Raw genomic sequence first — 57,671 nt, forward strand, 5'->3', positions numbered from 1 at the left:
GCCGCCGTCCGCGACCGCCTCGGCGTCACGGTGCCGATGCGCACCCTGTTCGCCGCCCCCACCGTGGCGGCGTTCGCGGCGGTCGTCGACGACGGTGTCCCGGCGGACCTGCCCACGCCCGACCGGCTGCGCGCCGACGCCGTCCCGCCGCCCGAGATCCGCCTCCGCGCAGCCCCCGCACCCGGGACGCGCCTCGGCACGGCCCCGCCCCCCGGAGTGCGACCGCCCGGCGTGCGGCCGATCGAGGTCCGACCGTTCCGTGTCCGACCGCCCGGCGTCCCCTCGGCCGGCCGGCCGCGCCGGATCCTGCTCACCGGGGCCACCGGCTTTCTCGGCCGCCACCTCCTCGACCAGCTCCTGGCCCGGACCGATGCCCGGATCCACTGTCTGGTCCGCCGGGGTTCGATCGACCGGCTGCCGGTCACCGACCGCGTGATCCCGGTCCCCGGCGACCTGGCCGCACCCGGCCTCGGACTGTCCACGGAGGATCACGACACCCTCACCACCGTGGACGCGATCTACCACAACGCCGCCGTTCCGCACTTCGCCGCTTCCTACGACGCACTCAAATCCGCCCACGTCGACGCCACCGCCGCGATCCTGCGCCTGGCCGGCGACAGCGGTGCCCCGCTGCACCTGACCTCCACCCTCGGCGTCTTCCTCGGCGACGCCCACGACGGCCGCGTCGTCACCGAGGCCGACGTCCCCACCGACCCGAGCGGCCTCACCAGCGGCTACGACCTGAGCAAATGGGTGGCCGACGCCATGTCCGTCGCCGCCCGCGGCCACGGTCTGCCCGTCTCGGTCCACCGCATCGCGGCCATCGTCGGCGACACCGTCACCGGCGCCACCGACCCGCGCTCCGCGTTCAGCCGCTGGCTCACCGGATGCGTCGCGGCGGGCGCCGTCCCGGACACCGCCGAGGTGCTGGACATGGTGCCCGTGGACACGGTGGCCGCCGCGATCGTCGCGCTCTCGCAGGCCCCGGAGCTCCTGGGCCGGGACCACCACTACCACGGCGACGGCGGCCTCACCCGTGCCGCGCTCGCCGCCGCCCTCACCTCGGCCGGCCACCCGACCGAGGTGGTGCCGTACCGGCTGTGGCGGGAACGGATGCTCGCCGACCCGGCCGGGCCCTTCGCCCCGCTCGCCTTCTCCCTGCCCGAACACCCCCGCCCGCACCCGCGGTTCGACTGCTCCCGCACCTGGGCCGCCGCGGCCGGGGCGGGGGTGGGGTTCCCCCCGGCCGACGAGCGAATGCTGCGCAGGCACCTGGACGGCCTCACCGGTGCCGGCGCGCTTTCCGGAAATGGATGACCATGCCCCTGCCCGAAGCTTCCTCCGGTGTCCCGGCCCCGGTGCTCGACCGCCTGGGCGCGGCCGGCTACCGGGCCATGATCGCCGGTGTCCGACTCGGGGTCTTCACCGCCCTGGAAGCCGGCCCGCTGACCGTCGAGGAGCTGGCCACCGCGGTCGGCGGTGACCCGGACGGGGTGCGGAGCCTGGTGAACGTCCTGGTGACCTTCGGCTACCTGCGGCACGACGAGCACGGGGTCACGACCGCCGCGGCACCCGGTCCGCCGGACCTCGAACTGTTCTGGCACGAGGTCCTGTTCGAGCACTGGGCCGACATCGAGGACACCATCCGCACCGGCACGCCCCGCCGCGGCTTCTACACCTGGCTGCGCGAGCGCCCCGCCACCGCCGCGCGGCTGCGCCGGATGCTCGCCGGGGCCGCCGCGGCGCTGGCCGACGACATCGCCGCCGCACTGCCCCCCGCGGCCACCGTCCTGGACATCGGGGGTGGCCACGGCGACCACACCGTGGAACTGTGCCGCCGCCGCCCCGACGTGACGGTCACCGTCTTCGACCTGCCGGAGACGATCACGGCCCTCCGGGAGGACGCCCCGCCGGGCCGGATGACGGCCCGGGCGGGCGACTACCTCACCGACGACCTGGGTTCCGGGCACGACCTGGTGCTGCTGTTCAACGTCCTGCACGGCCACCGCCCCGAGGAGTGCCGCGAGATCTTCCGGCGCGCGGCGACAGCGCTGTCCCCCACGGGAAGCATCGCCGTCCTCGACCACGACCGCGAACCACCCGCAGACCTGGGCCCGGCCGCGGCCGGTTTCCTCGGCATGTTCGATCTGACCCTGTGGCAGGGCCACGCCGGCGGGGTGCACCGCTACAGCGACCTCGCGGCCTGGCTGGGCGAGGCCGGACTCACCGAGACGAGGGTCGTGCCGCTCGCCGCGTCCCCGCTGGAGAAGCTGCTGATCGCGGGCCGGCCGTCATGACCGCCGACCCGTACCCCGGCTACGCCTGGTTGCGCGAGCACGACCCGGTCTGCCCCGTCGGCGGTCCGCATGTCCCGGGCCGGATGTGGCTGGTGACCCGGTACGACGACGTACGCGCCTGCCTGGCCGACCGCCGCCTGGGCAGCCGTGCCCCGGTCGACCCCGACCCCCACCCGCCCGGTCTCTCCCACCTGGACGGTCCCGGACACGCCAGGCTGCGCCGACTGGTCGCCGCGGCGTTCACCCCCGCCGCGGTGGCGCGTCTGCGTGATCGCACCGCCCGGACCTGCGCGCACGCCGTCGAGTCGTTCGCCGGACGCGGGCACGCGGACCTCGTCGCCGAGTACACCCGGGAGATCCCGGTCGCCGTCATGCACGACCTGCTGGGCGTCCCGGAAACCGAGCGCGCGCCCGCCGCCGACGTGCTGGACATGTGGTACCGGGCGAAGTTCCGGCAGCCGCGCGACGAGGCGAGTCTGGCCGAACTGCTGGACTACGTCGGCGAGCTGGTGGCCTACAAACGAACGCACCCGGGGGACGACCTGACGACGCGACTGATCGACTCGGACGCGCTGACCGGTGAGGAGCTGGAGGTGATGGTCATGACGCTGATCGGCGCCGGTCACATCACCACGATCCAGTTCCTCGGCACCACCGTCCTGCACCTGCTCGACCACCCCGGCCACCGAGCCGCCCTGCTCCGCGGCGATCTCGACTGGCCCCGTGCGGTCAACGAACTGCTGCGCCTGGACTCGCCGTCGCACGTGGCGGAGTACCGGTACGCGGGCGAGGACATGACGCTCGCGGACGCCCGCGTGGGAGAGGGCGACGTGGTGCTGCTGTCGCTGGCGGCGGCGAACCGCGACCCGGACCGGTTCCCGGATCCCGGCACCCTCGACCTCACCCGCGACGCCCGCCCGCACCTGGCCTTCGGCCACGGCGCGCACACCTGCCTCGGCAGCCATCTGGTCAGGCTGGAGACGGAGATCGCGGTCACCACGTTGTTCGGCCGCCTGCCGGACCTGGCCCTGGACATCCCGGGCGGCGAGGTCGCGTGGGGTTACGCCCCGACGTTCCGCGGCCCCCTGGCCCTTCCGGTCACCTTCACCCCCTCCACCAGCCGATAACCCGTCCCCGCCCCTCACTCCCGGTGTCCCCTCCGCCGCTCCGGCGGCCTCCGTGACCCGGCGGACCGGACTCCGGCGCGCCCGGCGGAAGGACGCACCCGGGCGCCGGCCGCAGGGCAATGCGGAGGGGGTCCGGACGCGTTGTCACTGGGGCCGCTTAGAGTCTCTCCCACTCGTCACGGTGCGTTGCCGTCGACGGGTCTCATCAGCGTGCCGCCGGGTCGGCGGCCGTTCGGAAACAGGGGAGAACAGCGCATGGGGTGGGTGTCGGCGGGCGACTACGAAGTCGCTCTGGAGGCGGGCAAGGTGGTCTGCCGCAACGGGAAGGGGCGGCTGCTGAAGTCCGTTCCGGCCAAGCTGAAGGACGATCCGGCGGTCGTGGGTCTCCGGCAGTTGACCGAGTGGATGGAGCGGCACGAACGCCGGTGCCTGACCGACGTCGAGCAGTGGATGGTGCGCTCGCTGCCCGTTCCCACCGCCGTGCTCGCCCGGGTCTGGCCCGACCCGGCCTGGCAGGCGGCCCTGCGGGACGTGGTGGTCACCGGCGCGGACGGCGGGGTCGCCGGGTTCCTGCGCGACGTCGACCCCGAGCGCGGTCTCGGCCTCGTCGACCTGGACGGCGACACGGTCCGCATCACCCCGGACGTGGTCAGCGTGCCCCACCCCGTGCTCCTCGACGATCTCGACGAGCTGCGGGAGTTCGCGGTCGAACTGGGCGTGAGCCAGACCGTGGAGCAACTGTTCCGCGAGGTGTGGCACCGCCCGGCCGGCCTCTCCCCGGAGACCACCTCCGTCGATACGTACGCCGGCGGCGTCTTCAAGGAACTGCGTTTCCTGCACGGCCGTGTCACCCAGCTCGGCTACCGGTCGCGCGGGGGGTACGCGGTCTGCCCCGTGATGGAGGACGGCGCCACCGCCGAGGCGCGCATCTGGATCGGCGAGCACGACGGATACGACGCGTACGACACCGAGACGGGCCCCCTGGCCTGGACCGACCCCACGGGGCGTGCGCTCACGGCAGCCGAGGTCGGCCCCGTGGCGTGGTCGGAGGGCATGCGGATGGCGGCGGCGCTCTACGCCGGCCGCGACGTCGAGGACGAGGAGCGGGCGGCATGAGCATCACGACGAACACGACGAACACGACGGGCGCCGACGTGAACACGACCGCGGCCGACGGGGCGTCCCTCCCCGGGCAGGCCCGGGGCGGGAGCGCCTCCGCCGCCGAGACCCGCGCCGCGGCCCTGCTGGACGCGGGCGCGATCCTCCCCTCCGGCACCACCGACCGCGACGACGCCGACGCGCTGACCGCCCGCACCTACACGCACACCGCCCTCGGCGACCGCCCCGTGGTCCGCCTCGTGCCCGGCACGCTCGGCGAAGCCGAGGACCTGGCCCTGGAGTTCCTCGGGCTGGCCCGGACCACCGAGGCCCCCGTCGTGGGCCAGGTGCGCCGCGAGACGCTGGGCTTCCCGGCCTGGGCGCTCGTCAACGACCCGGCCAACGGTCACCACGCCCTCGCCCTCGTCAAGGACATCGAGCGGCTGGGCCGGCAGGCCAAGACCCGTGCCGGAGCGGCCAAGGAGGGCTTCGACGAACTCGGCACCCGGCTCGGCCGGGCCGTGCCGCACTTCCTCCCCACCTACTACGAACAGGTGGCACGCCTCTTCCTCCAGGCCGAGAACCCCACCTACGCCGCGTCCTTCTTCGGCAAGGCCCGCGAGGCCGAGCGGGTGCACGGGCTGGTCGTGGACGAGGAGCGGCAGCGGGCCGTCTTCCTGGAGTTCGCCCTCGTCGGCGCGCTGACGGTGAAGGCGCTCCGGCAGTACGTACGGGACCTGGTGGCCCGGCTCGCACCGGCGGACGCCTGGGCACAGTTCCGACGGCTGCTGGTCGAGCGCTGCGCGGCGGGCATGCCACCGTACGCGGCGCTGCCGCAGGACGTGCGCGCACTGGTCAAGGCCGCCGGGCTGGACCGCGAGGCCGCCGAACGCGAGCTGGTGGCCGATCTCATCGGCTCGCCGGGAGTCGTCCGCGCCCCCGCCTCGTTCTGGGAGAGCTACCGCACCTCCCTCGTCGACCTCGCCCGACGGGACGAGGCCGTGAGGGCCCGGCTCCTCGGCTTCTTCCCGGAGACCTTCGACGAGAGCGGCCGGGACGCCGACGGCGTACCGGGCTGGCTCGCCCTGCTGGCCGAGTCCGGCGCCGACGACCTGCTGACCGCCCTCCCGGGCTCCTCCGGCGACCCGACGCCCGACGCCGCCGGCCCGTCCGTCTCCCCGGCGGACTGGCTCGCCCGCTGGGAGGCGCACCGCAGGCGCAGCAGGGTCACCTCGGGCCGCTGCCCGGCGACCCTCGGCCTGACCGCCCGGATGACCGACCGGCTGCGCGCCGACGGGCACCCCGTCGACCTGTTCCAGGGCCGCTGGCAGCGCACCGCCGACCTGGACCTCCTCGACCTCTGCCTGGCCACCGGCGTCCCCGTCGCCGAGCCGGACGCCCAGGACGCGGGGACCGCGCGGTCCCTCGGGTTCCCGATCGGCCCGTGGCTCACCGACACCACGCCCGGCGCACGCGACCTGACCGCCGTCGCCGGACACCCGTTCTTCCGCGCCCTGCTGAGCCGGAACATCGGAAACCTCGGCGACGGACACCACCAGCGGCTGAGCGACGCCGGCCTGGCGAAGATCGCGGCCCACCCGGTGCTCTCCGTCATCCTGCGGGAGTGGCTGACCGCCCGGGCCGAGGAGTACACGGCCGCGCGCGGGCTCCCCGGGCTGCGCACCGCCCTCAACCGGCTGTCGTCGTTCCGCTCCGTGGCCGCGGACGTCGCCCCGGAGGCCGTACGACGCGTCGAGAACCACGAGATCGTGCCGCTGCTCGCCGCCACCCTCCGCACCGGCGTCCTCGACGAGCTGGGCTGGCCCGCGCTCGACGACACCTACGCCGAACTGGCCGCCGAGGCCGCCGAGGCCTCGCGAGGCCAGCGCAACCGGCGGGAGAGCGTCGGCGTCACCGGCGCCTGGCCCGCGCTGATCCTCAACACCCTCGAACGGGCCGTCGTCGTCGGCCCGGAAGGCGTCCTGCTGCGGCACACCCTGCGCCTCCCCGCCACCGTCGACCACTGGCGGACGATCGCCCTGCGCTACGCCGACGGCGAGCTGCTGGTCATCTGGTGGGAGGACGGCAAGCAGCGCGGCTACTGGTCGCACCGCCCCGCCGAGGTGTTCACCGTCGGCGGCGAACAGCTTCCCCGCTGGGGCGGCTCCGGCCCCTCGGACGAGGTCTGCCTGCCGCTGCCCGGCGGCGGCCGTGCCACGGGCGGCAAGGCCCTGCACGCGGGCGACACCTCCCTCCCGCCCCAGCGCCCCGTCATCTCCGACGGCACCGGCCACTGGCGAGAGGGCCACCAGGGCACCCAGCGGGTGTGGCTGGAGTACGACCCGGTCGGCGGCACGCACGGCCGCGCCTCCCTCCCCGCCTTCCTCCGCTCCGGAGTCCGGGACGGCGCCCGGCTGCTCGCCGAGCACTGCCAGGTGCTGCCCCTCCAGCCCGGTCTGGAGACCACCCCGTTCGGCACGGACGGTACGGTCCTCGGCCGCTGGGTCCGCCGTACGGTCACCGAGACCGGCACGGCCGCCCCCGCCGACGGGCACCGGACGGTCGCCGGCACCCCCGACGGCCACACGGTCAGCCTGCCGCACCCGCTGCCCGGCGGCGGCTCCCCGGTGCCGCTCGGCGCCCTCGCCCTGCCCGGCGGATCGAGGCCGGTCGCGGCCCTGAACCACCGCTCCGTCGAGGCGCACCCGGCGGACACCGACGGCACCGGCGGCAGCCTGTGGTCCGTCACCCCCGACTCGTCCGGCGGGAACGACGCGGCGGGCACCCCCTACGTGCCTCCCGTCTCCTACTGGCACGCCCTGCGCCCGAGGGACGAGCGGGGCTCCACGGCCCTGCGCAACCTGACGGACTCCCGGGCGGACGAGCTGTTCGAGGAGGTCGCCACCGCGGTCGCCCGACACCTGGAGGCGTTCCGGGCCGTCGAGGAGTACACCGGCCCCTCCTCACGCGAGATGACCGAGGAGGCCGCCGCCCGGGTGCTGCCCGAGGTGTCCGACGCCCGGCTCCTCGCGGGCGTCACCGCGCTCGTCCGGAGCGCGGTGGACCGGGCCGTCTCCGCCGCCCGGTTTGTGGAACCGCCCGAGCCCGTGCGGCCGGCCGTACCCCGGGACACCGCGCGCACCAAGGGCATGTTCTTCGACCACGAGCCCGAGCACGGCGACGACGGGACGCTGCGGGACGCCTCCGCCTGGGGCTCCGAGCGGATGCACGGCAGCTGGTGGGGAGGCGGGAACCGGTGGACCGTGATCCGCCAGATCCTCGCCGTCAACCACGTTCTCGGCGGCGCACCGGCGTTCGGACCGCCCACCCCGTCGAAGGTCCCCTTCACCCCGGTGGACGGCTGGCAGCGGGACGAGTACACCGTGCCCGGAGACTCCCTCACCTGGCTCTCCCTCCTCGACAAGCTGCCCGAACTGGCCTACCGGGCCGCCTCGGAGACCACCTCCGCCGAGCACCGCACCGGGCTCCTGGTGCTGCTCGAAGCCCTCGCCGCGGGCCCGCTGGCCGACCCGGCGGGCACCGTCCGGCAGGTGGAGCTCGTCGAACCCCTCGGCGGAGCGGAGCCCGCCCGGGGCCGTCCCGAGGCCGTGCACCGCCTCGGCCAGGTGCTGCGCAGGGGCGCCCGCACGGTCGTGGTCCTCGCCGACCGCGGCCGGAACACCCGGGACGACGCGGCCCGCTGGCTCGCCCTGGACCACGACCCGACCGGCGCCTTCGGACCCGTCCCCGGCTTCACCCTGGACCGCGAGCGCGTCCACCGGCAGGGCATCGCCCGCGACCGGCTCACCCGGCTCACCGCCCTGGTGCGGGAGCGGGGACCGGCCCCCTGGCGCCCGGAGGCCGCCGAGGCGTTCCACACGGCCACCGGAATCGGACCCCTCCAGTCCGCCGCCCTGCTGTCGGCGGCCGTCCAGGAGCCCGGCGCCGAGGCGCTCGCCCTGCTCGGCGCGAAGACACGAGCGTTCGAGGAGGCCGGGGCACGGCTCGACGCCCTGCCCCGCGACGACCGGCACGCCCTGCTCCGGGCCCTGCTGCCCGAGGACCCGGCCGAGCTGTGGTCCACCGGCCCCGACGTCAAGGCCGCCGGCGAGGTCTGGCAGGAGCGACTGTCCTTTCTCGTCCGCGTCCCCGAGGAGCTGGACCTCGATCTCTCGGGCACCACCCCGGGCGCCGTCGACCTGGTCCTCAACGCGGTCGCGCGGAGCTGGCAGGCCCACGGCACCGCCGTCCAGGACGGCACGGGACGGCCCGGCCCGCGCCTGACCGGCGCACGCGGCACGATCTCCTCCGCCCTGACCGCCCTGCACACCCTCGCCTACACGCTGCCGTACGGGCACCCCCTGCGGGCGCACCTGCCCGTCGGGCTCGCGGCCCTCCGCGACCGCCTCGCCGACCCGGACCTGGTGCTGGACCTCGGCATGCACTGGACCGAGTCGGGAGGCCCGATGGGCGCCACGGTCCGCGCCGCGTACGGCCTACCGGAGTCCGGCGGCGCCGACGCCTACGGACTCGTCCGGGCCGGCACCGCGCTGCTCCTCGCCCCCGGGTACGGCAACAGCGAGAAGCTGCTGGTCCGCCCGGCGGGCCTGACGGGGACCGACGACCCGGCGTTCGGCCTCGTCGAGGGCACCGCCAACAGCCACAGCACCAGCGATCTCCTCGCCCTGCGCACCCTGCTGGGCGAGGACACCGACGCATTGGTCGCCGCGGGCGCCCCGGACGGCTCCCCGCACCACCCGGCCCAGGACCCGACGCGCGCGGTGCCGGAGCTGGTGGCCGAGGCGGCGGACGCCCTCGGCCTGAGCGCGGACGCCGCCGCCCTCTACCTGATGCTGCTCGCCCTGCCCGACCCCACGGACCGCAACTGCGCCCGCTGGACCGAGTGGAAGCCCGCACGGATCAAGAAGGCCCGGGCGGAACTCGCCGCCGGCGACCTCGTGGTGGAGGCGAAGCGCTCCCGCGCGGGCCGCACCCTTTTCCTCCCCTGCGGCTGGCTGGAACGCGGAGCCCCCGGGCTGCCGCTGGAGACCTGGAAGGAACGCCTCTACCCGGTGACCGGGTCCACCCGGACCCTGCCCCACCTCCCCGTGCCCGCGCTGTACGCGACCGCCTGGGCACGGGTCCGCGACGGCGACGCCCCCGCCTTCGAGGAACTGGACACCCGCGCAACCCGGAAGGGCCGCCGCCGATGACGAACGACACCACGACCACCCCGGAAGACACCACCGCGGAGAGCACCATCACCGACAGCACCACGGCCGGCGCCCCGGGCCGGGCGGCGACGCCCGGCCGGGAGCACCGCCAGATCACGCTCCCCGAGGACCGGTACGCCACCGAGCTGGCCTTCCTCGCCGCGCACGACCCCGGCCCCCGCCCGCCCGGCTGGCTGCTCACCCCGCGCGCCGTCGTCACGTTCGTGACGGGCAGCGCGGGCGAGGCACTGGGCCTGCCGAAGGACGCCACCCCGGGCGCCGGGGTGCCGCGACGGCTGGTGATCGAGCAGAAGTTCGTCGGCGAACGCGCCCTGGTGGAACGGTGCGTGGTCACCCTCGCCGGGGAGCGCGGGCTCCTCCTCGTGGGTGAGCCCGGCACCGCGAAGTCCATGCTCTCCGAACTGCTCTCGGTGGCCGTCTGCGGGACCAGCGCACTCACCGTGCAAGGGACCGCGGGCACCACCGAGGACCAGCTCAAGTACGGCTGGAACTACGCACTGCTGCTCGCACAGGGCCCCACCGAGCAGGCCCTCGTGCCCTCCCCGGTGCTCACCGCCATGACCCGGGGAGCGGTCGCCCGCGTCGAGGAGGTCACCCGCTGCCTGCCGGAGGTCCAGGACGCCCTCGTGTCACTGCTCTCCGAGCGGCGGATCGCGGTCCCCGAACTCGCGGGGAGCGAGGGCGCCCAGGTGCACGCGGCCCCCGGGTTCACCCTCATCGCCACCGCCAACCTGCGGGACAAGGGCGTCTCGGAGATGTCCGCCGCGCTGAAGCGGCGCTTCAACTTCGAGACCGTGGGCCCCATCGGCGACGTGGACGCCGAGGCCGCGCTCGTACGCCGCCAGTCGCGGGCAGCCGTCGAACGTGCGGGTGCGCCCTACCAGGTGGACGACGCGGTCCTCGAAGCCCTGGTCACCGCCTTCCGGGACCTGCGCGAAGGCCGCTCCGCGGAGGGCTGGGAGGTGGAGCGCCCCTCCACGGTGATGAGCACGGCGGAGGCGGTCTCCGTCGCGGGCTCGCTCGGCCTGGCCGCCGCCTACTTCCCCGGCGACCGGGACGTGCTCTCCCTCCTGCCCGGCCATCTGCTCGGCGTCGTCCGCAAGGACGACCCCGCCGACGCGGCCCGGCTGCTGGGGTACTGGGACGGCCCGGTGCGCCGGCGTGCCGAGCAGGGGTCGGCCACCTGGCGTGCCCTGTGGGACCTGCGCGCGGTGCTGGAGAACTGACGGATGAGCGAGACGACCATCCCGGGGACGCCGTCCACCTCGGAAGCCGCGGTGGCGGCCCTCGCGGCGAGCGGCCCCGGGCAGCCGTTCCTGATCGGGGTGCGCCACCACGCGCCCTCGCTGGCGGCCGCCCTCCCGGCGCTGCTGGACGCGGCGGCCCCCGACGTCCTCCTCGTCGAACTTCCCGCCGAGTTCCAGCCGTGGCTGGGCTGGCTCGCCCACGAGGAGACCGAGGCGCCGGTGGCGCTGGCCGCCGTGCCCGCGGGCGGGCCCGGCGACGGACCGGCGGGCGAACGGGGTCCGGCGTTCTACCCGTTCGCCGACTTCTCACCGGAGCTGGTCGCCCTGCGCTGGGCGGCGAGGAACGGAGTCCCGGCGGTGGCCTGCGATCTTCCGCTGGCCGACCGTGCGTGGGCCGGGGGCGGTCCCGACGCCCCCGGCCCGGTCCCCGGCGCCGACTCGGCACCGGTGCCGGGGGAGGGGCACGGGCTGTCCGCCGCGCTCCGGTCCCGGCTCACCGGCCGGGAGGGCGACGACCTGTGGGACCGGCTGGTGGAGGCCCTCGCACCCGGTTCGACCCCCGAGGCGATCCGCCGCGCCTCCCTGCTCACCGGCTGGGCGCTGCGCCACGAGGCAGCGGCCGGGGGCGGCGTCCAGGGCACCGACCTGGCGCGCGAGGCGTGGATGCGCCGCCATGTCGCCGAGGCCCTGGCCGACGGGCGCCGGCCCGCCGTGGTCGTGGGAGCCTTCCACACCCCGGCGCTGCTGCCGTCCGCCGCGGCGGCGGCCACCGGGAGCGGCGCGCCGGACTCACCCGAAGCATCCGAAGCACCCGGAACCCCGGACGAACCGGCAGCACCGGCCGGGCCGGAGGCGGCGGCAGGGGCAGGCACAAGGACGCCGGACCGGGCCGCCGTGCCCGAGCCGGGCGCGGCGGGCCGGCTGGCCGGCGCCACCGGGACGCCGGGTTGCACGGTCTCCCTGGTGCCGTACACGTACCCGCTGCTCGACTCCCGCTCCGGCTACCCGGCCGGCATCCGGGACCCGGAGTGGCAGCACACCGTCCTGGAGTCGGCCGGGGACCCGGCGGCGCTGCACGAGGCGCTGATCCGCGCCGCCGTCCGCATCTGTGCCGACCTGCGCGAACAGGGCCACCCCTACGGCCCGGCGGACGGCCGCGAGGTCGTGCGGGTGGCCGGTGACCTGGCCCGCCTGCGCGGACTGCCCGCCCCCGGTCGCGGTGAACTCCTCGAAGCCGTACAGACGGTGCTGGGCCGCGGCGAGACCTACGGCACGGGCCGCGCCGTCGCCGGGGCCCTCGAACGCGTACTGGTCGGAGCCCGTACCGGACGGCCCGCACCCGCCGCGCCGCGCAGCGGACTGGGCCCCGCCGTCGAGGCCGAGACCGCCGCGCTCGGGCTTCCCGGGCCGCAGGACGCGCACGAGAGGACACCGCGCGACCTCCGGCTGGACCCGATGCGCTCCACCCTGGACCGAAGCCGCGAGCTGCTGCTGCGCAGGCTGACGGTCTGCGGCATCCCCTACGCGCAGGAGCAGGGGGTGGCCGGCGCGGCGGGCGGTGAGGGACTGACGACGCGCTGGCAGGTGCGGTGGACCCCGGCGACGGCCGCGATGCTCACGGCGGCCGGCGCCCGCGGTGTCACCCCGGCCCAGGCGGCCGAGGGCGTGCTGCGGCAGCGGCACGCGGCCGAGCGCGCCGAGGGCGGTCCGACGGCCGCCCAGGTCGTCCGCGGCCTCGCGGAGGCCGCCGAGTGCGGGCTTTCCGCCCTGGCGGACGAACGGCTGACGGAACTCGCCGCCGTACTCCCCGCCGGCGGTACCCTTCCCGAACTCCTCGCCGGGCTCGACCTGCTGGACCGGGTCGAGGCCGGTCATCTCCCCGGGCAGGCAGGGCCCGACGGCACCACGACGCCGGACACCACCGACGGCTCCACGACTCCGGACACCACCGCCGGTGCCGCCCGCACCGCGCACGCGGCCGAACTGCTGACCGCGGCGGCGGTACGCCAGGTCGACGGGCTGACCGGTTCCGAGGACCCCGAGGACGCGCGGGCCCTGCTCGAACTGGCCCAGCGCGCCGACCGGGTGGGCGGCATCCGGCTCACCGACGCCCTCGCCCGCCTGGCCGCCGACGGCACCCCGTTGATCGCCGCGGCCGCCGGAGCGGTCAGGGTCCTCACCGGGCACGAAGGGGCGGAGCCCTTCGGGACGCGCGTCGCCTCCTGGGTGGACGGAGCCGTGGACAGCGCCTCCAGAGCCGCGCTCACCGCCCGCCTCACCGGCGTCCTGACCGTCGCGGGCCCGCTCCTGACCGTCGGTGTCGGCGCCCTGGACCCGCTGCTGCACCGCGTCGTCGAGCTGGACGACAGCGCGTTCCTGGCCCGGCTGCCGGCCCTGCGCGGCGGCTTCGACACTCTGAGCCCGGCCGCCCGGGACCGGCTGCTGGACACCGTCGAGGAGCGGCTCGGCGAGCGGGTGGACGCCCTCGACGCGGACGACCCGGTCGAGCTGGCCCGCCGGACGACGGCCGACCTCGCGGCCCGTGAGCTCCTGACCGTTCTCGGCCTGCCCGTCCCGCCGCCCGCGGGGGACCACCGGACCCCACCACCGCCGTCCGGCCGCCCCACCACGACGGGCCCCGCGCCCGAGACCGGAACCGCCCCCGCGCCCGAGACCGGAACCGCCCCCGCGCACACCCGAACCGCCCCCGCGGCCACCCCCGAACCAGCCGCTTCCCCGGGCGGCACCGAGGCGGCTGCGGCGCGGACCCTCGCGCCCGCCGACCGCTGGCGGCTCGTGCTCGGCCGCCGTGGCGATCAACTGCCCTCCGGGGCCGCCCGCCTGGCGACGGCTCTGGACGAGCTGTACGGGGCGGGGCACGGCGAAGGGTCCCGTGGCGGTCTGCCCGGTCCCGGCCGCACGGGATCGCGCGGCGGCCGGGAACCGTCGTTCCCCGGCGTCCGCGAGTGGTCCGAGGAACTGGCCGCGCTGTTCGGCCCCGGTGTCCGCGAGGAGGTCCTCGCCGCCGCGGCCGTGACGGGACGACAGGACGTCCTCGCCGAACTCGACCCGGCCGCCGCCACCCCCTCCGTGGAACTGCTCCGGACGATCCTGCGGTACGCGGGCGGTCTCCCCGAGGCCCGCCTCGCGGCGCTCCGGCCCCTGGTCCGCCACCTGGTCGACGAACTGACCCGGCAGCTCACCACCCGGCTGCGCCCCGCCCTCACCGGCACCATGCTGGCCCGGCCCACCCGCCGCCCGGGCGGCCGGCTGGACCTGCCGCGCACGCTGCGGGCCAACCTGGCCACCGCCCGCCGCACGGCCGACGGAACGGTCCAGGTGATCCCGCAGAAGCCCGTGTTCCGCAGCCGCGCCCGCCGGTCGGCCGACTGGCGGCTGATCCTCGTCACCGACGTCTCCGGATCCATGGAGGCCTCCACGATCTGGTCCGCGCTGACCGCCTCGGTGCTCGCCGGGGTGCCGACCCTGAGCACCCACTTCCTGGCCTTCTCCACGGAGGTCGTCGACCTCACCGGCCATGTGCACGATCCCCTCTCCCTCCTGCTGGAGGTGAGCGTGGGCGGGGGCACGCACATCGCCGCCGGGCTGCGGCACGCCCGCGGCCTGATCGAGGTGCCCAGCCGCACCCTCGTCGTCGTCATCAGCGACTTCGAGGAGGGCGCGCCGCTCGCCGGACTGTTGGCCGAGGTGCGGGCCCTGGTCACCACCGGCTGTCACGTCCTGGGGTGCGCGAGCCTCGACGACGCCGGCCGGCCCCGTTACTCGACGGGCGTCGCCGGGCAGCTCGTGGCCGCCGGCATGCCCGTGGCGGCCCTCAGCCCACTCGAACTGGCCCGCTGGATCGGGGAGAAGACCGTATGAACGACGACCGGTTGCCATCTGTCGCGCCGGAGGTCACGGCCACGCTCGTGGAGGACCTCTCGCCCCGGCTGCGCAAGCGGCTGGACGCGGCGGTCACGAAGATCGCCGCCCGCCCCAAGCGCCGCGACGGGGACACGGTGACGATCGAGGTCGACGACGAGACCGAGTTGCGCCTGCACGCCCCGGGCGGCGTGGTGGCGACGACGGACGCCATCACCTGCGGCTGTCTCCTCGCCCCGGCCTGCGTTCACCGTGCGGCCGCCGCCTGTGCCGCCCCCGCGGCGGACCTGCCGCCGGAGCAGCCCGTCGACCGGCCTACCGCAAAGGCCCCCGAACCCGACCCGTCCCCCGCACCCGGCTCGGTGACGGACCCGCCCCCCGCACCCGGCTCCGCATCGGACCCGGCCCCCGCTCCCGACCCCGCGTCCCCGCCCGAGGTGGCGAGCCCGGCGCAGCGTGCCGCCGCCGACGCCCTGTGGTCGGCGGGCGCCGCCGTGCTGGAGGCCGGCGTCGACGGGGCCGGCGCCGTCACCCAGTCGTCCCTCCTCCGCGCCGCGCACAGCGCCCGGCTCCGGCACCTGCCCCGGGCCGCGGCCGCCGCGCTGTCCGTCGTCACCCTGCTCCGCGCGGCCCGGGCGGGCGACCCGTCCTACCGCACCGCCGACCTCGTCACGGCCCTGGCCGAACTCCTCTCCACCGCGCACCGGGTGGGCACGGCCTCCGGGGCGGAGCTGGCCGCCGTCAGAGGCCGCGCGCGCCGGCCGTACAGCCCGGACGGCTCGCTGCGCCTGTACGGCCTGTTCACCGAACCCGTCATCACCGACTCGGGGCACGGCGGCGTCCGCACCTGGGTCGCCGCACCCGACGGCCGCCTCTTCACCGTCGGTGACGTGGCGCCCGGCGGCGTCGGCCGCGCCCTGGGCACGGCCGACCGGGCCGTGCGGCTGGGGGAGAGCGCCCTCACCCACCGTGAGCTGGGCCGGGCCGGGCTGGCGGTCTCCGGGGCGACGGCCTCGCCGGACGGCAGACTGGGGGCCGGGAAGGGCGTCAAGGCCGTGACCGCCCGGGGCGCGGCCTGGACGGAACCGCCGCTCGCCGCCCTGTGGGAGACGCCGCCGTCCGAACAGGCCGCCCGCGCCCTGCGGTCCACCGCCCGTTACGCGGACCCGGACGGCGGTGGCAGCGACCTGATCTTCCTGGACGTCGAGATCCTCGGCGCGGTGGCGGAGTCGGGCGGCTCCTGCCTGCTCGCGCGGTGCTCGTCAGGCGTGCTCGTCCGCCTCACGGTCGCCGACGACGACCCCGCGCTGGCCCATCGCGACAACGTGACGCTGCTGGCGGCGGCCCCGGGGACGCGCCTGCGGATCATCGGCCGCCTGGTGCCCGCGCCGCACCCCCGGCTCACCCTTCTCGCCTGCTCACACCCCTCCGGGGAGGGCACGATCGACCTCGGCTTCGACCGCCTGCGCCGCGCCGACCTGCCGGACCCGAACGCCCCTGTGCACCCGGCCCCGCAGCGGCCCGGAGACTTTGGCGCGCACGCGCCGCTGTACCTCCTGGAGCGCCGGGTGGAACAGACGGTCCCGGCGGGCCGTGCGGCCCTCGGCCTGCTCGGCGACATCACCGCCGACGCCGGCCGGATCCGCCGCGGGGGTCTCCCCACGGCCGCCGGGCTCCTCACCGCGCTGTGCGCCTCGGCGGCCCGGCGCGACCGCGATCTGTTCGGCCGCCTGCTCCCCGCCGACACCGACGGCTTCGCCTCCCACTGGCTGGCCGCCGCCCGCTACACGGCGGCCGTGGCCGAGTCCTTGTGCGAAGCGGCCTGGGAACCGGCACCGGAGCGCGTCGCCTGAGGCCGTTCCGCAGGCCCCGCTCGCTCCGGCACCCCGGCGCACGGACGCCGCCTCTCCCGTCTCTCCACGGGCTCTGCCGGGGCGCGTCCCGGCGGCGGCTGAGGCCGTCCCGCCCGGCGGCCGCGGGACGGCCTCAGCCGCCGTAGTCGTCGTGGTGGCGGACCCAGTCCATGATCCCGGCCTCCTCCTGGCGCCCGAGGGGGGTCAGGTCCAGGTAGTTGAAGGTGCCGTTGAGGAGATCGGTGCCGCGCGAGTACGTCGAGTAGGTGTGGAACACGCGGTCGTCCTCGCGCAGGAAGACGCTCAGGCCGTGCTGCTCGCCGCTCTCGGCCCAGGAACCGATTCCGGCCTCCCTCAGCTCGTCCTTCGTACGGAAGTTGAAGAGGACGGGCGTCACGGATTCGTCCATGGTCACGTGGAAGTCGTAGTTGAACGAGGTCCCGTAGGAGGAGAACCAGGGGAAGGTCCACTCCATGCGCTCACGGAACTTCGTGATCCTCGCGAGGGGTGCGCGCGAGACGGCGGCGAATGACGTCCGCGCCGCGTGCAGATGCGCCAAGTGGCCGATGTTGTCGGCCAGCAGCGAACATCCGGTGCAGCCGGCCTCCCAGTCGGGGGCCAGCATGAAGTGGTAGACGATGAGCTGACCGCGGCCGTCGAACAGGTCGAGGAGGCTCGCCGTGCCGTCCGGACCTTCGAAGGCGTACGGTTCGGTGACCTCGACCATCGGCAGCGCCCGGCGCCGTGCGCTGAGCGCGTCCCGTTCCCGGTCGAACTGCTTCTCCCGCGCCAGCAGTTCCTTCCGGGCCGCCAGCCATTCTTCTCTCGACACAATCGCCGGTCTGTTCATCCTCGGCCCCGTCTGTCGTCGACCGTGGTCGGTCGTCACCGTCGTATCTGTGGCCCTGCGTCTCCAGCTGTCGGAACGTTACGTGAGGAGGCGGACACCCTGTCTGCCGTACTGCTCGTCCATGGCCTGTACCACCGTCCCGAGCACTTCGGCAGGGTGGCGGAACGCCTGCGGGCCGCGGGAGTCGAGGTCGTCGCCCCCGAACTGCACCGGGGCTCGCTGTCCGCCGACACCGCGGCGGTCCAGGCCGCCGTCGACCTGGCGGCGGAGCCTCCGCTCGTGCTCGGCCACTCCTACGGCGGTTCGGTGATCACCGGAGTGCGCGGAGCGGGCCGGCTCGTCTATCTGGCGGCCTTCGTGCCGGACACCGGCGAGAGCGCTGCCACCCTGGGCGGGGCGTCGCCGCGGCTCCAGGAGGCGATCACCTCCGAGCCCGACGGATCGACCCGGCTGCGCCCCGACCTGGCCGCCGAGGTCCTCTACAACGGCTGCTCCGACCCCCTCGCCGCCTGGGCCGTCGGCCTCCTCCGTCCACAGGCCCCCGGCTGCGGACGAGGAGTCCCGCTCCATCACGGCTGGAAGGACACGCCCTCCACCTACGTCGTCTGCGGCCGGGACCGCGTCATCGACCCCGCTCTGCAACGGAGGATGGCCGAGCGGTGCACCGAGGTACGGGAATGGCGGACGGGTCACTCCCCGTTCGTGGACCGGCCCGGCCTCCTCGCCGAACTCCTGGAGGAACTCATGCGGCGTTAACCGATCCGTCACGGCCCCTTCCCTTCTGTTCGATTCTCTTGGAACATCCTGTTCGCTTCTGTTCCCCACACTCCAAGAGGCCCCACACGCATGGCTGATATGAATCGGCGCCGCTTCCTCCGGGTGGCCGGTGCGACGGCGGGGTTCGCCGCACTGTCGGGCAGCATCGACCGCGCCGCCGCGATCCCCGCCCACCGGGCCTCCGGAACGCTCCGGGACGTCGAGCACATCGTCGTCCTGATGCAGGAGAACCGTTCCTTCGACCACTACTTCGGGGCGCTGAAGGGCGTCCGGGGGTTCGGGGACCCGCGGCCCGTGACGCTGCCGAGCGGGAAGTCCGTCTGGCACCAGGCCGATGCGGCGGGCAAGGAGACCCTGCCGTTCCACCCGACCGCGGACGATCTGGGGATGCAGTTCCTCCAGGGCCTCAACCACGACTGGGCGGGCGGCCACCAGGCGTACCACGACGGTCGCTACGACCGCTGGATCCCCGCCAAGACGCCGACGACCATGGCCTATCTGACCCGGGAGGACATCCCCTTCCACTACGCGCTCGCCGACCGGTTCACCGTCTGCGACGCCTACCACTGCTCGTTCATCGGGGCCACCGACCCCAACCGCTACTACCTCTGGTCAGGGCACACCGGCAACGACGGCACCGGTGGCGGGCCGGTCCTCGGCAACGAGGAGAGGGGCTACGGCTGGACCACGTACCCCGAGCGGCTGGAGGAGGCCGGGGTCTCCTGGAAGATCTACCAGGACATCGGCGACGGTCTGGACGGCCCCGGCGGCTGGGGCTGGATCGACGACGCCTACCGGGGCAACTACGGCGACAACTCGTTGCTGTACTTCGACGCGTACCGCAACGCCCGGCCCGGGAACCCGCTGTACGACAAGGCGCGCACCGGGACGAACGTGGCCGCCGGCGACGACTACTTCGACGGCATCGCCGCCGACGTCAAGAACGGGAAGCTGCCGCAGATCTCCTGGGTCGCCGCCCCGGAAGCCTTCACCGAGCACGCGAACTTCCCCTCGAACTACGGCGCCTGGTACATCGCACGTCTCCTGGACGCGCTCACGTCCGACCCCGAGGTGTGGAGCCGGACCGCCCTGTTCATCACCTACGACGAGAACGACGGCTTCTTCGACCACGTCGTGCCGCCCTACCCGCCGACCTCCGCGGACCAGGGCCTGTCCACGGCCGACACCTCGACCGAGGTGTACGCGGGCGGCGCCTCCTACGGCCCCGGTGTCTACGGACTGGGGCCACGCGTCCCGATGCTGGTCGTGTCGCCCTGGAGCACCGGCGGCTACGTCTGCTCCGAGACCTTCGACCACACCTCGGTGCTGCGCTTCATGGAGCGGCGTTTCGGCGTGCGCGAGCCGAACATCTCACCGTGGCGGCGCGCCGTCTGCGGCGACCTGACCTCCGCCTTCGACTTCGCCCGTACCGAACCGGCCCCCGGCGACCTGCCGGACACCTCCGCGTACGAGCCCCCGGACCGCGAACGCCACCCCGACTACCGGCCCACCCCGCCCGCCGCCGGATCGCTGCCGAAGCAGGAACCGGGCAGCCGCCCCACCCGGCCGCTCCCGTACGCCCCCTACGTCGACGGCGCCGTCGACGTCGGCACCGGGAAGATCACGCTCACCTTCAGCCCGGGCACGGCGGCCGGCGCGCAGTTCCACGTCACCTCCGGGAACCGGACCGACGCCCCCTGGACGTACACCGCCGAGGCCGGCCGTACGGTGTCGGACGCCTGGAACTCCGCCTACTCCGGCGGCAGCCACGACCTCACGGTCCACGGCCCCAACGGCTTCCTCCGTACGTTCAGGAGCCCGGGTTCCGCCGTCGGCCCCGAGGTCACCGCCCGCCACAACGACGGGAGCGGCAACCTCGACCTGACCCTCACCAACCGCGGCGCCACCGAAGTCCGCCTCACGCTCTCCAACGCCGGCGCCTACGGGGGAGGGGAGCGGTCGGTCACCGTGCGGCCCGGCGCCACCGTGTCGCGCACCGTGGACCTGAGAGCGGGAAAGCGCTGGTACGACGTGTCCGTCACGGCCGAGGGCGACCCGGCCTTCCTGCGCCGCTTCGCCGGTCATGTCGAGACGGGGGCCGCCGGCGTCAGCGACCCGGCGACGGCCACCGGCTGACCGCACGGCGCACCCGACGGCGAACAGCGGGGCCCGGACCGTCTCCGGTCCGGGCCCCGCAGCCCGGGCAACGCCGGGCGGAGCCGTTCACACGGCTCCGCCGCCGCCTCCTCCGGCACCGGACGCGGCCTTGATCCCGCCGGTGATGTCGTCCAGGACGGACAGCTTCGGCGCGTCCTTGTCGACGTCGAACCCGGACCGGACCACGACGAGCATGTCCTTGGAGACGGGGGAGGGGAACACCAGCGATTCCACGTAGCCGTCGTCGCCCTTCTCCGTCACCACCTTCCAGCGCACGGCATAGCCCTTGCCGCCCGCCACCGTGACCGGCCCGGACTTCAGCTCCTCGTGCGAGGAGATCTTCCCGTAGCTCTTGCCGCCGTAGGACTCCTGGGCGTTGAGGGCGATGTCCTTCTTGGCCGCCTCCTCGGGCGTCCCCGCGGTGAGCTTCATGGCGGCGGCCGGGGCGGAGAACACCCCGCCGCGCACGCAGGTCTCGGAGGTGTCGCCGGGGCACGCGTGCTCACCCGTCGTCAGCCCGGCGCCGACTGCCCCGGACGTCCCCTTCCAGCCCTCGGGCACCGGAAGGCTGATCCCCGCGGCCAGGTCCGTGGCGAAGCCCGGCTCGGACGGCGGGAGCCGGTCACCGGGTCCCTGACCTTCCCCGTTTTCCCCTCCGTTCCCCCGGTCGCCCTCCTGACCGTCCTTCCCGTCACCGTCCGGTGCGCCGGGCGGTTCGGGGGCGGCGGACGGCGAGGAGGCCGCGGTGTCCGGCCGGCCGCCGTCGTCCTCGCCGAGCAGATACACACCGCCCCCGATGGCGGCGAGCACCACCGCGGCCACCGTCACACCGACGCCGACGCGGATCCCGCGCCGGCGCGCCGCGCCGGGCGACGCGCGGACATGGCCGGTCCACTGAGCCCCGTCCCACCAGCGTTCCTGAGCGGGGCCATTGCCTGAGTGCCCGGGGTCTGGATGCCAGCCGGGCGGGGTCATCTGGGTCACGGGGGCACCTTATGCGGACAGGGTGAGAATCACATGAACCGACCGCGACCCCGGTGCGGTGGGTCAGGGTTCGATCAGCCCGGCGCGGATCGCGTAACGGGTGAGCTCCAGGCGGTCGCGCAGGCCGAGCTTCTGGAGCAGGTTGGCGCGGTGCCGCTCCACGGTCTTGACGCTGATGACGAGCATCTCGGCGATCTCCTTGGAGGAGTGGCCCTCGGCGACCAGCTTGAGGATCTCCTCCTCGCGCTCGGTGATGGCCCGCGCCGGCAGGTCCTCCCCGTCCTTGGCCCGGTCGAGGAAGTTGCGGATGAGCGCGGTCACCGCGCCCGGGTAGAGGAACGGCTCGTCGCGCATCGCCGCCCGGCAGGCCTCCACCAGATCCCGGTCCGCGACCGACTTGAGGACGTACCCGGCCGCACCCGCCTTCAACGCCTCGAAGAAGTACTGCTCGTTGTCGTACATGGTGAGCATCAGGATCCGCAGACCGGGCATGACCCGGGACAGCTCGCGCGCCGCCTGGAGACCGGTCAGCCGGGGCATCGCGATGTCCAGGATGACCAGGTCGGGCCGTTCGGCGCGGGCCATCTCGATGGCCTCGGCGCCGTCGCCCGCCTCGGCGACGACCGTCAGGTCCGGTTCGCCGTCGAGGATCAGCCGGACGCCGCGGCGCACGAGGGCGTGGTCGTCCGCCAGCAGGATGCGGGTCGGAGCGGCCGGGCCCCGGGAAGGCACGGCGATGGACGGTGAGGTGGGCATGGTCACTTGCTTCCGTTCGGGACGGGCACATCGAGACGTACTTCGGTGCCGCCCTGCGGGCCGGAACCGAGGAAAAGCTCGGCGCCGATCAGCAGAGCGCGTTCGCGCATACCGCGCAGGCCCGCCCCCTCCGGGGCGTCCCCGAGGCCGCGGCCGTCGTCGCGGATGCGCAGCTCCACCCCGCCGGGGCTGCGCAGCAGCGAGAGTTCGAGCCGGGTGGCCCGGGCGTGCCGGACGGTGTTGGTGAGGGCTTCCTGGGCGATGCGGTACACCACCAGTTCGGCCTCGGCGCCCAGCTCCGGCAGGTCCTTTCCCATCCGACGGCGGATCGTCAGCCCGTCCGGCGTCGGCGTCTCGGTGATCAGCGCGGTCAGCGCGCTCACCAGACCCAGTTCCTCCAGCACTCCCGGCCGCAGCCGCCGCGCGATCCGGCGGATCTCGTCGAGCGACCCCCGGGTGATCTCCTGGACCTGGCGCAACTCCTCGCGCAACGGCTCCGGGGCGTGGTCGGCGACCCGCTTCAGCTCCAGCAGAACCGCGGTCAGCGTCTGCCCGACCTCGTCGTGCAGCTCCTGAGCCACCCGGCGGCGCTCGGCCTCCTGCGCGGAGAGCGCGCGGGCACTGCTGGTGGCCCGCTCGGCCTCCAGCCGGTCCAGCATCGTGTTGAACGTCTCGATCAGCGCGGCGATCTCACCGTGCCCGGCGACCTCCGGACGCGGGCTCGGGCGCAGCAGATCGGTGGTCGTCATCGCACGGGTGACGCGTTGGAGCGGGAAGAGGCCGAGCCGGAGCAGGGCCGCGTTGGCCGCGAGCATGAAGGCGATCCCGCCGGTCAGGATCATGGCCTCGGTCAGCAGGACCGGGGTGGAGACGGTGATGGGCCCGAGCAGCAGCAGGGCGCCGGCCGCCACCAGCACGGCGGCGTTGAGCAGGAAGATCCGCCAGAACAGGGACAAGGTCGAACGGCTCCTTCGGAGGTCGGGGCGTACGGGCGCGCCGGCCGCCGCACCCACAGCCTCCACTATCGCCGCTGCGCGGGTGGACGGCCGCCGCCCGGCCCGACCACCCCGGCGCGCACACGCCCCGGTCTGCATGGTGCGCACCCCCGGATATGGGTGCTGTCCCCGATGGTCCCCGGGGGCCTTCCCCGACGACCATGAGGCCAGGGCCCCGGGGGGCCCTGCCCCGTGACCGCACCGCGGGGGCCGGGGCATCAGGAACCGACACGGTTTCCGTACCGGGGAGGGAGACACCATGCCCACGTACGACGAGCGGCTGCGCGACCTGGAGGAGCAGCTGCGCCGCGACGATCCCGGGTTCGCCGAGGCGATGTCCGGCGGGACCCCGCGCACCCCGCGGGAGTACCGCCGCCGCAACGCCTGGGTGTGGCTCGCCATCGGGCTCGCCGCACTGGGCATCGGCATCGCCGTGGGCCACGGTCTCCTGATCGCCGCCGGCCTGGTCGTGTCCGGAGCCGCCGCACACCTCTTCGACCCGCAGCGCGGGCGCCTGCACGGGCGGGACATCCCCAGCGCCCGCTGACCCGCGCCCCCTCCGGGCGGTGCCCGCACACACCGCCCCCGGCCCCCTTCCGGCCGGCGTCGAGGCCCCGTCCGAACCCCCGGACGGGGCCTTCGCGCGTACGGGACCACGACGGGCTTCAGCCGAAGGAGCCGACCGGCCCGTGATCCACCGTCACCGCCGCACCGCCGAACGTGACCCTCGTCCGCGCCCCGTCCCGCGCCCAGTGCACCTCGACGGTGTCGCCGGCCACCGTCACCCTGCCCACCACATCGGCCGGCTCCGGGTCGTCCTCCGGGCCGGCGGTGAGAGAGGCGAGGGCGGCCAGGACCACCGTGCCGGTCACCTCGGCGGCGAGGCGGGGCACGGTCGCCCACCGGGCGAACGCCGTCCCCTGCGGGGCCCGTACGTCCTCGGGAGCCTCCCAGCCGTGCAGCCCCCACAGCCGTGAGCGCACCGTGCCTCCGGGGTCGGTGGCCCAGCCCGTCAGCTCGGCCCGCGCCCCGTCCGGCGCGCCCAGCACCCGGTGCAGCCGCAGTTCGTGGTGGCCCCGTGCCACGACCGCGCTCTCCACCCGCAGTCCGGGGACGGTGGTCGGGCCCGCCGGGAACACCGGCAGGTGCCAGGAGGCCGCCCAGCCCCAGCCGTCGCCGTGCCCGCACCCGAGCGGATGGATGCGCCGCCGTGCGCTGCGCGCCCCGCCGACCGTCACCGACAGCTGGTTGTCCGCGGTGTTCGCCGCCGAGGTGGGCCCGGTCACGGTGGAGTACGCGAGCCGCGCGTAGAGCGGGTCCTCCTCGGCGGCGGACTCGCGCTCGTCCGGGCGGACGTGGTCGCTGCCGTGGTTGTGCAGCCGCACCACGCCGTCCGCCCGCGTCGACTGCAACAGGAATCCCGCCGCGGGCACGGACAGCACCCGGTCGGGCCCCTCGCTCGGGGCCGCTTCCTCCGGCGACGACCAGAGGGGATGCCCGGCGGGAGCCAGCAGGGACACGAAGGCCTTCGACGCCCAGTACGGGGAAGCGGGTCCGGAGTAGGTCTGGAGCGTCGCCGCGTGCGGGCCGTGCCAGCCGAGGCTCAACAGCCCGCTGTCGTCGACCGCGCCGCGGTCCAGGAAGTACCGCAGCGCCCCGCTGGCCACCCGCCGGGACGCCCCCGGCGTGAGCGGCGTGTGGCCGGTCACCGCGCCGAGCCCCACGCCCGCGGTCGCTGCGAAGCGATAGGTCAGCGAACGCCCGAAGTGCAGCGGGGCCCCGTCGCCGCCGAACATCAGCGAGAAGCTCTCCAGATGCTCGCGCAACCGCGCCCCGTGCCGCGCCGACTCGCCCGCGTCGCCCGACAGATGGGCGTCGAGCAGCGGATACAGGTGCAGCGCCCAGCCGTTGTAGTGGTCGAAGGCGCGCCCGTCCCCGTCGGCGTACCAGCCCTCGCCCCGGTACCAGCTCTCCAGCAGCTCCAGAGCCCGCTCCCGGGCCCGGGCCGTCTCCGCGTCGCCCCGGCCCACCGACTCCAGGAAACCGGCCACGGTGTAGGGGAAGAGATACCAGTTGTTGCCCGCCGGGACGTGCCGCAGGGCGCCCCGCAACCAGTGCTCGGCCCGGTCCCGCACGTCGTGGCTCAGCCGGTCCCAGAGCCAGGGCCGGGTGAGCCGCAGCCCGAGGGCCACCGAGGCGGACTCCACCATGGGCTGCCCCTGCACATGATGGTCCAGGATCAGCGGCCAGGACTCCGCGTCGTCCCGGCCCGGTGTCCGCGTACCGGCGTCGAGCCCGTCCGCGTACCGCTCCAGCAGACCGTTGGGATCCTCGCCGCCCGCCCCCGCGACCCGGAAGCCCGCCGCCAGGAAGGTGCGCGCGTACCCCTCCAGCCCGTCCGAGCGGACACCCGAGTGCGACGGGGGGCCGGGCAGGTCGAGCCGGGCGCCCCCCGGTGTGGCCCACTTCCACGCGGCCTTCAGCATCCCGTCGGCTGCCGCCTCCCAGTGGGCGCGGGTGTATCCGGTGCAGGGGCTCGACGCGCGGTCTTCCGGAGGGAGTTCGAAGGGGGCACCAAGGGAGACGGTCATGCGTGAATCCTGAGCGACTGATCGAAGAGGGTCAATAGATCGATCACAAGCGGGCCGAATCGATCAAACGCTCATAGGGGTGGTGGGGGAGGTCGAGCCCGGGAGCCCGCCGGCCGGAAACCGGTGCGCAAAACCGGTGCGCTTACCATCTTTCCCGACATGGACTCCATCAGCCTCTGGCAACTGGTCGCCCTCGCGGCGGCATCCACCCTCGTCGGCTTCTCCAAGACAGCTGTCAGCGGTGCCAACACGATCAGCCTCGCGGTCTTCGCGGCCGTGCTCCCGGCCCGCGAATCGACCGGAGTGCTGCTTCCGATCCTCATCGTCGGCGATCTCCTCGCCGTGACCGTCTACCGCCGTCACGCCCACTGGCCCACCCTCCTCCGACTGTTCCCCGCCGTCGCCGTGGGCGTCGTGGCGGGCACCCTGTTCCTGCTGTGGGCCGACGACGCGGCGGTCCGCACCTCCATCGGCGCGATCCTGCTGTTCATGACGGGCGTCACCCTGTGGCGCCGGCGGCTCGCGGAGAAGGAGTCCGGACCCGAAGCGCGGAAGGAGTCCGGATCCGAAGGGGAGAAGGAGTCCGGACCCGAAGCGGGCACCGGGCCCGCCGCGGGCGACGAAGGCGCCCCCGGCACCGGTCGGACCGCGGCGCGCGGCTACGGGGTGCTCGGCGGGTTCACCACGATGGTCGCCAACGCCGGCGGGCCGGTGATGTCGCTCTACCTGCTCTCGGCCGGCTTCCGCAAGCTCGGCTTCCTCGGCACCTCGGCCTGGTTCTTCCTGATCCTGAACGTGTCCAAGGTGCCGTTCAGCGTGGGCCTCGGCCTGATCGACGCCCGCTCCCTGCTGCTCGACGCCTGCCTGGTGCTGTTCGTCCTGCCCGGCGCCTACCTGGGCCGGGTGTGCGTCGACCGGATCAACCAGAGGGTGTTCGACCGGATCGTCATCGGCGCGACGGTGATCGGGGGACTTCAACTCCTGTTGATCTGAGGCGGCCGGGCCGCCGGACCGCTTCCTCAGGGAAGGAGCAGCCAGTCCGCGCCCACGGCGGCGAGCAGCCCGATCCCCAGCAGCCAGCTGGCCAGCCGGGTGCGTCCGTTCCTGCTCAACTCGATGACCACGCCGCACAGGATGAGCGCGAGTCCGTAGACGCCGACGACGAGTACCGACGAGCGGCTCGCGATGCGCAGTCCGAGCACGAGGGCCATCGCCGCCATGCCCACCGAGGAGAGCACGATGCGCAGCCGCCGGGCCTGGCGCGGGGTGAGTCTCGTCTCGTCCTGACCGTCCTGACCGTCCTGACCGTCCCGGTCGTCCTGAGCGTCCCGGTCGTCCTGACGGTCCTCATCACCGGGGACGACGACGCCGCCCGAAGCCGTCCCGGTGGCCGTGGCCGCCCCCGCCTCCGTCGCCGCCTCCGCGGATGTAGCCGTAGCCGTGGCCGCTTCCGTCTCCGCGGCGGTGTCGGCTATCAGGGAATCGGCGCCCCCGTCCTTCTCGCGCCGGTCCGCGTGCTGATCCTGATCCTGGTCAGAAGTGCTCATGGAGCCGGATCGTAGTAGCTGTACGGAGCCGGGACCCGCGGACCGCGTTGTTCCGCTCCCGCCCCCGCCCGCCCCCGCCCGCCCCCGCACCGCCTCGACTCCGCCCTTCGGGTCACCTCCGCAGCCGGGGCGCCTCGGTGGCCGCGTCGACCGTCGGGCCCGCCTCCACCCGGTCCGCCAACTGCCGGGCCCAGTCGGACAGTCCGGCGACCGCGATCCCGTGCGGCCCCGCCCCGGTGAAGGGGGCGAGCGCCCCCGCGCCCCGGCGCAGCAGCCGCGCGCCGCCCGTGGTGCTGCCCCGCGCGGAATGGGTCAGCCCCACCGCGAGCTGGGCCAGCCCCCGCCAGAGCTCGCGCTCCTCCTGGGGACCCGACTTCCAGGCGTCCTCGAAGACCTCGTGCGCGTGGAAGGGCTTTCCCTCGTCCAGCAGTCGCTGCGCTTCCCGGAGCGTCTCCGCGGGCGTGCGGACGACCCCCTCCGGCTGCCGCTCGACGCCCGGTGCGCCGTACGGCAGGGGACGTCCCAGTCCGTCACGGGGGCGCGCATTGCGCGCCCGGCCCTCGGCATCACGGTCTCTGCGCGTCTCGTTCACCACTCGATTGTGCCCCGCACCTGCGGGGAATCCCGCGAACCCTGTCGACGAGGACCCGCGCACGACTAGGCTCGACCGTCGAGAAGACTGCCTCTGTGGGAAGGGTGGGCATGAAGCCGTCCCAACCGTTGTACGAGCGTGAACCGGAACTCGCCGCGGCCGCGGAGGCGGTGGACGCCCTCTGCGGTGCGCAGGCCGTCGGCGGACTCCTGGTATTCAGCGGAGAGGCGGGGATCGGCAAGACCGCACTGCTCGCGGAGATCCGGCGCATGGCCGCCGACCGCTGCACCGTCTGGTCCGCCCGGGGAGGCGAGACCGTCACCTCCGTACCGCTCCACGTCGTACGGCAGTTGCTGCATCCCGCACTCGACCAGTTTCCGCCCGACGAGACCCGCGCCCTGCTCGGCGACTGGTACGAGACGACCGCCCCGGCCCTGGGGCTCGCCGAGCCGAGCGGCCCGCAGCCCGACCCGCAGGGCGTGCGCGACGGCCTGGACTTCGTCGTCGGCCGCCTCGCGTCCCGGCTCAGCCACCGGCCGTTACTGCTCATCGTGGACGACGCGCACTGGGCGGACGGCGAATCCCTCGCCTGGCTGGCCTCGTTCACCGCCCGCCTCGGTGAACTGCCGGTCCTGGTGGTGCAGGCCCACCGCCCGCAGGAACTGGCCGAGCGCGACGCCAACTACATCGCCGACCGCGAGGCCGAGCGCGGGTTCGGCAGCCAGGGGACGGTGACCCGGGTCGCCCTGCGGGCGCTGACTCCGGACGCCACCGCCGTACTGGTCCGCGCGGCCCTCGGCGATCACGCCGACGACCCGTTCTGCCGTGAGGTGTGGGCCGTCACCGGCGGCAATCCGTACGAGGCGGTCGAACTGGTCGCCAAGGTCCAGGACCGCGAACTGCCGCCGGTGGAGGAATCCGCGGGCGAACTGCGCGAGCTCGGCGCGTCCGCCAGGGGCAGCGGGCTCGTCGCCCGCCTGGAGCGGCTCGGCACGAACGCCAACCGGTTCGCCTGGGCCGCCGCGGTCCTCGGCACCGACATCTCGCAGGAACTGGCCGCCACCCTCGCCGGAATGAGCTCGGCCGAGGCCGCCGACTGCACGGCCCGGCTGCGGGACGCCCGTATCGTCAGCGGCTTCGACCCGTTGGAGTTCGTCCACCCGCTGATCGCGACCGCGGTCTACCGCTCGATCCCGCCGGCCACCCGCACCGCCATGCACGGGCGCGCCGCCTGGGCGATCACCCGGGCCGGCCTCGGCGCCGCGGCGGCCTCCCGGCACCTGCTGGAGGTCCATCCGGACGACGACCAGGAACTGGTCGCGCAACTGCGGGAAGCCGCCCGCCAGCACCTCGCCGTCGGCGCGCCCGAAGCGGCCCGGCGCTGCCTGGAACGGGCCCTGGAGGAGCCGCCGCGCCCCAAGGACCGGGCCGTCCTACTGTACGAGCTGGGCTGTGCCACGCTGCTGAGCTCCCCGCCCACCACGGTCCAGCACCTGCGCGCGGCCCTGGACATGCCGGGGCTCGACGACGGGCTGCGGGTCGACGCCACCTTCCGGCTCGCCGCCGCGCTCGCCCACAACAACCAGCTCAAGGACGCGGCCCTCTCGCTGGCCGCCGAAGCCGCGCGCACCGCACCCGGTCCCGGACTGATGCGCCTCCAGGCCGCGCACTTCATGTGGGAGGGCATGCAGGCCACCGAGGACGACGGGCCGGCCCGCTCCCGTCGGCTCACCCGCAACGCCGACCACCTCAAGGGCCGCGACAACGCGGAGCGGGCGCTGCTCACGCTGCGGGCCTTCGACGCCATGGTGCGCGGTGAGAACGCCCAGCTCATCGTCGACCTCTGCGAACGCGCGCTGATCGACGGCAGTCCCGCCCGGGGACTCGGCTGGACCGACTCCGAGTGGGGCTTCGAACTCCCCACCATGGTCGGCATCGCGTACACCTTCGTCGACCAACTGGACCGCGCCGAGAGCCTCTTCGGCGAAGCGGTCAGGGCCTTCGAGATCTCCGGCTGGAGCGGGGCCCACCTGGCGTTCGCGCACACCCTCCTCGGCATGGTCCACCGCCGGCGCGGACGCCTCGCCGAGGCCGAGGGCTTCCTGCGCGAAGGGCTCCGCCTCGCCGACCGCGTCGGCTCCGGACTCCCCGTCCACTGGGACGCGGCCTGCCTGCTCATCGACACCCTGCTGGCCCGCGGACGCACCGAGGAGGCCCGCCGCATCGCCGACCGCTACGACTTCGGCCCGCCCTACCCCAGCGCCATGGTGCTGCCCGACGGCCCGTCCATGCGGGGCCGCCTGCTGCTGGCGGAGGGCCGCAAGGAGGACGCGATCGCGGAGCTCGAAGCGGCGGGCGCCGCTCTGGAGTCGCGCGAACGCTTCAACGGCGTCTGGGCACCCTGGGCCGGCGACCTGGCGCGGGCCCTGGCCGAGGACGACCCGGCCCGCGCGGCCCACCTCGCCGCCAGGAACCGGGTGCACGCCGAACGGTTCGGCACGCCCACCGCCATGGGTGAGGCGCTGCGCTGCGTCGCCCTCTTCGCGCCCCCGGAGCGGTCCGCGCAACTGCTGGCCGAGGCGGTGGCACACCTGGAGAAGTCCCCTCCGCCTACGAGCACGCCCTCGCCCGGGTCGACTACGGCATCGCGATCGGTTCGCACCGGGAACTCGCCCGCGCCCAGAAGCAGGCGATGGCCTGCGGCGCCGAAGGGCTGGCCGCCCGCGCGCAACAGGCACGCGCGTCGATACGGTCCTCCGAGTGAGGTAATGTTTGTCCTGCGCGGTCACCCGGGGGAACCGGGAGAAACGCGGCGGGACGTGGCGCAGCTTGGTAGCGCACTTGACTGGGGGTCAAGGGGTCGCAGGTTCAAATCCTGTCGTCCCGACTGGAGACAGTCGTAGATCAAGGGCCGGTTTCGGAGCAATCCGAAACCGGCCCTTGATCATTTTTGGGGACCAGTCGGGGACCAGCCGGAGGTCCGGCGTCCCTGACCGGGGCAGCGGGTCATGACGACGGGGCCCGGGCCCCCGGCCGCGCACCGAAGTCCCCTCGTCGTAGGGGGTATGCCGTAGGGGGGGCGTAAGGGGGTAGCCGATCGGCTACCCCTTGAGGAGCCCGATGGGCCATGTGCCGACGCGCTCCGGCCCTGCACGGTTGAGGGCATGGCTCTCATTGAAGTGAACGATCTGCGCAAGAGCTACGGCGGACGCCCCGTCGTGGACGGCGTCTCCCTCGCGGTGGAGGAGGGGGAGATCTTCGGAGTTCTGGGCTCCAACGGCGCAGGCAAGACCACCACCGTCGAGTCGATCATCGGGCTGCGCGTTCCGGACAGCGGCACCATCCGGGTGTGCGGGCTCGACCCGATCGCCGACCGGGCGAAGACCACGCTCGTCATCGGCGCGCAGCTGCAGGAGAGTGAGCTGCAGGGCAAGCTCACCGTCGCCGAGGTGCTCCGGCTGTACACCGACTGCTACCCCGACCCCGCCGACTGGCGCACCCTGGCCGAGCGCCTCGGCCTGGGGGAGAAGCTCAACACCCGTTTCGCGCATCTGTCCGGCGGCCAGAAGCAGCGGCTGGCCATCGCGCTCGCGCTGGTCGGCAACCCCCGGGTCGTCGTCCTGGACGAGCTGACGACCGGCCTGGACCCGGCGGCGCGGCGCGAAGTGTGGTCGCTGATCGAGGACGTCCGGGCGAGCGGCGTCACCATTCTCCTCGTCACGCACTTCATGGAAGAGGCACAGCGGCTGTGCGACCGGGTCGCGATCTTCAGCCGGGGCCGGATCACCGCCCAGGACACCCCCTCCGGTCTGGTGGCGCAGTCCGCTAGCGGCACCGTCATCTCCTTCACCCCGTCCCGTCCGCTGGCCGCGGACGCCCTCGCCGCCCTGCCGGGTCTCGCCTCCATCACTCAACATGACGGCAAGTTCACCCTCGCCGGTACCGACGAGACCGTGAACGCGGTGATCAACCTGCTCGCCCGCAACCGGGTGAGCGCCCACCATCTGCGCGTCACCGACTCCACCCTCGACGACGCCTTCCTCGACCTGACGGGAGCCGACGCGTGAGCGCCGCCACCGCACCTCCGGCCCCTTCCCTCACCGCCAACGTCAGGGCCCGCCCCGGCCGGGCCGTGCTCCGGGCCGAGACGCTGCTGTTCTTCCGTGAGCCCGGCTCGGTGTTCTGGGTCATGGCCTTCCCCACCCTGCTGCTGCTGATCCTCGGCTTCATCCCGGCCATGACCGAGGCCAAGGACGAGCTCGGCGGCCTGTCCACCGTCGAGGCCTATGTGCCCGTCGCCGTGCTGCTCTCGATGATCATGGCCGGCCTGATGGCCATGCCTCCGGTGATCACCGGCTACCGCGAGCGCGGCATCCTGCGACGCATGTCCACTACCCCGGTGCGCCCCACCTCCGTGCTCGGTGCTCAGGTGGGACTGCACGCCGCCGCTTCCCTGTTCTCCGCCGTGCTCACCCTCGCGGTGGGACGCATCGTCTCCGGCGTCGCCCTGCCGGGCCAGATCCTCGGCTACCTGCTGACCCTGCTCCTGGCGGTGGTGTGCGTGCTGGCGCTCGGCGCGCTGATCTCCGCGCTGTCCCCCACCACGAAGATCGCCCAGGCGGTCAGCATCTCGGTGTTCTTCCCCTCGATGCTCGCGGCCGGCGTCTACATGCCCATCCAGCAGATGCCCGACGTGATGGCGAGGATCGTGGAACTGCTGCCCTTCGGCGCCGCCGCCCAGGCCCTGAACCAGGCCACCGCCGGTGACTGGCCGGACTGGAACCACCTCGGCGTACTGGCCCTGTGGACGCTCGTGCTGTCCGCGTCCGCCACGCGCTGGTTCCGTTGGCAGTGACGAACGAATCACGTGCGCCGGGTGCCATGGCCAACACTGACGGCATGGCACCCGACGCATCCCCTCAGGACACCGATCCGCGGGCCGTGCACCCAGCGCCGCCGCTGCTCCTTCGGTTCAGCCCTCCCGCCCTCCTCGCCGTCGCCCTGGTGCTGGCCGGAGCGACCGCGGCCTTCATCGGCATGAGTGGCGCCGACTGGTGGGCGCTGGGCGCACTCGCCGCCGCGGCACTCGTCCTGCAACTGTGGTGGGACCGGACGGCACGCGCCCGGCCCGGCCCCCACGCGGCCGGCGCGACGTACTACGCGTTGCGCTCGGCCCTGGGGTTCGGTCTGGCCTGGATCAACCCGTTCTGCGCCTTCTACGCCGCGGTCGGCTGCTTCGACGTCGAGCGGCTGGTGCCCCGTCGCTGGATCCCCCTCGGCCTGCTGGCCACCGCCGTGACGATCGCCGGCGCGCAGATCGGCGGCATGCCGCCCGGATCCATGACGAGGTGGGTGTTCTACGGCCTGCTGGTCGCCGTGAACACGGGCGTCTTCCTGACCGTCCGGCACGACGCGGAGAAGGAGGAGCACCGTACCCGTGAGCGGGTGGAGACCATCCGTGAGCTGGAGCGGGCCCTGACGGAGAACGCGGCCCTGCACGATCAGTTGCTGCTCCAGGCGAGGGAGGCCGGGATCGCCGAAGAACGCCGTCGACTGGCTGCGGAGATCCACGACACCGTCGCCCAAGACCTGACCGGCGTCATCTCCCAGCTCCAGGTCGTCACCGACTCCCGGGAGCCGGACACGGTCCGCGTCCACGCCGAACGGGCCCTGCAACTGGCCCGCCACAGCCTCGGCGAGGCCCGCCGCGCCGTCGTCAACCTCGCACCCGTCGCGCTGGCCGAGGACGACCTGCCCGAGGCATTGCGGAAGACGGTCGCTCGCTGGTCCGAACGCACCTGCGTGCAGGCCGAGTTCACCCTGACCGGCACCGCCGAGCCGCAGCACGACGAGGTGCGGGCGACCCTGCTGCGCATCGCGGCGGAGGCGCTGTCCAACGCGGCACGCCACGCGAAGGCCACCCGGGTCGGCGTGACCCTGACCTACCTGGGCCAGGAGGTCGTGCTCGACGTCCGCGACGACGGCCACGGCTTCGACCCGTCCGCCCCGCCCGAGCGCGGCACCGGGACCGGAACCGGGTCAGGCTTCGGCCTGGCGGGCATGCGGGCCCGCGCCGAACGGCTTGCCGGGGAGCTGACCGTGGAGTCCGAACCGGGCCTGGGCACCGTCGTGTCCGCGTGTGTACCGTCGGTGCCCTATGAACGCTGAGAACCACGAGACGATCACCCTGCTGATCGTCGACGACCACCCGGTGGTACGCGACGGCCTGCACAACATGCTCGATTCCGCGGACGGCTTCACCGTGCTCGGCGAGGCCTCCGGAGGCAAAGAGGCCGTGGAGCTCACCCTCCGTACGGACCCGGACGTCGTCCTGATGGACCTCCGCATGCCGACCGGCAGCGGCGTCGAGGCCATCGCCGAGCTGACCCGTCGCGGCGTACGGGCTCGGGTCCTGGTGCTCACCACCTACGACACCGACTCCGACACACTCCCCGCGATCGAAGCCGGGGCCACGGGCTACCTCCTCAAGGACGCGCTGCGCGACGAGCTGTACGGGGCCATCAGAGCGGCGGCGGCGGGCCGTACCGTCCTGTCCCCGGCGGTCGCCACCCGCCTGGTCACGGCGGTACGCAACCCCGCCGCACCCCCTGCCGACGACCCACTCTCCACACGGGAGCTGCAGATCCTCGAACACGTGGAACGCGGCGCGTCGAACCGGGAGATCGCCCGCGCGCTGTTCATCAGCGAGGCGACCGTCAAGAAGCACCTGACCCATATCTACGACAAGCTGGACGTGCGGGACCGGGCCGCGGCAGTGGCCGCCGCCTTCCGGCGGGGCATCCTCGGCTGACCGTGACGCCGTAGGAGCCACCCGAGGGCGCCTCGGAGGTCCTGACAAAGGCGTTTCACGTGCCGGTGTGTGGTGAGGCATGTGGCGAGGCCGAGGAAGGCTTCGTGGATGTCGTCTCGTCGTTCCCAGCGGGTGCGGAGGCGTCGGAAGCCTTGCAGCCAGGCGATGGTGCGCTCGACGACCCAGCGGTGAATGCCGAGGCCGGATCCGTGGGCGATGCCACGGCGGGCGATGACGGGTTTGACGCCCTGCACCCAGACGAGCCGGCGGATGTGCTCCGACCGCGGGGCCGGGTCCCCGGCCGGGGAAGGCACGTACCCCCCGCGGCCTCGGAAGCCTCCGGGCGGCGATGCCGCGTATCCCATAGGGCGTTGGCTGGAGCCGGCTGACGATCAGGAAACGGGAGGGTGGCCGACCGAATGAGATGGCCTCCCCGTCAGGGAGCAAGCTCGGTCGAGGGAAGAACAAGCTGCTCAGATGTGAGGTACGCCTCACCTCTCCGGCGCCTTTCCCGGGACGGCGCTGTAACGATCAGCCCTTTCGGCCCACTACTCCATGACAGAACACACCAGGAAGGACAGGAGGTGCGGCCGTGCCCGACTACGACGCGGATCGTTTCACCGCCATCTATGACGGATGTCGACAACGCGTGTGGGCCTACGTCGTCAGCCGAGCGGGACGACAGGTGGCCGACGAAGTGGTGAGCGAGACGTTCACCGTGGCCTGGCGCAAGCTGGACGAGGTCCCCGAGCCGCCGCTGCCGTGGCTGCTCGGGGTCGCCCGCAACATTCTGCGAGACAACATCCGGGCGGAGGCCAGACGCACGTCTTTCGTTGCCGAACTGCGCTCCTGGACAGAACCCGCCGAGGCGGACATCGCAGAGGAAATCTCCGAGCGAAGCGCGCTGCTCAAGGCGCTGGCCTCGCTGCCGGAGGACGACCGGGAACTGCTGATCCTCTCCGGATGGCAGGGGCTGACCCCGGCGCAGGCGGCCAGGGTGGTCGGCTGTTCGCCCATCACCCTGCGGGTCCGCCTTCACCGAGCGCGGAAGCGGCTTACCGAAGCCGCTTCCGCCTACCCGCTCATTCGGGATGCCGCAGTTGAGCAAGGCATGTCCCCTCAGGTCCGGATCGCGACAGGAAAAGAAGCCTGATGAAGAACGACATCCTGCACCGTCTGACAGCCGCCCGCCCCGCCCACCTCGACCCCGGCCGTCCCACGCCGCTGCTTCGGGATGAGGAACTCGCGAGGATCATGACCTCTCCCCGCGCAACACCCAAAGCGCGCGACACCGTCCAGCCGAACAGGGCGCGTCGCCCACTCCTCTCGGGTCTCGCCCTGGCCGCCGTGGCGGTGGCCCTGGTAGTGATCACCGACATCCCGCCGGACGGGGCAGCGTCCGCGCCGCACTCCGAGGCGACTGGCTCCGGCAGCGAGGTCCTGTTCGCCGCCGCCGCGCATGTCGAGCAGCAACAGGCCGGCTCCGGCGCCTACTGGTACGTGGAGGAACATCTCGGTTCCCTCCAAGAGGTCCCCGGCAAGAGCTACACCGTCGCCGTGCGCACGGAGCAGCGCTCCTGGACGGCCGCCGCCAAGAACAGGCAGTGGTCGCAGCTCCTGGACCTGGGCTCGCGTCCTGCCACGAAAGCCGACGAGGATGCCTGGAAGGCGGACGGTTCCCCCACGTCATGGCACCTGGAGGGCGAGACCCTCACCTACGCCGGCAAGGGCGAGATCCAACACGACGCCCCCGGCGGAAAGGCGGACATCGGCACGATGGGTGACCTGCCCCTCCATCTTCTGGACTCGCTTCCCACCGATGAAAAGGCCCTGCGCAAGCGCCTTTCCGCCCTGGTCGACAAGGACTACAACGCCCCCGCGGAAATCCTTGACCGGATGGTCGTCGACACGGCCGTCCAACTCGCCACGACCCTCCCGTCCACCCCTGCTCTGCGCGCCGCGGCCTACCGTCTCCTCGCCGCCGAACCCGGCGTGCGCTCTCTTGGTGACGTCAAGGACCACACAGGCCGCACCGGCTACGCCGTCGCCCTTTCCAGCCCCCACGAGGCCGTCGAACTCCACCTGATCTTCGACAAGTCCACGGGCATGCCACTCGGCACCGAGACCGTCATCACGCAGAACGGTGAGACGGGAAACAAGGGCAAGCCACAGGCCTACACAACGATCACCTCGATGAAGTGGACCGAGGACGCGCCACCGTTCAACACCGACTCCAAGGACCCGGGCCCCATCTCCGGCCCTGGCGAGAAACTGGACGCCGAGCCAACTCGCTGAGGCGCACGGCCCGGGGCCGGCGGGGTGCCTTCTGTGAGGAGGCGCCCGGCATCAGCCCAGCGTTTCTCCCTGTCGATGGTGCTGAGCGGGCCGGTCCAGCGGACGGTGCCGTAGGTCAGGTCGCGAGCGTGCCGGTACTTTGCCGACCAGCGGACGAAGTGGCCGGTCTCGTCGGCTCGGAGAGGACCGGCTGCCCGTCCAACTGGAGGACGTCGAGAGCGACGTCATACGCCGGGAACGCATGCGCGAGCGCCCGTACCGTCCGAGGGCGCCGGACGCGGCACGCCGATGGAGCGCCCCGAAGTCCACCACCCCCCGCCGGTCAGGGCCAGCAATTCGCCATCGAGGAACAGCCCGGGCGGGAGCCGGGCCGCGGCCGCCACCAGATCGGGGAACCGGTCCTGGAACAGCGTGCCCAGGTGCACATCCTGTCGTCCCGACTGGAGACAGTCGTGGATCAGGGCCGGTTTCGGAGCCACCCGAAACCGGCCCTTGACCATTCCCGAGGACTCCGCGGCTCCTCCACGTGGCCGGCACCGCGTGCTCAGTTCAACCGCTGCTGCCAGTCCTCGGGTACTGCTCCGGCGGGGCCGGGAACCGGCTGGTCGGCCGGGTGGGAGGTGGGCGGCGCGAGCTGCGGACCCTCGTAGAACTGCTCGGTCTCGTTGTTGTAGAACCACTCCTCGCCCGGTTCATAGCTGGTGATGAAGGGGTGGCCGGCCGTCCGGTAGTGCCCGGTGGCGTGCTGGGACGGGGAGGAGTCGCAGCAGCCGATGCGGCCGCAGGCGGCGCAGCGCCGCAGGTGGAACCACCAGCCGGGACCGTCCCCCGCCAGGCAGTCGGCGCAGCCCGGCCCGCTCGGGGCGGCCTGCGGGTCGATACCCGGGATCTCTTGGTCAGCCATGGAAGTGCTCCTCGCTCGGTTCCTCGCCGGGGGGTGCCCCACGCGGTGGGGGGACGGCCGACCTCTCCAGGCTGCGCCCGGTCCCGGTGGAAGGCCAGCCGAGGGAGCACCGCGGCGTGACGGCCCGGGCGGGCGTTCGTCAGCTGCGGTGCTCCGGGTTGGGTGCGTCGAAGCGGCAGCCGGCCTGCCACTCCGGGCGCTGGTTGCCGTACGCGGGGATGCCTCCGGCGTGTTTCAGGAGAGCGGCGAGGTGCATGAGGTTCCAGGCCGCGAAGGTGGTGTTCCGGTTGGTGAAGTCGTTCTCGGGGCCGCCGGAGCCGGGATCGAGATAGCTGGGTCCTGGGCCCGCCTCGCCGATCCACCCCGCGTCAGCCTGCGGGGGGATGGCGTATCCGATGTGCTGGAGGCTGTAGAGGATGTTCATCGCGCAGTGCTTGAGGCCGTCCTCGTTGCCGGTGATGAGACAGCCGCCGACCCGCCCGTAGTAGGCGGACTGGCCCGCGTCGTTGAGTTCGGCCGAGTTGGAGTAGAGCCGTTCGATGACGTGCTTCATCACGGAGCTGTTGTCACCGAGCCAGATCGGCCCGCAGAGCACCAGGATGTCGGCGGCCATCACCTCGGCGTACAGATCCGGCCAGGCATCGGTGGCGGCGCCGTGCTCGGTCATGTCGGGCTGGACGCCGACCGCGAGGTCCCGGTCGACGGGGCGGATCACCTGGGTGCGCACGCCGGCCGCGCGCATCACGGCGGTGCTGCGGTCGATCAGCCCCTCGGTGTTGCTCGTCTCCGGTGACGGCTTGAGGGTGCAGTTGAGGTAGAGGGCGCTGAGGTCGTCGTAGCGGGGCGCGGTGGTGGGCGGCACGGGTGCGGGTCCCTTCACGGTGGCTGATGACACGAGCTTGGAAGACATGGGCGGGAAGGGCCATCGCAGCGCGGCGAACGCGGTACGCCCCCGGCACCCGCCCGGCATCCAGCGGATGCAGCCCGAGGCGCCCGGCGGGAGAGTGGAACCATGTGTCCTCGGCCGTACGGGTCGGGGCGGTGCTCCGGGAGGCGCCTCCGATGGATCTGTTTCCCCCGCTGCCCAGGGAGTCCTGGGGAGAGACCAAGGAGACACTGCACCGGTTCCTCCAGATCGTCGGGAAGGTGCGGCTGGCGGCCAGCGTCCGGCGCAACCACTGGTGGAACGTCCCCTTCCACCTGACCGGCGACGGCATCACCACCCGGCCCAGCGGCCCGCTGGGCGACGGCACCGTGTTCACCGTCGATTTCGACTTCGCCGCTCACCGACTCCGGGTTCTCACCCTCGACGGGCGTCGGGTGTCGTTCTCCCTGCTGGGACTGTCGGTCGGTGACTTCTACCGCGAGTTCACCCGCGCACTGGCCCACCTGGGCATCAGCACGCTTCCGGAGCACCCGTACCCCTTCGACCTGCCCGACGCGGCCCGGCCGTTCTCCGAGGACGACGAACACGCCACGTACGATCCGGCCGCCGTGACTCGCTACTGGACCATCCTCACCCAGGTCATGCTGGTCCTGGAGAAGTACGCGGCCGGATACTCCGGGAAGACCAGCCCCGTCCACCACTTCTGGCACACCTTCGACATCGCCGTCACCCGGTTCTCCGACCGGCACGTGGCGCAGGGGCTGTCCGTCGATCCCGTGACCCGTGAGGCGTACTCACGCGAGGTGATCAGCAGCGGGTTCTGGTTCGGTGACGAGCGGTCCTACCCGGAACCCGCCTTCTACTCGTACACGGCCCCGGAACCCGACGGACTCGGGCGGCAGCCGCTGGAACCGACGGCCGCGCGGTGGACGGAGAGCAACGGCTCGCACCTGGCCCTCCTGCCCTACGACGACGTGCGCACCCGGCCGGACGCGTCGGCCGAGATCCTCCGGTTCTACGACTCCGCGTTCGCGGCCGGGGCGCGCCTGGCGGGCTGGGACACCGACCGGCTCTGCCCGGGGGGAGTGACCGACCCGCAGGCCCCGGCCGCGGCACATCCGCGGCCCGCCTGACCCGGAAGCCCGGGCGACCGGCCGGTCCGGCCACGGTCGCGACTCCGGCCGGCTGACCCAGATCGGACGACCACGAAGCAAGGATGTGACACATGCCCACGGAAGGCTTTCCCGCACCCGAGTCAGGGATGCTCCTGACCTACTTCCTCAGCGTCGCCGACGTGCCCCGTTCGCGTGCGTTCTACGCGGACGTCCTCGGCGGTGAGGTCGTTCTCGCCGAGAACCCGTGCACGGTCCGGCTGGCCAACAGCTGGATCATCATGAACCCCGGCGGGGGCCCCACGCCCGACAAACCCGGCATCACCCTGCGCCCGCCGGAGGACGTCTCCAGCGCGTCCTGTTTCCTCAACATCCGGGTGGCGGACATCGAGGCCGTCCACCGCGACTGGAGCGCCAAGGGCGCCCAGTTCATCACCGGGCCGATCGACCGCAAGGCCGAGATCCGCTGCTACCTGCGCGATCCGGACGGCTATCTGATCGAGGTCGGTCAGGCCACCGGCATGCTCCGCGGTGTCTACGCCGACCCGCCTCCCGGGCGGTCGGACCGCACCGACGACCCCCCACCGTGAGCTCGGTGGACGGACTGCGGTTCATCCCCCCCGTACGTGCGGCGAACGCGGTGCGCCGTTCCGGCTCCGGGCCGCCGGCGGTGTACGCGCTGGGAATGGCCGTGTCGATGTTCGTACGGGCGGGTGGGCCCTGTCGGCCACGTGCTCGGGCGTCGCCCGTGAGGGATGCGACACCGGCATCCCTCAGCAGGGCTGCGGGCCGGACGGGCGCGCCCCCGGTGCTTCCTCGCGGCGCACGGCCAGCAAGGTGGCGTCGTCGTTGAGGTGTCCCTCGGTGTGATCGGCCAAGGCCTCCACGAGCCGCTTCAGCAGCGTGTCGGGGTCCGTCGGACTGTCGCGCGAGGAGGTACCGACGAGCTCCCGCGCCCAGGGCAGCAGAGGGAAGAAGCCGCCGCGCCGGTCGCGGGCCTCGGTGACGCCGTCGGTGACCAGGAGCACCGTCTCGCCCTTCTCCAGCGGAACGCGGTTGATCCGGGTCTCCGTACCGGTGAGTGCCGCCATCCCGAGGGGCGGGTTCTGCTCCTGCGGCAGTTGGCGCACACCGCCGGAACCGAGCACCAGAGGTCCTTCGTGGCCGAAGTTGACCACGTCGGCGTGGGTCTCGTCTGCCAGCAGGGCGATGACGACGCCGGTGGCGAAGCGCGGCTCGTGCGTGGTGTCGACGGCCGCCAGCAGGGCGTTGTGGCGGCGCAGCCCGTCCTCCATGCGTGCGGTGACCACTGCCATGTCCGCCTCGTGGTAGCCGGCTTCGCGGAAGGCGCCGACGACCGCGCCGGCTGTGGAGAGCGCCGCGAGGCCCTTTCCCTGGACGTCCCCGAGGATGATGCGCGTCCCGTGCGGCGTGGCCAGCACGTCGTAGAAATCGCCGCCCATCCGGGACTCGGTGTCCGCGGGGAGGTAGACCGTGGCGGACTCCACGCCTCCCCAATGGTCCGGGATGGGGCGCACCACGACTTCGCGCGCCGCGAGTACCGCATTCTGCAGCCTCAGCACGTAGGACCGGGTGCGGGAGCGCAGCACGGCCACCAGCACCGCGAGAAGCACGACGCACAAGTCCAGGAGGAAGTTCTCGAGCCGGAGGTTCTGCCCGGGCACCGCAAGAGTGAACACGCGGTTGACGAGCAGGATGGCGGCGCCGAACGCCGCGGTCCCCCAGGGAGAACAGAGCGCCGACGCCAACAGCGGCACCATCAGGAGCCAGTTGTCGATCTCGGAGGAAGGATGCACCCACCACGCCAACACCAGCACCATGACCAGAAAGCCGCCGGGCACCACCCACCCCCACCGCTCCAGGCGGAGCAGGAAGGGCCCGTACGCCCGGTTGCCCCCGAGGAGCCTCCGGGCCGCAGCGCGCAGCCCCTCCGGCTTTACGGATGTCCCAGAAGAGGATTCACTCATGGGATGAAGTGTGACGAATCGGCCGCCCAGGGCTGCGTTGCCGCGCCTCATGCGGGTGTCCGCGTCACAGGGGCGCTCGCAGTGCCCGACCCCGCCACCGCATCCGGACTCCGTTGAGCGGAGGGAAACGGCCACTCCCGCGATCGGCGGGCGCCTGAGGTGGGGACGGGTACTCGGACCTCACATCACGGTCCCCGGTGCGCCGGCGCCGGGAACGGTCCCGGAGGAATCCGGAACCGTCCCTCGGCCCTTGCCGGGGCCTTCCCCTCGGCAACGGCCCCGGCGGAAGGGGCTGGGTGGCTCAAGGGGCGGACGTCGCCCGGTGCGGGGGCTCGTCCTGGGGATGCACGGAGACGGCGATCTTGCCGCGGGGGCGTCCGCGGCCCGGGCCGGTGGATCCGCCTTCCCCCAATGCGTGTGCCCGCGGGACCTCGTCCAGGGGGAGCACGGTGCCGATCACCGGACGGAGCTCGCCCCGGTCGACCAGGCGGCCGAGGGCGTCGAGCTTCGCCCGGCCGGGGCTGACGAAGAGGAAGTGGTAGGTCGCGTTGACGCCCCACGCGGCGAGCAGGTTCTGGGGTTCGGGGGTGTCGACGACGGACACCACGCGGCCCCGGTCGGCGAGGACCTCGGGGCTGCGGGCGAGGGTGTTCCCGCCCACCGTGTCCAGGACGACGTCCACCCCGCCCAGTGCCCGGACCCGCGGCACGTAGTCGCCGGCCGAGAAGTCGATCGCGTGGTCCGCCCCGAGGCCGGAGACGAACGCGTGATCCCCGGCCCGCGCGGTGGTCACCACCTCCGCCCCGAGCGCGCCGGCGACCTGGACGGCGGCCGAGCCGACCCCGCCGGCCCCACCGTGCACCAGGACCCGTTCCCCGGCCCGCACCCCGGCCCGCTCGACCAGCGCCTCCCACGCCGTCACGCCCACGAGCGCGAGACCGGCGGCCTCGATGTGCGACAGACCCGCGGGCTTGCGGGCGACCAGGGCCTGGTCGACCACGTGGAACTCGGCGTACGTTCCCTGGCCGGCGAAGACCGGCGCCAGGTACCAGACCTCGTCGCCCGGCCGGAAGTCGTCCGCGCCGGGGCCGGTCCCGACCACCACGCCGGACACGTCGTTGCCGATCACCGCGGGCAGTGCCACCTGGTCGCGGTAGTCGCCGCGCCGGGTCTGCAGGTCGAGAGGGTTCACGGAGGTGGCGATCACCCGCACCAGGATCTGGCCGGGCCCCGGCTCAGGTCTCGGCCGCTCCCGGGCGGCGAACGAGGTGTCCGTGTCACCGAAGCGGACGAGTTCCATCACGCGCATCGAAGTCGACATGCGAGAACTGTAGATCGACATATTTCAAATCGTCAATGTATGACTCGGATAGGATGGGCGCGTGTTCTCGGAGGCGGAGTTGCAGGCAGTGTTCCGGGCCCTGTCGAACCCGGCCCGCCGCCAGATGCTGGCGTGGCTCAAGGAGCCGATGAGCTTCCCCGGCCAGGAGCTCGACGACGTCGAGATCGGCGTCTGCGTGACCGACATCCAGCAGCGGGCGGGTCTGAGCCAGCCGACCACCTCGCAGTACCTGACGATGCTGCGGCAGGCGGGGCTGGTGGTCGCCACCCGGCGGGGCAAGTGGACCTACTACCGCCGCGACGAGGCGAACATCGCCCGCCTCCTGAAAACCCTGAGCGACGTCTTCTAGCGGTCGGCCGCCGCGCGCCGGGCGCTGCGCGGTGTTCGTCGTGCCGGCCTCGTCCGTGGTGCCGAAGCGCTAGCTCGAGGAGCCGGGGTCCCTCCGCTCGTTCTCCACGCTCCATTCGATGAGCGGGTGCAGGACACGCATCAGGTCGGTGCCTCGTTCGGTGGCCCGGTACGTGATCTGGACCGGCGTCGTCGGTACGACGATCCGCTGGATCAGCCGGTGGCCTTCGAGCTCACGCAGGCGCTGGGACAGCAGGTGGTTCGAGATGCCGGGGATCCGCGCTCGGTAGTCGACGAATCGGCGGGCGCCCCGCATCGCCGCCAGGAGCACCGCGGCACTCCACTTCTTCCCGACGATCTCGATCGAGCGCTGGAAGCTGCGGCACACGTCGTCGTCGATGTGCTCGTAACCGGCTTCCGGGCGGCTCCGGCCCGTGGTGCCGGACGACTCGTCGGACGGTCGAGAAGCGGTCATGCGGTCATGGTATCGAAGCGTGTCATCTTTGATGACCTGGTCATGTTCCGGTTGTCGCCCGTGATCATCGCGGTGCAGCCTTGGAGCATGAACGGACACGGCCGCTTACGACGCGCGACGAACTGATGCGCGATGAACTACGGACACGCGCCGAGGTTCGGGCTGCGTCCGGCCACCGACGTCGACCGCGGACCCGGCCGGCTGATCGAAGCAGCGGGCCCGGCCGGGCAGTGGGCAGTGGACCCGCCGGTCGTCCCGGCCGGAAAGGCCGGCGCCGGCCTCGATCCGCCGGCCGTGTCGCCCTGGACCGCCGGGGCGACGGACTCGCCCCGACCGGTGGTCGAGGCGCACCCCGCCGCCCCCGGGCCTGCGACGCTCGCAAGAGCCGTCGCAGGCCTCCACCGTCCCACCGGAGTCAGCGCCGACCTCCACGCGGGCCCGGCCGCGCTCCTTCCTCGGCGGCCTTCGCACCCGCTTCGAATCCAGGCTGCGGCCCGAGCACATCGTCGAGGCCTGGCCCCCGCCGGCCCTCTCGCGCCTGCGTGAGCTGACGACCCTCTACGACCCGGACGGCGTGTTCGGCGACGGCTCGACTCTCACGCCCACCCCGAACCACCCAGGAGGAAGCCCCGCATGACCGACTACGGCCACGAACTCCGGTTCGGCAGCTTCGTCACCCCCACCGCCCACCCGCCTCAGCGGCCGGTCGAGCTCGCCCTCGCCTCCGAGCGGGCCGGGCTCGACCTCGTCAGCTTCCAGGACCACCCCTACCAGTCGGCGTTCCAGGACACCTGGACCCTGATGTCGTACGTCGCGGCACGCACCGAACGGATCCGGATCAGCGGCAACGTGCTGAGCCTCCCGCTGCGCCCGCCCGCCGTACTGGCCCGCGCCGCCGCGAGCCTGGACCGGCTCACCGGCGGGCGGGTCGAACTGGGCATCGGCGCGGGCGCGTTCTGGGACGGCATCGTCGCGATGGGAGGCCGTCGGCTCGAACCGGCCCAGGCCGTGCGGGCGGTGGAGGAGGCCGTGGAGGTGATCCGGGGGCTGTGGGCCACCGACGAGACCGGCCCCCTTCGCGTCACCGGGGAGTTCTACGGAGTGACCGGCGCGAAGAGGGGGCCGACGCCCGCCCATCGCATTCCGATCCGCATCGGCGCCTACAAGCCGCGCATGCTCCGGCTGACGGGCCGCGTCGCCGACGGCTGGCTGCCTTCCCTGAGCTTCCTGCCCGACGGCGCCGCGTCGCTCCGAGCGATGAACGAACAGATCGACGAGGCCGCCACCGCCGCCGGACGCGAGCCCGCAGCGGTCAGCCGCTCGCTCAACCTGAACGGCCGGTTCACGTCCGGCGCCGGGGGCGGGCCGCTGGAGGGAACCCCTGGCGACTGGGCCGAACAGATCGCCGAGCTGGCGCTGCGGTACGGCGTGTCCGGGTTCATCCTCGCCTCGGACGAGCCCGCCGACCTGAACCTCTTCGGCGAAGAGGTCGCGCCGCGCGCCCGCGAACTCGTCCGCTCCGAACGCGCGACGTGACGCGGCTGCCGCACGGCCGGCCCAGTGACGGAGCCCCGGCGGACGCGGCGGGGGAGTTGTGCGGACGCGGCGAGGAGACCGCGCTCCTCGACGAGCTTCTCGCGCAGGCCCGCGACGGGACCGGTGGAGCACTCGTGTTGTGGGGCGAACCGGGTGTCGGCAAGTCGGCCCTCCTTCGCTACGTACACGACCGCGCCGCGGACTTCGTCCGGCTGAGCCACTCGGCCACCCGGCCCGAAGCGGACCTGGCACACGCGGGGCTCCACGGGCTGCTGCGGCCGGTGACCGATCGAATCGAGTCGCCGACCACCGCCCGGGCCGCCGCTCTGCGCGCCGCGCTCGGGGAGGGCGGCGGGCCGGTGGACCGCCTGGCGGTCGGGGCGGCCGTGCTGTCGCTGCTCTGCGAACTCGCCGAACGGCAGCCGGTGCTCGTCGTGGTGGACGACGGACAGTGGCTCGACGAGGCCACCGGGCTGTGCCTGGGAATCGTCGCCCGCCGCGCACGGGCGCACCCCGTGGTGGTCGTGCTCGCCGACCACAGCGATCCGGCGACCCGGCCGTGGCAGGGTCTGGCCGCCGTACGGGTCGACGCCCTCACCGACGAGAGCGCCCGGCGGCTGCTGGCGACCGCGGCCCCGCTCGCCGACGAGGCGACGGTGCGCAAGATGATCCGGGAGACGGGAGGCAATCCCCTGGCGCTGCACGAACTGGCCGCGCTCGGGGGTGACTTCGACGAGACCGAGTACCACCGGCAGGGGCGGAGCCCACGCGTCGGGCCGCGCCTGCGGCGGGCCTTCCGCGCCGCGATCGAGGCCCTGAGCCCTCCGGCGCGGCTGCTGACCGTGCTGGCGGCGGCCGAGGAACACGGCGACCGGCTCACGGTGCAGCGCGCGGGCCGTGCGTCGGGCGCGGGCGACGCCGCCTGGGACGAAGTGGCCGACGCGGGCCTGCTCCGCGTGGTGGGCGACCGCGTCCTCTTCCGGCACCCCGTGGTGAGCAGAGCCGTCTACGAGGGCTGCGGTGGAGCGGCGCGGCGACAGGCCCACCGCGTCCTGGCCGCCACGATGCCCGACGGGGCGGAGGAGCGCGCCTGGCACCTCGCCGCCATGGCCCCTGACCGTGATGAGAACGTCGCGAGGCTCCTCGAACGGACAGCGGACCGCTCCCGGATCCGCGGGGGAACGGAGACGGCGGCACGGTCGCTGTGGCGGGCCGCCGAACTCTCGCCCGCACCGATCGACGCGTCCCGAAGACTCGCCGGGGCTGCCAGGGCCTTCTGGGACGCCGGATGCGCGGCCACGGCGGAACGCCTGCTCGACGACGCGGAACGGCTGGCCCCCGGCCCTCACATCGCCCGGCGGAGCGGTGGTCTGCGGGGGGTCATCGAGTTCACCCGAGGCCGGCCCGAAGTGGCGCACCACTACCTGACCACCGACATGAACCACGTTTCGGATCCGGGCGCGGTGCTGGAACTGGGCACCCTCGCCCTGCGAGTCGCCTGGTCCGCCGGCCGCGGCGACCTCCAGGACGGAGCGCTTGAGCTGCTGCGCGAACTCGACGTCGACGGCCCGACCGTGTCACCCGGCACGCCGGCCTGGTGGCGCGGCGACGGGCCCGCCGACGCAACGCCGGCAGCCATGTGCGCGGCCGACGAAGCCGACGTACGGGCCCGGGCGACGATCCCGCCGCTGCTGCCGCCGGCTCCCCTCGGGCTGGCGTGGGGGATCGACGGGCCGATGGGGGACGTGCTGCGCCGCCGGATACCTCACCTGCGGCGGCGCGACGATCCTCCCCGACTCGCCGTCGCCCTGGCCCAGGCCGCGATGCTCGACAACGTCGCCGGCCGCTGGGCGGAAGCGGAGTCCTCGGCCGTGGAGGGGCTGCGGCTGGCCCGGGACATGGGCGCCGACCACATCGCCTCCCACTGCCGCACCAGCCTGGGCTGGCTCGCCGCCGCGCGGGGTGACGAGCGCACCGTCGCCGAGGCCACCGCCAGAAGCCTGGAAACCTCCCTCCCGCAGGGCGTCCGCGCGCTGAGCGCGGCCGCCCACTGGAGCCGCGGCATGGCGTCGCTGTTTCACGAGCGTCCCGAGGAAGCACTGGACAGCCTCATGCGCCTGACCGAGCCGGGCCATGGTGCGGAGCACCCGACCTTCGCGCTCCTGGCCGCTCTCGACACCACCGAGGCGGCCGTGCGCCTCGGACGGCACGACCTCGCGGACGAACGGGTACGGGCGCTCGAAGCCTGGGCGCGGCGCACCGGAGCGCCGTGGGCTCGGCTGGCCGGATACGTCACCCGCGCGCTCGTCGGAGGCGCCGGCGCCGAAGACGCCTTCCGGGCCGCGCTCGACGTGCCGGGAGCCCGGTCCCACCCGCTGCTCCACGCACGCGCTCAGCTGCTCTACGGAGAGTGGTTACGTCGGGGCCGCCGGCGGATCGACGCGCGCGTCCAGATCGGGGGAGCCATCGAGGTGTTCGACCGGCTCGGGGCCGAACCGCTGCACCGACGCGCGCGGCGCGAGCAGGACCTCACGGGACCGCCCGGAGGCCGGGGGAGCCCCGGCACCGGGGCGACGCACCGGCTCACTGCCCAGGAGGAGCGCGTCGCCCGGTTGGCCGCCGAGCGGCTGACGAATCGCGAGATCGCCGTACAGCTGCGGATCAGCCACCGTACCGTGGGCCATCACCTCGGGAACGTGTTCGCCAAGCTCGGCATCAACACGCGGACGGAGCTGAACTGCGTCGACGCCTGCCCCGAGCCGCCATGAGCGACCGACGCCGCGGTGCGACGGCTGCCCCGCCGAGGGCCAACGACCGATCAGCGTACGGTGGGATGCCCCGCTGAGGCGTCGGCGAACCGTCGTGGGAGAACCTCAAAGCCATCGGCAAGCCGTGGGTCCCGGTGGACAGGCGACGGGCCGAGCGTCGGTCCGGATGCGCTCCCGCCTCCCCGATGACCGAGGCGGACACGACCTAGAGCCAGTGCCCGCCCGCTACCTGGATGACCTGACCGGTGATCCACCGGGCCTGGTGTGAGGCGAGGAAGACACAGGCGTCCGCGATGTCGGTCGGATCCCCCACCCGCTTCAGGGGGATGCCGGGAATGACCTGGCTGATGAGTCTGTCGTCCATCCAGCCGGTCTGGATCGGTCCGGGGGCGACGGCATTGACCCGGATTCGGGGCCCGAGGTCGACTGCGGCGCCTCTGGTGAGGGATTCGAGGGCTGCCTTCGACATCCCGTAAGAGACCTGGCCGGGAAAGCCCCGGGCGGCGTCGGTGGAGATGTTGACGACACTGGCGGAGCCGGGCGGAGCGTTCTCGGGGACGCGCCTGGACATTTCCGCGATGAGCAGGGCGGGAGCCATGGTGTTGACGCGGAGGGTTTGCTCCATGCCGGTGTCGTCGAGGGAACCGAAGGTATCTGCCTCGTTGGCCAGCGCGGCGTTGTTGATGAGCACGTCCACGGCGCCTACCCGCTTCTCCAGCGTCTCCATCAGCCTGCCGGCGGCCCCGGGTGTGAGGAAGTCCTCGGCGATGCCCATGGCACCGGGGAGGGACGAGACGAAGGCGCGGGCATCGGAGGCGGTGTGTCCGTGAGGTCCCGCGGATGCCTCGCCGGGCGGGTAGTGGACGACGACACGTGCGCCTTGTTCGGCGAAGGCCCGTGAGATGGCCGCACCGATGTTGGTCGCACCGCCGGTGACCAGAATCGTCTTCTGTGAGAGCCCTGGATCAATCATGGTCACGCATGCTAGGCGCGGGGCCATGACCGCCGTCGAGTCCACGAGCGGATCCGCACGGGCCGGAGCAGCGCCCCGGCCCGTGCGGATCCGCCGACGAGGACGACCACGGAGGAGAGCCGCCGCGCCGCGGCGGACCGTCCGCCGGGGCGGGCGGCGGGCGGGGGCAGGGACCGCCGGGCGCGGGGAGGGTTCAGGACGGTGTCAGGTCAGGAAGACCGGCGGATTCTCGCCCCGCAGGCGGTAGTCGGGCCGGGGCCGTTCGAGGCGGATCGATTCCAGCACGGTGTAGGCGTGGTACTTCGTCTGGGTGGTGGCGCCCGCCAGCCGTTCCCACCAGAGCCGGCCGTCGCTGGTCTTCTTCTCCAGGACGTGGCGGGTGGTGTGGTTCGCCATCGAGTTGATCCAGTTCTCGGTGCCGACGAACATCCTGTCCCAGCCGGTGTCGGCCACGATGTCGGCGAGCGCGTCCGAGCGGCTGAATCGCTCGACCGCCGCCGTCGCCCCCTCCAGCACATCGGCGAAGTACTCCACGCACAGCTTCACCTGCTCGTAGGTGCCGTAATGCATGTGGTGCCCGCCGACGAAGAAGTCGAAGTCGTAGGCGAGGATCTGCGACTGTGCCTCGTACCAGCCGGAGATGTTCTGCGAGGCGTCGCAGTGCATGAAGGTGACGCTGCCCGGACTCACGATGTCCACGGCGGTCAGCACCTTCTGCCGGGGTGCGTAGACGAAGATGTTGCCGGGGCAGTGGTTCTCCCCCTTGTAGGAGAGCTGCAAAATCTCTCCGCCCACTTCGAGAACGAGTTCGTCGTCGAAAGTCGTCGTCGGCACGGGGCGTTTCGGGTCCGGAAAGCGCTCCAGGAGTTCCTTGGTGATGCGGTGAGCGACGATCTCGACGTCGGGACCGAACACGGAGGCCGCGCCGATGTGGTCGGTGTGCCAGTGACTGTAGATCACATGGGTCACCGGTTGGTCCGTGACGTCCTCGATCGCCGCCAGCATGTTCTCGCCCAGGGTCGGCGGTGCGTCGATCACGACCACGCCCTGCTCGGTCACCACGAAGGCCGCGTCATAGCCGGCACTGGTGACCCAGTGGAAGCCGCCGCGCAGTTCCTCGACGTGGTAGCCGTACCTCTGGAAGTGCTCACTGCGAAAATACGGAGGGTAGTACCCCTCGGGGTCCACGGGGTCGTCCGCACCCGCGCGAGGAAAACCGTAGTGGTCGATCCCGTAGAAGCTTCGACTGTCCTCGACGCCCATGGGCAGCTGACTTTTCTGACACATTCTCGGTACGCCTCTCTGTCATGTCGGGTAGATATGTCGAAACGCGCCCTAGCCCGGCGACGTGAACCGAAGGACCGCCTTGGTGACGCGGCCCGAGCCCGCATCCTCGAACGCGGCGTCGATATCGGCGAAGTCGTAGAAGGACAGCAGCCGGTCGATCGGGAAACGGCCCGCTCGATAGAGCCGGGCAAGGTCGTTGATCAGGAGCGAGGAGACGGCGTCTCCCTGGATGATGCCCTGCAACGACTGGCCGAGGGTGAGCCGGCCGGCGTCCACCACGGCGCCCGCGCCTTCGTGGAACGCCACGAAGCCGAATTTTCCCCGCGCTGCCAGGGCCCCGACCCCGGCGTCGAGGTTCTCCGCCCGCCCGCTCGTGTCGAGGATGTACTCCAGGCCGCGCTCCTCGACGGCACGGAGCGCGGCGGTCGGATCCTCGACCCGGACGGGGTCGACGAGGTGCGTCGCGCCCAGAGCGCGGGCGAGTTCGAGCCGACCGCCGTCCACGTCGACGGCGACGACGGTGGTGGCGCCCGCGACGCGAGCCGCCATCACCGCCGCCAAACCCACCGCGCCCACGCCGAACACCGCGAACGACGCCCCCGCCGGAACAGCGAGGGCCTTGAGCACGGCGCCCGCGCCCGTCTGCAGTCCGCACCCCAGGGGGGCCAGGACGTCGAGGGGCAGATCGCGCGGAACCCTGATCGTGTTCCGCCGGTGGGCCAGAGCGTGGGTGGAGAACGAGGACTGGCCGAAGAAGTGGCCGTGTGGCTCGACCCCCTCGGCGACGTGCAGGCCGTTCGAGCCGTCCAGGCGGGCCCCCGCGAAGTTGGCTGCCCAGAGGTCGTCGCAGTAGGCCGGGTGGGAGGACACGCAGGGCTTGCAGCGGCCGCATGAGTGGTAGGAGAGCACGACGTGGTCGCCGGGTTCGACGGAGGTGACGGCGGACCCCACCCGTTCGACGACTCCCGCACCCTCGTGCCCCAGCACCACCGGCAGCGGCGTCGCCATGCGCCGCGACCGCACGTGGGCGTCGGTCGCGCATATTCCGGTCGCGACCATGCGGACGAGTACCTCGTCCGGCCGCGGATCCTCGATCTCGATGTCCCGGAGCTCGAACGGCCCGTCCGGCAATGCGAGAACGGCGGCACGCGCGGTGGTGGTCATAGGTCGTGGGCCTGCCGCGCGGCGCCGCCGGTGCCCTGGTGGAAGAGGACAGAAAGCATCGGTTGACTCCCGGATCGGTTGCGGGTCCCAGAAACCCTTGCGTGTGTTCGAAGCTAGATCGCCGGACGGTGTTCGCGGATCGGTCGCCGTATCGGCTGCGGCCCGGCTCTCCCGAGGGCTCTCCCCATCGGGGCCGGTGTCCGCGGACACCGCACCCGATGGGGAGGTACCGGCCGTTGGCGGTCCGGGCCTCACCGGCCGCGGTGCGGGGGCGGTGAGGCCCGGTGGTGTGGCACCGCTACTGTCGGACGCCGGTCAGTGCCGCTTGTTCGACGCGGGCGACGAGACGGCTGTTGTGGACGGCGTGGCTGAATCCGGGGGTGTGGTGGGTGCCGTGGGCGATGTCCCCGGCCAGACTGGCGTAGACCTCGCCGACGTTGATGGCGGCACCGGTCCAGATGGCGGCGGCCGCGGGTCCTGTGCCGGTGGCGACGGGGCTCTCGGGCGCGGTGAAGCCGACGCTCGACGCGAGGGTGAGGTCGCCGACCTGCACCCCTGCGGGATGGTCGCCGGTCAGTCTCAGCCACCCTTCCGATCCGCGTACTTCCAGCCCGAAGTGGGCTTGGGGCGCCGGTACGCCCGCCAGGATCTGCACTCCCACCGGTGCCCCCGACGAGGTCTTGGCGATGACGTCGAGGTGGTCCGGGACCTCGCGGACGGAGATCGCGCCGGTGTCCGCCAACTTCACCCGCGGCCACAGGAGTTCCGTACGGGCGTCGATTTCGGTGATGTCGCCGAGTACGGCTTCGATGACGTCGAGGACGTGGCCGGCGGCGATGGGGAGGAAGCCGGCCCCGGACGCCGCCCTGTCGACATAGGCGTAGGCGCTCGTCGACTCCGGGCCGTTGCCGAAGGTGGTCGCGGTGACGCGTGCCGAGAGCAGCCGCCCGAGCCGGCCCTGCGCGATGATCTCCGCCGCGCGGCGCACCGAGGGGTTGAGCCGGCCCTGCAGGCCTATCGCGGTGTGCAGGGAACCGGCCGCGCCAGCCATCTCCTCCGTCTGCGCCACGGTCGCGCCCAGGGGCGACTCCGCGTAGACGGCCTTGTTCGCCGCGAGGGCGGCGAGGACGAGCTCGCGGTGGGCCGGGACCTTCACCGCGACGGTGACGAGGTCGATCGAAGGGGCGTCGATGAGCTCGTAGGGGTCCGCGAACCACCGCTCGGCGCCGAACGCCTCGGCTGCGCGGCGCGCGCTCTCCTCGTGCCGTGTCGCCACCCCGGCCAGATGGAACTCCGGCTGCGCCGCCAGCGCGGGGATGTGAGAGGCCCCCGCCCAACTCGCTTGGGTGTCCGCACCGATGATGCCGACACGGATCAGATCGCTGGACATGATGTGGTGTTCCCCTTTTTCCGTTGCCACAGGAGTTGGTGCCTTCATCTGAGGGGGGCGACAGGCCTTGACCGCCGTCGCGCCCCTGTCACCGGTCGATGTCCGCCATGTCGGGCTCGGCGTGGCGTGCGCCGGACGCCGGTGTCAGGTTCGTCAGGCGTTTGATCTGGCCCGGGGTGAGCCGGATTCCGTCGGCCGCGCTGTTCTCCTGGAGCCGGTCGACGCGTTTCGTGCCCGGAATGGGGGCGATGCCGTCTCCTCGCGCGAGCAGCCAGGCCAGAGCGACCTGCGCGGGGGTGGCACCGGCTTCCTCGGCGACCTCGCGTACCCGGTCGACGATGCGCAGGTTGCGCGTGAGGTTCTCGCCGGTGAACCGGGGGTTGGTGCGGCGCCAGTCGGTGGCGTCCATGCCGTCCAGCGTGCGGATGCCACCGGCGAGGAAACCGTGCCCCAGCGGTGCGTAGGGAACCAGCCCGATACCGAGCTCGCGCAGCGTGGGCAGCACCTCGGCCTCGGGGTCGCGTGTCCACAACGAGTACTCGGTCTGGACAGCGGCCACCGGGTGGACGGCATGCGCTCGGCGGATCGTCGCCGCGCTCGCCTCCGACAGCCCGATGTGCAGGATCTTGCCCGCGGCCACCAGCTCGCTCAGCGCTCCCACCGTCTCCTCGACGGGAGTACCGGGGTCGACCCGGTGCTGGTAGTAGAGGTCGATGCGGTCGGTTCCGAGTCGTCGCAGGGAGCCCTCGACCGCCGTACGGACGTTGGCGGGGGTGCTGTCCGGGCCCGGCCGGCCGGAATGGGAGACCAGCCCGAACTTGGTCGCGAGAACGGCTTCGTCCCGGCGGCCCCGCAGCGCGCGGCCCACCAGTTCCTCGTTGACGTAGGGCCCGTACACCTCGGCGGTGTCCAGGTGGGTGACACCGAGGTCCACCGCGCGCCGAAGGGTGCGGATCGATCGGGTCTCGTCCCGGCCCGCGCCGGTGTAGAACGCCGACATCCCCATGGCGCCGAGGCCGATGCGCGATACCTGGAGCGCGCCGAGCGATGTGGACTGCATCCGTCGTCCTTTCCTGGACCTGGTCCTCGCCCCGCCCCGCCCCGCGCTTCTGCGTGGGGACCGGTCTCACGCCGCGAGAGGGCGCGCGCCGACGGCGCACCGCACGGTCGGCGGTTGCGCACACGGTCGGCGAGGCGAACTTGACGCGTCAATAACTACACGTTCCAACTTGACGCGTCAACAAGGGGGTCTAGGATGTCCCTATGGCGAGCACGGCAGACGATGTGGACGGATCACGCCCCGGGCGGCAACGGCGCGGGTCGACAGCCGGGACGGAGGCGTCTGCCGCGGAGGGGCCCGGCTCGGCCGGGCTCACGGGCCCGGTTGCCGGAACCAGGTGGCTGAACGGGGACGAGCGGGCGGCGTGGCTGGCCAATTCCGCGATCATGATCAGCCTGCCGGCCGCTCTGGACGCGCGGATGCAGCGCGAGGCGGGGCTGACCTTCTTCGAGTACATGGTGCTCTCGGTCCTCTCCGAGCAGCCGGCCCGCACGCTGCAGATGAGCACCCTGGCCGCGCGAACGGCGGCGTCTCTTTCGCGGCTGTCCCACGTCGTCGGCCGACTGGAGAAGCGGGCGTTGATCACGCGGACCCGAATCCCCGGTCCCGGCAGACGTACCAACGCGACGCTGACCGAGGCCGGTTACGAGGTGGTCGTGGCGGCGGCGCCGGGACATGTCGCCGCGGTCCGCGAGTATTTGATCGATGGGCTCGATCCCCAGGAGCTGGCGACACTGCGCCGCATCGGCGCGGCAGTCGACACCGCCGTCAAGCGTGAGCAGGCCGACGCGGGCTCCGCACCGCCACCTCCCCCAAAAGCAGCGGGAACCCACGACACACACGGGCGTACCGCGGACTGACCGAGGGGTGGTGCAACAGGTGGCGGTGACGCCGACTGCCCCCTCCGGGCCGGAGGAGACGCCGGCTCTCGGACGCGTGGCTCCTCCGTCGGCGCCCCCGACTCAGCCCACTTCGGGCCGGACTCCCGGCCCGGTCCCGATCGCCGCCTCGGACCGGGGCCGCTTCCCCCGGTCGCGCAGCAGAGCGGACACGAGCGCCACGGCGATTCCGCCGAAGGCCCAGGCGCCGAGGATCCACAGGGCGCCGGTGGTGTCGGCACCGTCGAAGTACACCGTGTTGCGCACCACGGTCGTACCGGCTCCGGGAGGCAGTGCCTGGCCGATCGCGGCCCAGAACGGCGGCAGGAGCGACGCCGGATAGACCCCGCCCGAGCTGGGATTGCCGAGCACGGTGAAGATGAGGATGGTGAGACCGAGACCGATCGTCCCGGCCAGCGACTGCAGGGCCACTCCCACGGCGCCCGAGGCGAACACGACCAGGGTGCCGATGCCGACGAGTTCCCAGAAGGCCCCCGGCAGGCTGTTCAGCACGGGCCCCACGATGATCGCTCCACCGATCCCGGAGACGAAGGCGTAGGGCACCATCGCGGCCAGCCGCACGATGGAACGCCGGAGGGTGGGGCGCTTGGAGCCGGCCGCCATGTTCAACGCCGATGCGGCGAGATAGCCCCCGATGGTCCAGCTGAGCACCAGATAGAAGGACGAGAGCCCCCGCGAGTCCCCTGACGCGGGCGGGCGGATGTCGCGAACGGTCAGGGTGCGGTTCTGTTCGCGCTCGATGGCGTCGACGATTTCCGCGGCGGCGTCCGATGCCGACGGTCCGCCCGCCGAGGCGACCAGCAGGGTGTCGGCGGGCCTCGCCGCCGACACGATCAGGGCGGCGTCGGTCTTCCGTTCCAGGAGTCGTGTCCGGGCCTCGGCCCGGTCCGGGGCCGAGGTGGCGTGCAACGGTTCGCCGGGCAGCGCGTTGAGCCGGCCGACGAGTTCCGCCTCCACCGTCCGCGGCGCGACCACCACGATCGGGATCCGGTGGGGCTCGGGAGCGTGGAACGCCCCCATGTACGACAGGGCGAAGCCCAGTTGGAGCAGCAGCACCCCCACCATGACGAGGACGGCCCTGGTGGTGATGGCGTCGCGCATCTCCGTCCACGCCTCGGTCCTGGCTGACGGTCCCCGTGCGTTCGCCATGTGCGGTCCCCTGTCTCGGACGTGATCGGCCGGTGCGCTCGTACGGCCCACATCCTCGGCCGCGTCCGGAGCCCCGCCCGGGCGGAACACGCGCGTCCGGTGCTCCGCCTCCCCGTTTGGCCGAACGTCCGGGCCGGGACGGACCTCAACCGCCGTACGCCCCGGGGTGCGACGAGGGCGCCGCGAACCGGCGCCCCGAACGCGCCGTCGTCAGAAAGCCGCGTTCGCGACAGCCGCGCCGGCGAACGACAGGCCCACGCCCGCGCCGACGGTGAGCAGCAGATAGCCGGCCGCCAGGGTCAGCCGTCGGGCCGAAGTCAGCGTCAGCAGTTCGTAGGAGAACGTCGACCAGGTCGACAGGGCTCCGCAGAACCCGGTCGCGAGCAGCAGGTTCAGCCGTGCTCCCAGGTCTCCGTCGGTCACCGCCTCCGCGAGGAAGCCGAGGAACAGGGCGCCGCCGGCGTTGGCGGCGAAGGTGCCCCAGGGGAAGACGCTGTGGAGGCGGAACTTCGCGTCGACCCCGAGGAGATACCGCAGCGGGGCCCCCACCAGAGCGCCCGCGATCACCAGCAGCCAGTCGGTCATGAGGCGGTGGTCTCCGTGCCGTAGGAACGCCTGAAGGCGACATGAGTAGCGAGCGCGCCCGCGGTCACGGCGGCCAGCGCCGCCACCACGGTCAGCAGGAGGCAGCCGACCGCGTAACCCGGCTCATGGGCCTCGAACAACTGCCGCACGTTGTCCGTGTAGTGCGAGAACGAGGTGAACCCGCCCAGCACCCCGGTGCCCAGCAGGGGGCTGATCAGCCGGGGCGCACCGGGGAAACGCAGCTTCAGGGTGACCATCAGGACGCCCATCAGAAAGCAGCCGACCGTGTTGACCAGCAGGATCGTCCACGGGAAGGCCGACGCGCCGGTCGGCCAGAGGCGCTCGGCGCCGTACCGGGCGACCGCTCCCGCCGCACCGCCGATCGCGACGGCGCCCACCACCGTCACCTGCACGCCTGGATGGTGGTCGGGGTGGCTGAGGCGGTGCAGCAGCATCTTTCGGGCCATTCCGCGAATCTACGGAAGCGCACCGGGGCGCCCGGCCGAGCGCGCTGGTCCCTCTCGCTTCCCTACCTGGTTGGACTAGGGCCTGTCCCACCACCCCCACCGCCAGGACGTGAACGGTGGGACAGCCCTTAGCCCGAATGCCGTGCGGCGCGACAAATGCGGCGGGCTGCGGTTTCGTGCCTTTTGTCGGAAGTCTCCCTTCCGTCCCTCGTGCCCAGGGGACGGAAGAACTCGTCCTGCCCATC

At 73.1% G+C, this 57,671-nt stretch carries 44 protein-coding genes, 1 tRNA gene and 2 pseudogenes (1 of these 47 only partly in view); 26 read left to right on the forward strand and 21 right to left on the reverse strand.

Annotated elements, in window-relative coordinates; translation table 11 throughout:
* The 8 genes from DTB53_RS20415 to DTB53_RS20450 form a co-directional block, all read left to right on the forward strand.
* Positions 1-1,317, forward strand: partial view of a non-ribosomal peptide synthetase gene (locus DTB53_RS20415; protein WP_012378155.1) — the final stretch only. It extends 6,504 nt beyond the left edge of the window; the window shows 1,317 of its 7,821 coding nt (coding positions 6,505-7,821); its start codon lies off the left edge, out of view; its stop codon occupies positions 1,315-1,317.
* Between the two features lie 2 nt (positions 1,318-1,319).
* The gene (locus DTB53_RS20420) at positions 1,320-2,297 is read left to right on the forward strand and encodes a methyltransferase (protein ID WP_236586355.1); all 978 of its coding nucleotides are present in this window, start codon (positions 1,320-1,322) and stop codon (positions 2,295-2,297) included.
* Positions 2,294-3,424 carry a cytochrome P450 family protein gene (locus DTB53_RS20425; protein ID WP_012378153.1) on the forward strand — a complete coding sequence of 377 codons (1,131 nt, stop codon included), beginning with the start codon at positions 2,294-2,296 and terminating at the stop codon, positions 3,422-3,424. The genes DTB53_RS20420 and DTB53_RS20425 overlap by 4 nt, the downstream gene beginning before the upstream one ends.
* A 255-nt stretch (positions 3,425-3,679) precedes the next feature.
* Positions 3,680-4,540, forward strand: coding sequence for a DUF4132 domain-containing protein (locus DTB53_RS20430; protein WP_003964777.1), 861 nt, complete (start codon positions 3,680-3,682; stop codon positions 4,538-4,540).
* Positions 4,537-9,735: a hypothetical protein gene (locus DTB53_RS20435; protein ID WP_012378152.1), complete on the forward strand. Its 5,199-nt coding sequence runs from the start codon at positions 4,537-4,539 to the stop codon at positions 9,733-9,735. The genes DTB53_RS20430 and DTB53_RS20435 overlap by 4 nt, the downstream gene beginning before the upstream one ends.
* Complete coding sequence (locus DTB53_RS20440; RefSeq protein WP_012378151.1) at positions 9,732-10,982, forward strand: AAA family ATPase; 1,251 nt, start codon at positions 9,732-9,734, stop codon at positions 10,980-10,982. The genes DTB53_RS20435 and DTB53_RS20440 overlap by 4 nt, the downstream gene beginning before the upstream one ends.
* Positions 10,983-10,985: 3 nt before the next feature.
* Positions 10,986-14,885 (forward strand): vWA domain-containing protein, encoded by a 3,900-nt coding sequence (locus tag DTB53_RS20445; RefSeq protein ID WP_012378150.1) that lies wholly within the window; start codon positions 10,986-10,988, stop codon positions 14,883-14,885.
* Positions 14,882-16,738 (forward strand): hypothetical protein, encoded by a 1,857-nt coding sequence (locus tag DTB53_RS20450; protein ID WP_012378149.1) that lies wholly within the window; start codon positions 14,882-14,884, stop codon positions 16,736-16,738. The genes DTB53_RS20445 and DTB53_RS20450 overlap by 4 nt, the downstream gene beginning before the upstream one ends.
* Before the next feature lie 133 nt (positions 16,739-16,871).
* Here the strand turns inward: DTB53_RS20450 and DTB53_RS20455 are convergent, their stop codons facing one another.
* Positions 16,872-17,588, reverse strand: a complete 717-nt coding sequence (locus tag DTB53_RS20455; RefSeq protein ID WP_003964772.1) for a DUF899 domain-containing protein — start codon at positions 17,586-17,588, stop codon at positions 16,872-16,874.
* A gap of 99 nt (positions 17,589-17,687) precedes the next feature.
* Between DTB53_RS20455 and DTB53_RS20460 the strand changes: the two genes are divergently transcribed.
* Together DTB53_RS20460 and DTB53_RS20465 are read left to right on the forward strand one after the other, a co-directional pair.
* Positions 17,688-18,344, forward strand: a complete 657-nt coding sequence (locus tag DTB53_RS20460; protein ID WP_078562787.1) for an alpha/beta hydrolase — start codon at positions 17,688-17,690, stop codon at positions 18,342-18,344.
* Between the two features lie 90 nt (positions 18,345-18,434).
* Complete coding sequence (locus DTB53_RS20465; RefSeq protein ID WP_012378147.1) at positions 18,435-20,501, forward strand: phosphocholine-specific phospholipase C; 2,067 nt, start codon at positions 18,435-18,437, stop codon at positions 20,499-20,501.
* Between the two features lie 87 nt (positions 20,502-20,588).
* Here DTB53_RS20465 and DTB53_RS20470 read toward each other — a convergent pair whose 3' ends face one another.
* The 3 genes from DTB53_RS20470 to DTB53_RS20480 form a co-directional block, all read right to left on the reverse strand.
* Positions 20,589-21,497: a DUF2510 domain-containing protein gene (locus DTB53_RS20470; protein WP_003964769.1), complete on the reverse strand. Its 909-nt coding sequence runs from the start codon at positions 21,495-21,497 to the stop codon at positions 20,589-20,591.
* A gap of 72 nt (positions 21,498-21,569) precedes the next feature.
* The gene (locus tag DTB53_RS20475) at positions 21,570-22,262 is read right to left on the reverse strand and encodes a response regulator (protein ID WP_003964768.1); all 693 of its coding nucleotides are present in this window, start codon (positions 22,260-22,262) and stop codon (positions 21,570-21,572) included.
* 2 nt (positions 22,263-22,264) lie between these two features.
* Positions 22,265-23,218 (reverse strand): HAMP domain-containing sensor histidine kinase, encoded by a 954-nt coding sequence (locus tag DTB53_RS20480; protein ID WP_003964767.1) that lies wholly within the window; start codon positions 23,216-23,218, stop codon positions 22,265-22,267.
* A gap of 298 nt (positions 23,219-23,516) precedes the next feature.
* Here DTB53_RS20480 and DTB53_RS20485 point away from each other — a divergent pair, with 298 nt between their 5' ends.
* Positions 23,517-23,804: a DUF3040 domain-containing protein gene (locus tag DTB53_RS20485; RefSeq protein WP_003964766.1), complete on the forward strand. Its 288-nt coding sequence runs from the start codon at positions 23,517-23,519 to the stop codon at positions 23,802-23,804.
* A 118-nt stretch (positions 23,805-23,922) separates the two neighbouring features.
* Here DTB53_RS20485 and DTB53_RS20490 read toward each other — a convergent pair whose 3' ends face one another.
* The gene (locus DTB53_RS20490; RefSeq protein ID WP_012378143.1) at positions 23,923-25,848 is read right to left on the reverse strand and encodes a DUF2264 domain-containing protein; all 1,926 of its coding nucleotides are present in this window, start codon (positions 25,846-25,848) and stop codon (positions 23,923-23,925) included.
* Positions 25,849-26,007: 159 nt separating this feature from the next.
* Here DTB53_RS20490 and DTB53_RS20495 point away from each other — a divergent pair, with 159 nt between their 5' ends.
* The gene (locus tag DTB53_RS20495; protein WP_012378142.1) at positions 26,008-26,841 is read left to right on the forward strand and encodes a sulfite exporter TauE/SafE family protein; all 834 of its coding nucleotides are present in this window, start codon (positions 26,008-26,010) and stop codon (positions 26,839-26,841) included.
* Positions 26,842-26,867: 26 nt separating this feature from the next.
* Here DTB53_RS20495 and DTB53_RS20500 read toward each other — a convergent pair whose 3' ends face one another.
* The gene (locus tag DTB53_RS20500) at positions 26,868-27,395 is read right to left on the reverse strand and encodes a hypothetical protein (protein ID WP_075025116.1); all 528 of its coding nucleotides are present in this window, start codon (positions 27,393-27,395) and stop codon (positions 26,868-26,870) included.
* Between the two features lie 112 nt (positions 27,396-27,507).
* Positions 27,508-27,987, reverse strand: coding sequence for a DUF309 domain-containing protein (locus DTB53_RS20505; RefSeq protein ID WP_075025140.1), 480 nt, complete (start codon positions 27,985-27,987; stop codon positions 27,508-27,510).
* Between the two features lie 110 nt (positions 27,988-28,097).
* On the opposite strand from DTB53_RS20505, the pseudogene DTB53_RS20510 reads away from it, so the two are divergent.
* The 6 genes and pseudogenes from DTB53_RS20510 (at position 28,098) to DTB53_RS20535 (ending at position 34,798) form a co-directional block, all read left to right on the forward strand.
* A pseudogene (locus DTB53_RS20510) lies at positions 28,098-30,751 on the forward strand (ATP-binding protein).
* Positions 30,752-30,800: 49 nt separating this feature from the next.
* Positions 30,801-30,874: transfer RNA gene (locus DTB53_RS20515), tRNA-Pro, on the forward strand.
* A gap of 277 nt (positions 30,875-31,151) precedes the next feature.
* Entirely contained in the window at positions 31,152-32,054 is a 903-nt protein-coding gene (locus DTB53_RS20520) for an ABC transporter ATP-binding protein (protein ID WP_012378138.1), read from the forward strand.
* Positions 32,051-32,842 carry an ABC transporter permease gene (locus tag DTB53_RS20525; protein ID WP_012378137.1) on the forward strand — a complete coding sequence of 264 codons (792 nt, stop codon included), beginning with the start codon at positions 32,051-32,053 and terminating at the stop codon, positions 32,840-32,842. Before DTB53_RS20520 ends, DTB53_RS20525 begins: the two co-directional genes overlap by 4 nt.
* A 26-nt stretch (positions 32,843-32,868) precedes the next feature.
* Positions 32,869-34,155, forward strand: a complete 1,287-nt coding sequence (locus DTB53_RS20530; RefSeq protein WP_012378136.1) for a sensor histidine kinase — start codon at positions 32,869-32,871, stop codon at positions 34,153-34,155.
* Positions 34,145-34,798, forward strand: a complete 654-nt coding sequence (locus DTB53_RS20535) for a response regulator (protein WP_042495595.1) — start codon at positions 34,145-34,147, stop codon at positions 34,796-34,798. The genes DTB53_RS20530 and DTB53_RS20535 overlap by 11 nt, the downstream gene beginning before the upstream one ends.
* Before the next feature lie 86 nt (positions 34,799-34,884).
* Here the strand turns inward: DTB53_RS20535 and DTB53_RS37465 are convergent.
* A pseudogene (locus DTB53_RS37465) lies at positions 34,885-35,046 on the reverse strand (transposase); the annotation flags it as partial.
* Between the two features lie 344 nt (positions 35,047-35,390).
* Here DTB53_RS37465 and DTB53_RS20545 point away from each other — a divergent pair.
* Together DTB53_RS20545 and DTB53_RS20550 are read left to right on the forward strand one after the other, a co-directional pair.
* Positions 35,391-35,951 (forward strand): RNA polymerase sigma factor, encoded by a 561-nt coding sequence (locus DTB53_RS20545; RefSeq protein ID WP_012378133.1) that lies wholly within the window; start codon positions 35,391-35,393, stop codon positions 35,949-35,951.
* Complete coding sequence (locus DTB53_RS20550) at positions 35,951-37,093, forward strand: CU044_5270 family protein (protein WP_012378132.1); 1,143 nt, start codon at positions 35,951-35,953, stop codon at positions 37,091-37,093. Before DTB53_RS20545 ends, DTB53_RS20550 begins: the two co-directional genes overlap by 1 nt.
* Before the next feature lie 544 nt (positions 37,094-37,637).
* On the opposite strand, the gene DTB53_RS20560 is transcribed toward DTB53_RS20550, so the two are convergent.
* Together DTB53_RS20560 and DTB53_RS20565 are read right to left on the reverse strand one after the other, a co-directional pair.
* Complete coding sequence (locus DTB53_RS20560; protein ID WP_003964755.1) at positions 37,638-37,997, reverse strand: UBP-type zinc finger domain-containing protein; 360 nt, start codon at positions 37,995-37,997, stop codon at positions 37,638-37,640.
* Positions 37,998-38,136: 139 nt separating this feature from the next.
* On the reverse strand, positions 38,137-38,907 hold the full coding sequence (locus DTB53_RS20565) for a flavodoxin family protein (protein WP_202549285.1): 771 nt from the start codon (positions 38,905-38,907) through the stop codon (positions 38,137-38,139).
* 152 nt (positions 38,908-39,059) lie between these two features.
* On the opposite strand from DTB53_RS20565, the gene DTB53_RS20570 reads away from it, so the two are divergent.
* Together DTB53_RS20570 and DTB53_RS20575 are read left to right on the forward strand one after the other, a co-directional pair.
* Complete coding sequence (locus tag DTB53_RS20570; RefSeq protein WP_012378129.1) at positions 39,060-40,016, forward strand: DUF5996 family protein; 957 nt, start codon at positions 39,060-39,062, stop codon at positions 40,014-40,016.
* A 92-nt stretch (positions 40,017-40,108) separates the two neighbouring features.
* Complete coding sequence (locus DTB53_RS20575) at positions 40,109-40,585, forward strand: VOC family protein (RefSeq protein ID WP_003964752.1); 477 nt, start codon at positions 40,109-40,111, stop codon at positions 40,583-40,585.
* A gap of 183 nt (positions 40,586-40,768) precedes the next feature.
* Here the strand turns inward: DTB53_RS20575 and DTB53_RS20580 are convergent, their stop codons facing one another.
* Together DTB53_RS20580 and DTB53_RS20585 are read right to left on the reverse strand one after the other, a co-directional pair.
* Positions 40,769-41,983 (reverse strand): PP2C family protein-serine/threonine phosphatase, encoded by a 1,215-nt coding sequence (locus tag DTB53_RS20580; RefSeq protein WP_012378128.1) that lies wholly within the window; start codon positions 41,981-41,983, stop codon positions 40,769-40,771.
* 301 nt (positions 41,984-42,284) lie between these two features.
* The gene (locus tag DTB53_RS20585) at positions 42,285-43,304 is read right to left on the reverse strand and encodes a zinc-binding dehydrogenase (protein WP_042495589.1); all 1,020 of its coding nucleotides are present in this window, start codon (positions 43,302-43,304) and stop codon (positions 42,285-42,287) included.
* Positions 43,305-43,365: 61 nt separating this feature from the next.
* Between DTB53_RS20585 and DTB53_RS20590 the strand changes: the two genes are divergently transcribed.
* On the forward strand, positions 43,366-43,674 hold the full coding sequence (locus DTB53_RS20590) for an ArsR/SmtB family transcription factor (protein WP_003964749.1): 309 nt from the start codon (positions 43,366-43,368) through the stop codon (positions 43,672-43,674).
* A 69-nt stretch (positions 43,675-43,743) separates the two neighbouring features.
* Here the strand turns inward: DTB53_RS20590 and DTB53_RS20595 are convergent, their stop codons facing one another.
* Complete coding sequence (locus DTB53_RS20595) at positions 43,744-44,148, reverse strand: winged helix-turn-helix transcriptional regulator (RefSeq protein ID WP_012378126.1); 405 nt, start codon at positions 44,146-44,148, stop codon at positions 43,744-43,746.
* Positions 44,149-44,781: 633 nt separating this feature from the next.
* On the opposite strand from DTB53_RS20595, the gene DTB53_RS20600 reads away from it, so the two are divergent.
* Both DTB53_RS20600 and DTB53_RS20605 read left to right on the forward strand, forming a co-directional pair.
* The gene (locus DTB53_RS20600) at positions 44,782-45,684 is read left to right on the forward strand and encodes an LLM class flavin-dependent oxidoreductase (RefSeq protein ID WP_012378125.1); all 903 of its coding nucleotides are present in this window, start codon (positions 44,782-44,784) and stop codon (positions 45,682-45,684) included.
* The gene (locus DTB53_RS20605) at positions 45,681-48,452 is read left to right on the forward strand and encodes an ATP-binding protein (RefSeq protein WP_012378124.1); all 2,772 of its coding nucleotides are present in this window, start codon (positions 45,681-45,683) and stop codon (positions 48,450-48,452) included. The genes DTB53_RS20600 and DTB53_RS20605 overlap by 4 nt, the downstream gene beginning before the upstream one ends.
* Before the next feature lie 205 nt (positions 48,453-48,657).
* On the opposite strand, the gene DTB53_RS20610 is transcribed toward DTB53_RS20605, so the two are convergent.
* The 5 genes from DTB53_RS20610 to DTB53_RS20630 all read right to left on the reverse strand — a co-directional run bounded on the left by DTB53_RS20610 (position 48,658) and on the right by DTB53_RS20630 (position 54,326).
* Complete coding sequence (locus DTB53_RS20610; protein WP_012378123.1) at positions 48,658-49,425, reverse strand: SDR family NAD(P)-dependent oxidoreductase; 768 nt, start codon at positions 49,423-49,425, stop codon at positions 48,658-48,660.
* A 204-nt stretch (positions 49,426-49,629) separates the two neighbouring features.
* Positions 49,630-50,688: an MBL fold metallo-hydrolase gene (locus tag DTB53_RS20615; protein ID WP_012378122.1), complete on the reverse strand. Its 1,059-nt coding sequence runs from the start codon at positions 50,686-50,688 to the stop codon at positions 49,630-49,632.
* 72 nt (positions 50,689-50,760) lie between these two features.
* A complete protein-coding gene (locus DTB53_RS20620) occupies positions 50,761-51,876 on the reverse strand; it encodes an NAD(P)-dependent alcohol dehydrogenase (protein ID WP_012378121.1) in 1,116 nt (371 codons plus the stop codon).
* Positions 51,877-52,174: 298 nt separating this feature from the next.
* Positions 52,175-53,266, reverse strand: a complete 1,092-nt coding sequence (locus DTB53_RS20625) for a Gfo/Idh/MocA family protein (protein WP_012378120.1) — start codon at positions 53,264-53,266, stop codon at positions 52,175-52,177.
* A gap of 88 nt (positions 53,267-53,354) precedes the next feature.
* The gene (locus tag DTB53_RS20630; RefSeq protein ID WP_012378119.1) at positions 53,355-54,326 is read right to left on the reverse strand and encodes an aldo/keto reductase; all 972 of its coding nucleotides are present in this window, start codon (positions 54,324-54,326) and stop codon (positions 53,355-53,357) included.
* 203 nt (positions 54,327-54,529) lie between these two features.
* Here DTB53_RS20630 and DTB53_RS20635 point away from each other — a divergent pair, with 203 nt between their 5' ends.
* The gene (locus tag DTB53_RS20635) at positions 54,530-55,186 is read left to right on the forward strand and encodes a MarR family winged helix-turn-helix transcriptional regulator (RefSeq protein WP_012378118.1); all 657 of its coding nucleotides are present in this window, start codon (positions 54,530-54,532) and stop codon (positions 55,184-55,186) included.
* Positions 55,187-55,288: 102 nt separating this feature from the next.
* Here the strand turns inward: DTB53_RS20635 and DTB53_RS20640 are convergent, their stop codons facing one another.
* From DTB53_RS20640 to DTB53_RS20650, 3 genes are all read right to left on the reverse strand, one after another.
* Positions 55,289-56,374 (reverse strand): ABC transporter permease, encoded by a 1,086-nt coding sequence (locus DTB53_RS20640; protein WP_012378117.1) that lies wholly within the window; start codon positions 56,372-56,374, stop codon positions 55,289-55,291.
* A gap of 210 nt (positions 56,375-56,584) precedes the next feature.
* A complete protein-coding gene (locus DTB53_RS20645; protein WP_003964747.1) occupies positions 56,585-56,959 on the reverse strand; it encodes a fluoride efflux transporter FluC in 375 nt (124 codons plus the stop codon).
* The gene (locus tag DTB53_RS20650; RefSeq protein ID WP_012378116.1) at positions 56,956-57,426 is read right to left on the reverse strand and encodes a fluoride efflux transporter FluC; all 471 of its coding nucleotides are present in this window, start codon (positions 57,424-57,426) and stop codon (positions 56,956-56,958) included. The genes DTB53_RS20645 and DTB53_RS20650 overlap by 4 nt, the downstream gene beginning before the upstream one ends.
* Positions 57,427-57,671: the final 245 nt, after the last annotated feature.

Source organism: Streptomyces griseus, assembly GCF_900460065.1.
Lineage (GTDB): Bacteria > Actinomycetota > Actinomycetes > Streptomycetales > Streptomycetaceae > Streptomyces > Streptomyces griseus.

Excerpts from the sequence above, each read along its gene's own strand:
- DTB53_RS20465 (WP_012378147.1), top strand. The coding sequence starts at position 18,435 with ATGGCTGATATGAATCGGCGCCGCTTCCTCCGGGTGGCCGGTGCGACG.
- DTB53_RS20620 (WP_012378121.1), bottom strand. The coding sequence starts at position 51,876 with ATGACCACCACCGCGCGTGCCGCCGTTCTCGCATTGCCGGACGGGCCG.
- DTB53_RS20565 (WP_202549285.1), bottom strand. The coding sequence starts at position 38,907 with ATGTCTTCCAAGCTCGTGTCATCAGCCACCGTGAAGGGACCCGCACCC.
- DTB53_RS20645 (WP_003964747.1), bottom strand. The coding sequence starts at position 56,959 with ATGACCGACTGGCTGCTGGTGATCGCGGGCGCTCTGGTGGGGGCCCCG.
- DTB53_RS20455 (WP_003964772.1), bottom strand. The coding sequence starts at position 17,588 with ATGAACAGACCGGCGATTGTGTCGAGAGAAGAATGGCTGGCGGCCCGG.
- DTB53_RS20585 (WP_042495589.1), bottom strand. The coding sequence starts at position 43,304 with ATGTCGACTTCGATGCGCGTGATGGAACTCGTCCGCTTCGGTGACACG.
- DTB53_RS20615 (WP_012378122.1), bottom strand. The coding sequence starts at position 50,688 with ATGGGCGTCGAGGACAGTCGAAGCTTCTACGGGATCGACCACTACGGT.
- DTB53_RS20420 (WP_236586355.1), top strand. The coding sequence starts at position 1,320 with ATGCCCCTGCCCGAAGCTTCCTCCGGTGTCCCGGCCCCGGTGCTCGAC.
- DTB53_RS20485 (WP_003964766.1), top strand. The coding sequence starts at position 23,517 with ATGCCCACGTACGACGAGCGGCTGCGCGACCTGGAGGAGCAGCTGCGC.
- DTB53_RS20430 (WP_003964777.1), top strand. The coding sequence starts at position 3,680 with ATGGGGTGGGTGTCGGCGGGCGACTACGAAGTCGCTCTGGAGGCGGGC.
- DTB53_RS20570 (WP_012378129.1), top strand. The coding sequence starts at position 39,060 with ATGGATCTGTTTCCCCCGCTGCCCAGGGAGTCCTGGGGAGAGACCAAG.
- DTB53_RS20450 (WP_012378149.1), top strand. The coding sequence starts at position 14,882 with ATGAACGACGACCGGTTGCCATCTGTCGCGCCGGAGGTCACGGCCACG.
- DTB53_RS20610 (WP_012378123.1), bottom strand. The coding sequence starts at position 49,425 with ATGATTGATCCAGGGCTCTCACAGAAGACGATTCTGGTCACCGGCGGT.
- DTB53_RS20530 (WP_012378136.1), top strand. The coding sequence starts at position 32,869 with ATGGCCAACACTGACGGCATGGCACCCGACGCATCCCCTCAGGACACC.
- DTB53_RS20595 (WP_012378126.1), bottom strand. The coding sequence starts at position 44,148 with ATGACCGCTTCTCGACCGTCCGACGAGTCGTCCGGCACCACGGGCCGG.
- DTB53_RS20600 (WP_012378125.1), top strand. The coding sequence starts at position 44,782 with ATGACCGACTACGGCCACGAACTCCGGTTCGGCAGCTTCGTCACCCCC.
- DTB53_RS20535 (WP_042495595.1), top strand. The coding sequence starts at position 34,145 with ATGAACGCTGAGAACCACGAGACGATCACCCTGCTGATCGTCGACGAC.
- DTB53_RS20630 (WP_012378119.1), bottom strand. The coding sequence starts at position 54,326 with ATGCAGTCCACATCGCTCGGCGCGCTCCAGGTATCGCGCATCGGCCTC.
- DTB53_RS20650 (WP_012378116.1), bottom strand. The coding sequence starts at position 57,426 with ATGGCCCGAAAGATGCTGCTGCACCGCCTCAGCCACCCCGACCACCAT.
- DTB53_RS20580 (WP_012378128.1), bottom strand. The coding sequence starts at position 41,983 with ATGAGTGAATCCTCTTCTGGGACATCCGTAAAGCCGGAGGGGCTGCGC.
- DTB53_RS20575 (WP_003964752.1), top strand. The coding sequence starts at position 40,109 with ATGCCCACGGAAGGCTTTCCCGCACCCGAGTCAGGGATGCTCCTGACC.
- DTB53_RS20560 (WP_003964755.1), bottom strand. The coding sequence starts at position 37,997 with ATGGCTGACCAAGAGATCCCGGGTATCGACCCGCAGGCCGCCCCGAGC.
- DTB53_RS20440 (WP_012378151.1), top strand. The coding sequence starts at position 9,732 with ATGACGAACGACACCACGACCACCCCGGAAGACACCACCGCGGAGAGC.
- DTB53_RS20495 (WP_012378142.1), top strand. The coding sequence starts at position 26,008 with ATGGACTCCATCAGCCTCTGGCAACTGGTCGCCCTCGCGGCGGCATCC.
- DTB53_RS20435 (WP_012378152.1), top strand. The coding sequence starts at position 4,537 with ATGAGCATCACGACGAACACGACGAACACGACGGGCGCCGACGTGAAC.
- DTB53_RS20425 (WP_012378153.1), top strand. The coding sequence starts at position 2,294 with ATGACCGCCGACCCGTACCCCGGCTACGCCTGGTTGCGCGAGCACGAC.
- DTB53_RS20635 (WP_012378118.1), top strand. The coding sequence starts at position 54,530 with ATGGCGAGCACGGCAGACGATGTGGACGGATCACGCCCCGGGCGGCAA.
- DTB53_RS20640 (WP_012378117.1), bottom strand. The coding sequence starts at position 56,374 with ATGGCGAACGCACGGGGACCGTCAGCCAGGACCGAGGCGTGGACGGAG.
- DTB53_RS20625 (WP_012378120.1), bottom strand. The coding sequence starts at position 53,266 with ATGTCCAGCGATCTGATCCGTGTCGGCATCATCGGTGCGGACACCCAA.
- DTB53_RS20490 (WP_012378143.1), bottom strand. The coding sequence starts at position 25,848 with ATGACCGTCTCCCTTGGTGCCCCCTTCGAACTCCCTCCGGAAGACCGC.
- DTB53_RS20520 (WP_012378138.1), top strand. The coding sequence starts at position 31,152 with ATGGCTCTCATTGAAGTGAACGATCTGCGCAAGAGCTACGGCGGACGC.
- DTB53_RS20445 (WP_012378150.1), top strand. The coding sequence starts at position 10,986 with ATGAGCGAGACGACCATCCCGGGGACGCCGTCCACCTCGGAAGCCGCG.
- DTB53_RS20550 (WP_012378132.1), top strand. The coding sequence starts at position 35,951 with ATGAAGAACGACATCCTGCACCGTCTGACAGCCGCCCGCCCCGCCCAC.
- DTB53_RS20470 (WP_003964769.1), bottom strand. The coding sequence starts at position 21,497 with ATGACCCCGCCCGGCTGGCATCCAGACCCCGGGCACTCAGGCAATGGC.
- DTB53_RS20500 (WP_075025116.1), bottom strand. The coding sequence starts at position 27,395 with ATGAGCACTTCTGACCAGGATCAGGATCAGCACGCGGACCGGCGCGAG.
- DTB53_RS20475 (WP_003964768.1), bottom strand. The coding sequence starts at position 22,262 with ATGCCCACCTCACCGTCCATCGCCGTGCCTTCCCGGGGCCCGGCCGCT.